40 protein-coding genes and 1 pseudogene are annotated in these 43649 nt (G+C 61.9%); 22 read left to right on the top strand and 19 right to left on the bottom strand.

All coding sequences use genetic code 11. The features are described from left to right. The 14 genes and pseudogenes from JC607_RS25580 to JC607_RS21660 form a co-directional block, all read left to right on the top strand. Window positions 1-308 (top strand): annotated as a pseudogene (locus tag JC607_RS25580) (hypothetical protein); the annotation flags it as partial. A gap of 313 nt (window positions 309-621) precedes the next feature. Then, window positions 622-1170, top strand: coding sequence for a hypothetical protein (locus JC607_RS21720; protein WP_174213002.1), 549 nt, complete (start codon window positions 622-624; stop codon window positions 1168-1170). 67 nt (window positions 1171-1237) lie between these two features. Continuing rightward, a complete protein-coding gene (locus JC607_RS21715) occupies window positions 1238-1654 on the top strand; it encodes a hypothetical protein (RefSeq protein ID WP_198838870.1) in 417 nt (138 codons plus the stop codon). Next, complete coding sequence (locus JC607_RS21710) at window positions 1647-2291, top strand: antitoxin of toxin-antitoxin stability system (protein ID WP_174213248.1); 645 nt, start codon at window positions 1647-1649, stop codon at window positions 2289-2291. Before JC607_RS21715 ends, JC607_RS21710 begins: the two co-directional genes overlap by 8 nt. Before the next feature lie 200 nt (window positions 2292-2491). Continuing rightward, window positions 2492-2782, top strand: coding sequence for a putative quinol monooxygenase (locus tag JC607_RS21705; protein WP_174213249.1), 291 nt, complete (start codon window positions 2492-2494; stop codon window positions 2780-2782). 651 nt (window positions 2783-3433) lie between these two features. Further along, on the top strand, window positions 3434-3757 hold the full coding sequence (locus tag JC607_RS21700; protein ID WP_174213250.1) for a DUF736 domain-containing protein: 324 nt from the start codon (window positions 3434-3436) through the stop codon (window positions 3755-3757). Between the two features lie 215 nt (window positions 3758-3972). Further along, window positions 3973-4503 carry a MarR family winged helix-turn-helix transcriptional regulator gene (locus JC607_RS21695; RefSeq protein ID WP_174213251.1) on the top strand — a complete coding sequence of 177 codons (531 nt, stop codon included), beginning with the start codon at window positions 3973-3975 and terminating at the stop codon, window positions 4501-4503. Window positions 4504-4529: 26 nt separating this feature from the next. Further along, window positions 4530-5276 carry a DNA alkylation repair protein gene (locus JC607_RS21690; protein WP_174213252.1) on the top strand — a complete coding sequence of 249 codons (747 nt, stop codon included), beginning with the start codon at window positions 4530-4532 and terminating at the stop codon, window positions 5274-5276. 20 nt (window positions 5277-5296) lie between these two features. Further along, on the top strand, window positions 5297-5635 hold the full coding sequence (locus JC607_RS21685; RefSeq protein ID WP_174213253.1) for a DUF6616 family protein: 339 nt from the start codon (window positions 5297-5299) through the stop codon (window positions 5633-5635). A 374-nt stretch (window positions 5636-6009) separates the two neighbouring features. Then, window positions 6010-10353, top strand: coding sequence for a strawberry notch family protein (locus JC607_RS21680; protein WP_174213254.1), 4344 nt, complete (start codon window positions 6010-6012; stop codon window positions 10351-10353). After that, complete coding sequence (locus tag JC607_RS21675) at window positions 10353-11396, top strand: toprim domain-containing protein (RefSeq protein WP_174213255.1); 1044 nt, start codon at window positions 10353-10355, stop codon at window positions 11394-11396. Before JC607_RS21680 ends, JC607_RS21675 begins: the two co-directional genes overlap by 1 nt. Before the next feature lie 351 nt (window positions 11397-11747). Continuing rightward, window positions 11748-12674 carry a DUF2493 domain-containing protein gene (locus JC607_RS21670; RefSeq protein WP_174213256.1) on the top strand — a complete coding sequence of 309 codons (927 nt, stop codon included), beginning with the start codon at window positions 11748-11750 and terminating at the stop codon, window positions 12672-12674. A 120-nt stretch (window positions 12675-12794) separates the two neighbouring features. Continuing rightward, window positions 12795-13742, top strand: a complete 948-nt coding sequence (locus tag JC607_RS21665; protein WP_174213257.1) for a LysR family transcriptional regulator — start codon at window positions 12795-12797, stop codon at window positions 13740-13742. A gap of 707 nt (window positions 13743-14449) precedes the next feature. After that, window positions 14450-15118: a LuxR family transcriptional regulator gene (locus JC607_RS21660; RefSeq protein ID WP_198838869.1), complete on the top strand. Its 669-nt coding sequence runs from the start codon at window positions 14450-14452 to the stop codon at window positions 15116-15118. Window positions 15119-15126: 8 nt separating this feature from the next. Here the strand turns inward: JC607_RS21660 and JC607_RS21655 are convergent, their stop codons facing one another. Together JC607_RS21655 and JC607_RS21650 are read right to left on the bottom strand one after the other, a co-directional pair. Beyond that, window positions 15127-15684, bottom strand: a complete 558-nt coding sequence (locus JC607_RS21655) for a hypothetical protein (protein ID WP_174213259.1) — start codon at window positions 15682-15684, stop codon at window positions 15127-15129. A gap of 7 nt (window positions 15685-15691) precedes the next feature. After that, window positions 15692-16411: an AAA family ATPase gene (locus JC607_RS21650; RefSeq protein WP_174213260.1), complete on the bottom strand. Its 720-nt coding sequence runs from the start codon at window positions 16409-16411 to the stop codon at window positions 15692-15694. A 491-nt stretch (window positions 16412-16902) separates the two neighbouring features. Between JC607_RS21650 and mobC the strand changes: the two genes are divergently transcribed. Genes mobC through JC607_RS21635 form a run of 3 tightly spaced genes read left to right on the top strand, consistent with a single transcriptional unit; the run spans window position 16903 to window position 21794 of the window. Next, on the top strand, window positions 16903-17490 hold the full coding sequence (gene mobC / locus JC607_RS21645) for a plasmid mobilization relaxosome protein MobC (protein WP_174213261.1): 588 nt from the start codon (window positions 16903-16905) through the stop codon (window positions 17488-17490). After that, entirely contained in the window at window positions 17477-19852 is a 2376-nt protein-coding gene (locus JC607_RS21640; RefSeq protein WP_174213262.1) for a relaxase/mobilization nuclease domain-containing protein, read from the top strand. Before mobC ends, JC607_RS21640 begins: the two co-directional genes overlap by 14 nt. Further along, a complete protein-coding gene (locus JC607_RS21635; RefSeq protein ID WP_233093073.1) occupies window positions 19845-21794 on the top strand; it encodes a type IV secretory system conjugative DNA transfer family protein in 1950 nt (649 codons plus the stop codon). Before JC607_RS21640 ends, JC607_RS21635 begins: the two co-directional genes overlap by 8 nt. 138 nt (window positions 21795-21932) lie before the next feature. Here JC607_RS21635 and JC607_RS21630 read toward each other — a convergent pair whose 3' ends face one another. The 12 genes from JC607_RS21630 to JC607_RS21575 all read right to left on the bottom strand — a co-directional run bounded on the left by JC607_RS21630 (window position 21933) and on the right by JC607_RS21575 (window position 33023). Then, window positions 21933-22517: a L,D-transpeptidase gene (locus JC607_RS21630; RefSeq protein WP_174213246.1), complete on the bottom strand. Its 585-nt coding sequence runs from the start codon at window positions 22515-22517 to the stop codon at window positions 21933-21935. A gap of 16 nt (window positions 22518-22533) precedes the next feature. Continuing rightward, window positions 22534-23220, bottom strand: a complete 687-nt coding sequence (locus tag JC607_RS21625) for a CAP domain-containing protein (protein WP_174213245.1) — start codon at window positions 23218-23220, stop codon at window positions 22534-22536. A gap of 53 nt (window positions 23221-23273) precedes the next feature. Next, window positions 23274-24449, bottom strand: coding sequence for a M23 family metallopeptidase (locus JC607_RS21620; protein WP_174213244.1), 1176 nt, complete (start codon window positions 24447-24449; stop codon window positions 23274-23276). 17 nt (window positions 24450-24466) lie between these two features. Continuing rightward, window positions 24467-25075, bottom strand: coding sequence for an SCO family protein (locus tag JC607_RS21615; protein WP_198838868.1), 609 nt, complete (start codon window positions 25073-25075; stop codon window positions 24467-24469). After that, window positions 25054-25533 (bottom strand): copper chaperone PCu(A)C, encoded by a 480-nt coding sequence (locus JC607_RS21610; RefSeq protein WP_174213242.1) that lies wholly within the window; start codon window positions 25531-25533, stop codon window positions 25054-25056. Before JC607_RS21610 ends, JC607_RS21615 begins: the two co-directional genes overlap by 22 nt. 3 nt (window positions 25534-25536) lie before the next feature. Further along, on the bottom strand, window positions 25537-26139 hold the full coding sequence (locus JC607_RS21605; RefSeq protein WP_174213241.1) for an SCO family protein: 603 nt from the start codon (window positions 26137-26139) through the stop codon (window positions 25537-25539). Window positions 26140-26529: 390 nt separating this feature from the next. Beyond that, window positions 26530-28134 carry a murein L,D-transpeptidase gene (locus JC607_RS21600; protein ID WP_174213240.1) on the bottom strand — a complete coding sequence of 535 codons (1605 nt, stop codon included), beginning with the start codon at window positions 28132-28134 and terminating at the stop codon, window positions 26530-26532. Between the two features lie 346 nt (window positions 28135-28480). Continuing rightward, window positions 28481-29161, bottom strand: coding sequence for a thioredoxin domain-containing protein (locus JC607_RS21595; RefSeq protein WP_174213239.1), 681 nt, complete (start codon window positions 29159-29161; stop codon window positions 28481-28483). Next, the gene (locus JC607_RS21590) at window positions 29158-29571 is read right to left on the bottom strand and encodes a disulfide bond formation protein B (protein WP_174213238.1); all 414 of its coding nucleotides are present in this window, start codon (window positions 29569-29571) and stop codon (window positions 29158-29160) included. The genes JC607_RS21595 and JC607_RS21590 overlap by 4 nt, the downstream gene beginning before the upstream one ends. Further along, complete coding sequence (gene lspA, locus JC607_RS21585; RefSeq protein WP_347233365.1) at window positions 29564-30046, bottom strand: signal peptidase II; 483 nt, start codon at window positions 30044-30046, stop codon at window positions 29564-29566. Before lspA ends, JC607_RS21590 begins: the two co-directional genes overlap by 8 nt. Then, window positions 30043-30660: an isoprenylcysteine carboxylmethyltransferase family protein gene (locus tag JC607_RS21580; protein ID WP_174213237.1), complete on the bottom strand. Its 618-nt coding sequence runs from the start codon at window positions 30658-30660 to the stop codon at window positions 30043-30045. The genes lspA and JC607_RS21580 overlap by 4 nt, the downstream gene beginning before the upstream one ends. A gap of 5 nt (window positions 30661-30665) precedes the next feature. Continuing rightward, window positions 30666-33023 (bottom strand): heavy metal translocating P-type ATPase, encoded by a 2358-nt coding sequence (locus JC607_RS21575; RefSeq protein WP_174213236.1) that lies wholly within the window; start codon window positions 33021-33023, stop codon window positions 30666-30668. Between the two features lie 296 nt (window positions 33024-33319). Between JC607_RS21575 and JC607_RS21570 the strand changes: the two genes are divergently transcribed. Genes JC607_RS21570 through cydX form a run of 5 tightly spaced genes read left to right on the top strand, consistent with a single transcriptional unit; the run spans window position 33320 to window position 39644 of the window. Continuing rightward, on the top strand, window positions 33320-35005 hold the full coding sequence (locus JC607_RS21570) for an ATP-binding cassette domain-containing protein (protein ID WP_347233364.1): 1686 nt from the start codon (window positions 33320-33322) through the stop codon (window positions 35003-35005). Further along, window positions 35002-36744, top strand: a complete 1743-nt coding sequence (locus JC607_RS21565; protein ID WP_174213234.1) for an amino acid ABC transporter ATP-binding/permease protein — start codon at window positions 35002-35004, stop codon at window positions 36742-36744. Before JC607_RS21570 ends, JC607_RS21565 begins: the two co-directional genes overlap by 4 nt. Next, complete coding sequence (locus JC607_RS21560) at window positions 36734-38338, top strand: cytochrome ubiquinol oxidase subunit I (protein WP_174213233.1); 1605 nt, start codon at window positions 36734-36736, stop codon at window positions 38336-38338. Before JC607_RS21565 ends, JC607_RS21560 begins: the two co-directional genes overlap by 11 nt. A gap of 7 nt (window positions 38339-38345) precedes the next feature. After that, a complete protein-coding gene (gene cydB, locus JC607_RS21555; protein ID WP_174213232.1) occupies window positions 38346-39506 on the top strand; it encodes a cytochrome d ubiquinol oxidase subunit II in 1161 nt (386 codons plus the stop codon). A gap of 18 nt (window positions 39507-39524) precedes the next feature. Further along, window positions 39525-39644, top strand: a complete 120-nt coding sequence (cydX, locus tag JC607_RS21550) for a cytochrome bd-I oxidase subunit CydX (RefSeq protein ID WP_174213231.1) — start codon at window positions 39525-39527, stop codon at window positions 39642-39644. 200 nt (window positions 39645-39844) lie between these two features. Here the strand turns inward: cydX and JC607_RS21545 are convergent, their stop codons facing one another. The 5 genes from JC607_RS21545 to JC607_RS21525 form a co-directional block, all read right to left on the bottom strand. Continuing rightward, window positions 39845-40510 (bottom strand): L,D-transpeptidase, encoded by a 666-nt coding sequence (locus JC607_RS21545; protein ID WP_174213230.1) that lies wholly within the window; start codon window positions 40508-40510, stop codon window positions 39845-39847. Between the two features lie 105 nt (window positions 40511-40615). Next, window positions 40616-41026, bottom strand: a complete 411-nt coding sequence (cueR, locus tag JC607_RS21540; protein ID WP_174213229.1) for a Cu(I)-responsive transcriptional regulator — start codon at window positions 41024-41026, stop codon at window positions 40616-40618. A gap of 79 nt (window positions 41027-41105) precedes the next feature. Further along, window positions 41106-42119 carry a 2Fe-2S iron-sulfur cluster-binding protein gene (locus tag JC607_RS21535; RefSeq protein WP_174213228.1) on the bottom strand — a complete coding sequence of 338 codons (1014 nt, stop codon included), beginning with the start codon at window positions 42117-42119 and terminating at the stop codon, window positions 41106-41108. Continuing rightward, window positions 42116-42388 (bottom strand): glutaredoxin family protein, encoded by a 273-nt coding sequence (locus JC607_RS21530; protein WP_174213227.1) that lies wholly within the window; start codon window positions 42386-42388, stop codon window positions 42116-42118. Before JC607_RS21530 ends, JC607_RS21535 begins: the two co-directional genes overlap by 4 nt. Before the next feature lie 758 nt (window positions 42389-43146). Further along, window positions 43147-43407: a hypothetical protein gene (locus JC607_RS21525; RefSeq protein ID WP_174213226.1), complete on the bottom strand. Its 261-nt coding sequence runs from the start codon at window positions 43405-43407 to the stop codon at window positions 43147-43149. Window positions 43408-43649 lie beyond the last annotated feature (242 nt).

The raw sequence follows: 43649 nt of genomic DNA, 5'->3' as shown, positions 1-43649 counted from the left end.
AGCATAGGGCAAAACGCCACCGTCGGCATCCTGTCCACATAATCGATGCCTCGAAGGAAATCCTGGCGGACTTCCGGCATCGCGCCCTGCGCCATCATGCGGAGGGCATATTCATGGCAGAGACGATCTTCGGCCCGACGATCACACTCTCGTCCGGGCGGGTTATCCCGACCCGGTGGGTCGGTGAGCAGCATGTCCGCGAGGATCTGCGGCATATCCCGAGTTTCGCCGACTGGGCTCGGGCGATCCAGCCCGCACCCTGGATGGGGCGGACGGTGCAGATCAAGGCGGAGGTGGAGCCAGCCCTTCCAGCCTCCGGTTCTAAGACGGACCCCATTTACGATGTTCTCGGGGTCTCGGCTGATGCGGGCAGGTTCACTGTGCTGCGTGCTGCCGCCCGGGCCATGCACCCTTCGATCCGACGGGATTCATCTTTGCGCCTCTCGCGACGCCGGTTCTATCGCCAGATGCTGGCAGCCCATGCGGCAGCAGGCGCCGGGAATAGTCAGGAGGCGGAGATTGGTCCCGACTGAGGGGTGAGGCAGAGGTCGGGTGGTTCAGCCGTGACGGGTTCAGGGCTGGAGAGAGAGGCTTTCCGGCGCCCGTCATGGAGTGCTCCCGATGACCTTTGCCCGCCCCGACAGCTTCCGTTCCATTGGCCAGATCGTTACGACCAAGGTACTGCCTGCGCTCCGGCAGGCGCAAAAGATGCCGCTGCGCATCTCCTGCCTTGGGCAGGCCAGCCATGATGATGGTGACGATGCCCAAAGTTTTGACCGGGTGATCCTGCTCGAAGAAACTTCGTCGCCCCAGGAGGCGATGCAGTTTGCAGCCCTGCACCTGTCGAGCGGCGACATCTGCACAGCGCCTGACGGCTTCCGGCAGTTCAACCCGCGCCTCATGCTGATCCAGGACCATGAGCACGGCCTGGTCCTCTCCGGCGAAATCCGCGCCGGTCTCATCCTCTGGCAGCCGCCAGTCGCTTCAGATTCCGAGGCCCGCCAGATCGTGACCGAGGCCAGCCGGTTGCGCGGCATGGCGTTCCGCGCCTCGGACCCGGTGGAGGCTTGCGTCCTGCGCCACCGCGCTGCGGTGCTGGAGGCGCGGCTGGTCGATCCTGCCTGGCGCGAGATTGCCGCCGATCTGCTGCGCCTGCCGCAGGCCGCCTGAGCATCACCCTGTTTCCCATCCCCCCGGCCCGGTCCAGCACCGGGCCTTATACTGTCTGGAGATCACCATGGCCGACTATTTCACCCATTTTTCCTGCTTGCTCGACATAGGCTCTTCCGAGAATGCTGTCCGCGCGCTGGAACTCTACACCGCGCTTTCCGACGAGAACGCGGCTGAGGACCCGCCTGCCAACGGGTTTCTGCTTTCGATCCAGCCGGAGCAGGGCGGCACCTGGCTCTGGATCCACGATGGCGGCAATGGCGACGCCGAGCACGTCCTCAAATTCGTGCTGCGCTGTGCGAAAGAGTTCGGCCTGACCGGTCTGTGGGGGATGCAATACGCCAATACCTGCTCCCGACCGAGGGTCGACGGGTTCGGCGGCGGCGCGCACGTCCTTGATCTTGCCACCGGTGAGACGGTGGACTGGATTTACACCGACGGCTGGCTGTCCACCGTGCTGGAGGGAGGCAATCCCTATGAGTGAGGTGATCGAGACCACCGTCTATCGCCTCGACGAATTGTCGGAGGCGGCGAGGGACAAGGCCCGCGCCTGGTATCGCGAGGGCGGATTTGACTATGGCTGGTATGACGCCGTCTATGAGGATTTCCAGCGCATCGCGGAAATCCTCGGCCTCGACTTCAAAACCCGGCCCGTTCGCCTCATGGGCGGCGGCACACGGCAGGATCCCTGCATCTGGTTCCGGGGTTTCTGGTCGCAAGGTGACGGAGCATGCTTTGAATCGTGGTATTCCTATCGGAAAGGAGCGCCCCGCCGGATCCGAGACTATGCGCCACAGGATGCGGAACTGCACCGCATCGCCGAGGCCCTGCAGGCGATCCAGCGGCGCAACTTCTATCAGCTTCGCGCCGAGGCCAGCCATCGCGGCCACTATTGTCACGAATACTGCATGGCGATCTCGGTCGAGCGAGACAGCCCCATATATCAGGACATGACTGCCGATGCCGAAGATGCCGTCATCGAAGCATTGCGTGATCTGGCCCGCTGGCTCTACCGCCAGCTGGAGCGCGAATACAACTACCTGTCCTCCGACGAGGCGGTCGATGACACCATCGCGGCCAATGAGTATACTTTCACGGAGGCCGGTCGCCGCTTCGGATGACGTTGGCACGTGTCCCTCGCTCGGTCGGGGCGCCTGGCGGCCATTCTATTCTGTCAGGTTGACTTCGGCTGACCGCCGGAACAATAAGTGAACATTGCAGCCGATCATAGGCTGAGAGTAGCGTTGGTTCATGTGATGTTCGTCGTCCCTTTCCGGGACTTCTCCCCTGGCCGCGCCCTGTTTCTGAAAGGACCGTTCGCATGCTCAAGGTGATTGCAGAGGATTTTATCAATCCTGATGCGCTGGAGATCGTGATGCCACTCTATCGTGAACTGGTGGAGGCGACCCGCCGGGAAGAGCGCTGCATAGCCTATGATCTCTTCATCGATCAGAAGGATCCTGGGCACTTTGTCTTCATTGAGGAGTGGCCAGATCGGGCTGCTCTTGACGCCCATTGCGCGTCGGAGCACTTCACGCGATTGGTACCGCTCATAAATGCCTATCAGAGACAGCCCGCGAAGTTCATTTTCATGGATGCGTTGCCCGGCTGAGCACACACTGCGGCAAGAGCGGGCTGCATTCTCACCAGGTGCCAGATCTTTCGACGGAGCATTCCCAAGTCACGGGCGGGTCCTCCCGTCCGGAATTGAGGAGCCAGTGGACTCTGCCGCTGCCATCCTGATCACCATGATAGGCTGAGATCGGTAGCATACCAGGACCGCTCATCAGGCCCTGCTCCTCTTCCCTGTCGAGCGTTGCTTTGGCCTGCGCCGCTCCGGCGGCCGATCAGGATCCGGTGTGGAATTGCACGGCCGTAGCTGCAGGTCGGTGGGGAAATGGCGCAAGCCTGTCCGTCAGCCGCTGGTGTGAGCATTGCCGGTCGTTGTCTGCCTGATCTTCCTGCTGGTTCCTTCAGGATCGCCGCTGTCTCCCTGTCTGTGGCGGCTCGCTCGCATGCGTCCTCTGTGATGGGCTGATCTGGCCGAAGAACAGCGCGCAGGCGCGCCTCAACGTCTCGGCGCAACAGCGTCGTGGGACTTTCTTCCCCTGCCGGCCCTGCCGTCATTCCTCGCGGGTCAAGAAAGCCCTGCCTGTGCTGTCAGGATCCCGTTCGGGACTGCGCCGGCCTTTGTCTCCGGCCTTTAGATCGCCATCGAGGCCGCACTGGAGCGGGCCCGAACACGAGAGAATGGAGACAGACAATGGCGACCATCGGCACCTTCAAGAAGACCGGCAACGAATACTCCGGCGAAATCGTCACCCTGAGCGTGCAGGCCAAGGGCGTGCGCATCGTCCCCGACCTGCGGTCCACGGGCGAGAACGCGCCCTCGCACCGGATCCTGGTCGGCCGCGCGGAGATCGGCGCCGCCTGGACGAAGCGCTCGAACGAGGGGCGGGAGTATCTGGGCCTGAAGCTGGACGATCCGAGCTTCAGCCACCCGATCTTCGCCAACCTCTTCGATGACGAGGACGGCGAAAGCTACAGCCTGATCTGGTCGCGGCCCAACAGCCGCCGGGGGGACTAACCCCCCAACCAGGGCCCCGGTCGAAGGACCGGGGCCTTTAAGATCTTCCCGGTTGGACCGGCAGTTTTGCGGGACGAAGCCTCCATTCGCTGCAAGACATCCTTTTCGCAAGCTCCACACCACCTGAGACAAGATCTTCGACATGAAAATCGCTGCAGGTTATCGAAGCTGCGCAATGTTGACTTTTAATTAGGCGACATATTATATGCCGCCGCATGACGACACTGGAACAAAAACATCTCGCATTGCTCAATGAGGCACAGCGCCGTGGACAGTCGGCCACGGACAACATGCGTCTCTGTTTCGAGGTCTTGGCGCTGGCCTCGGGCATTGACCGGGCTTGCGCGTCGCGCCTCGCGCCGCATCGCCTGTCTGAAGGAAAATTCGTGCTGCTGTTCCTGCTGCGCGATCTGCCGGAAGGGCTGGCCCCGCACGAGCTGGCCGAACGCGCCGGCGTCACGCGCGCCACGATTACCGGCCTTCTCGACGGATTGGAGCGCGACGGCTTTCTTGTCCGGCATGGAGACAAGGAAGATCGACGCAAGGTGTCGGTGCGCCTCACCGCCAAGGGGCAGGCGGTGGCACTCGATCTGTTCAACGAACATAGCCAATGGATTGCCTCGCTTTTCGCGGGCTTCGACCAGCACGAGCGCGAAGCCCTTAGCGGCCTCCTGCGGCATGTCTGGCGCAATTTGGCAATTCCGGCGAAGGACAGCGCGGCCGTTGCTGCTGGCGATCCCCGGTGAATGCTGGTCGGTCGGGAAAACGTGTGATGGATATTGAGCCTGCCCGTCTCGGCCAGCTCAATGCCGGCGTTACCGAGGCCGCCACGCTGACCGAGTGCCTGGCCGTGGATTTTGCGGTGCTAATGCGCGCCGCCCTGCCTGAAATCGCAGCAGATGCCATAGCAGCGATGCAGAAAGCGGCAGGCGAGGGCATTTCGCGGCGCATGGCATTGGCTGGGCGCCTGATCCATGAACGGCGTGGCATGATCGCCGTGGAAGAACTCCGCCGCCATGTATCCGACACGGTGCGCGGGTGGGCTTGCTTCACTATCGGCGCGGCCGAGGACATGCCCCTTCCCGCCCGGCTCGCTGCAATCAAGCCCTTTGCGGACGATCACCATTTCGGGGTGCGGGAATGGTCATGGATGGTCGTTCGCCCGCATATCGCCGCCGATCTCGACAACGCGATTTCGCTGCTCGCCGCTTGGACGGGCGAACCGTCCGAACGCCTGCGGCGCTTCGCCAGCGAAGCAACCCGGCCGCGCGGCGTATGGTGCGCCCATCTCGGCGCGCTGCGGCAATCTCCCGAAAAGGCACTGCCGATCCTCGAACCGCTCCGCGCCGATCCCGCCCCCTATGTGCAGGACTCCGTTGGCAACTGGCTGAACGATGCCAGCAAGGACCGGCCCGATTGGGTGCGCTCGCTCTGCGCCCAATGGTCAGCGGAAAGCGCCATCCCCTCAACCACCCGAATCTGCAAGCGCGCCCTGCGCTCCATCGACCGCAAGGGCTGACATACGAAAGGACCACCTCTATGGCGCACTATCTCGCTGAACTCTATTCCCCTAAAACCGCATGGTTGGCGCTCGACCAGAACGGCCGTCAAGAGTTTTTCAAGGCCGTTGGATCTGGCATGGGCTCGCTATCGGCCCTCGGCGTGGAAGCGATTGCCCTGGGTGAAACGAACGCCGCGACCCTTCATGCCCCGTCGCAAAAGTTCTTTGCGATCTGGCGTGCGCCCGACGCGGCAGCAATGAACGCCCTGGTGTCGGGCATCGCCGCTTCGGGGTGGCATGACTATTTCGACACGATCAACGCGACCGGCTCCGGCGTCGATCTGAACGGCCACCTCGCGCAGCTCGCGGCGCTCTAACCGTCGCAAAATTCCCGAAACTTGCGACAATTTACTCTGCTGCGCGGTCCTTTGGAACCATGTCTGTCAGAGCTTCCAGATCGCCGAGGGCCAGTGACAGTAACAGGCTCAAACTGAACCGGGCGTCTCCCGGCAAGGCCGGGACCGGGCTCAGGTCCTTGCGGACGGGAGCCGGTGATGCCGTCTCCCCCCATGCGGGCAATGATCCCTGACGCAAGGTCAGGCCGGTCCGAAACCGAACCGGATAATCTGCCCGGCTGTGCTGGATCGATCTGGAGAGACAGAGAGCGGCCGGGACGGGGGTGGTTCCCGGCAGGTGAGAGAGAGCGCTGGCGGGGCCATCCCGCTGTTCTGCTCTCCTGAGGTTCTCCCCGATGAACGATCTGTCTCCCGCGACCATGGCGCAAGCGCCGGTCGCGCCCAAAGCGCCTGCCTTTGGCTCCGGCGCGGCCGCGATCCTTGCCGCGGCCCAGGCATTGCTGCCGCGTCTCGAACGCGGCCAGCCTGTCGATGCTGGCATCTTGCGCGACGCGATGCAAAAGGCCTTCGGCACATCCGACGCCAGCGGTGCCTGGGACTGGAAGACGGCCTATGAGGCCTGCGAGGTCGCCACGGTTCTCTTCCTGCGAAAATACGGCCGGGCGATCTTCCGCAAAGCCGCCACGCCGGGTTCCCGACTTGCAGCACTCTCGAAGATCTCAGGCCTGTTGCCGAGCCACACCCGCCGCTCCGAGGAAAGCCAGGCGCTGCAACAATTCAGCACGCCGCTGCCCCTCGGCCTTGCCGCTCTGACCGCAGCAGCGATCACACCGGTTGATGTCGTTCTGGAACCCTCGGCAGGCACAGGCCTTCTGGCGATCCTCGCAGAGATTTCTGGCGGCAGTCTCGCTTTGAACGAATTGGCCGAAACCCGCGGCGATCTGCTCTCGCTCCTCTTCCCGGCCCTTTCCGTCACCCGTTTCGATGCGGCCCAGGTCCACGACCATCTCGATGCTGAGATCGTGCCTTCGGTGGTACTGATGAACCCGCCTTTCTCCGCGCTGGCCAACGTCACTGGCAGGGTTTCCGATGCCGCTTTCCGCCATATCGCCTCGGCATTGGCCCGCCTTGCTCCTGGCGGGCGTCTGGCTACCATCACCGGTGCGGGCTTTGGCCCCGAAGCCCCCGCTTGGCGGGAAGCCTTCATCCGTATGCAGGAGAGCGGCCGCGTGGTCTTCACCGCCGCCATCAATGGAGCGGTCTATGCAAAACACGGCACGAGTTTCGACACGCGCCTTACGGTGATCGACAAGGTTCCTGCCGAGAACCCTTCGTCCTTCCCGGCCTCTTCCGGCATGGCCCCCGATGTTGCCACTCTGCTCGACTGGATCGCGACGCAGGTGCCGTCCCGTCCGCCGGTCGATCTCCCGAAGCCTGCGGCGCTGGCTGCACCGGCAGCCGCCAGATCGGTTCGATCCCATCTCGCTCGAGCGCGTTCTTCGCAACCTCTCCCGATCATTCATGTCAGCCCGAATGCCGTTGAGCTGACCTATGAGACGATCGACTGGACCCCGCCCGAAGCCGCGCGGCTCTCGGACGCGATCTACGAGGAATACACGCTGCAATCGATTCGGATTCCCGGCGCGGCCCCGCATCCGACGAAGCTGGTGCAATCCGCCGCCATGGCCTCGGTCGCGCCGCCACGTCCCTCCTACTGGCCACTGCTGCCCGCTGACATTTGCACCCGCCTGTCCGACGCCCAACTGGAAACCCTGATCTATGCCGGTGAGGCCCATTCCGATCATCTTGCAGGATCCTGGACCCTCGACGAGACCCTGGACAAGGTCAGCGCCGCACCGGCCGGTGCCGCAGGTGCCGTGCGGTTCCGGCGCGGCTTCATGCTTGGCGATGGTACCGGTGCGGGCAAGGGGCGGCAATCGGCGGGGATCATCCTCGACAACTGGCTGCGCGGGCGGCGCAAGGCGGTCTGGATCTCCAAATCCGACAAGCTGATCGAGGATGCGCAGCGCGACTGGTCCGCGCTTGGGCAGGAGAAACTGCTGATCACGCCACTGTCGCGTTTCGCGCAAGGCAAGGCCATCACGCTCTCGGAAGGGATCCTGTTCACCACCTATGCCACGCTGCGCTCCGATGAGCGCGGCGAGAAGGCATCGCGGGTGCGGCAGATCACTGACTGGCTCGGATCGGATTTCGACGGGGTCATCATCTTCGACGAGAGCCACGCGATGCAGAATGCCGCTGGCGGCAAGGGCGAGCGCGGTGATGTCGTGGCCTCGCAACAGGGCCGGGCGGGTCTGCGGCTTCAGCACGCCCTGCCCGATGCCCGGGTGGTCTATGTCTCGGCCACCGGGGCCACGACCGTCCACAATCTCGCCTATGCACAACGCCTCGGCCTCTGGGGCGGCGAGGATTTCCCCTTCGCCACTCGGGCCGAGTTCGTCGAAGCGATCGAGGCCGGGGGCGTCGCAGCCATGGAGGTGCTGGCGCGGGATCTGCGCTCGCTCGGCCTCTATACCGCGCGGTCCCTGTCCTATGATGGCGTCGAATACGAGCTGATCGAGCATCAGCTGACCGATGAGCAGCGCCGGATCTACGATTCCTATGCCGGGGCCTTCGCCGTCATCCACAACAACCTTGATGCGGCGATGGAGGCCGCAAACATCACCGGCTCGGACGGCACGCTGAACCGCCAGGCCAAATCCGCTGCCCGATCCGCCTTCGAGAGCACGAAGCAGCGCTTTTTTGGCCATCTGTTGACCTCAATGAAGACGCCGACGCTCTTGCGTTCGATCTCGGCGGATCTGGCGGCGGGCCACGCGGCTGTCATCCAGATTGTCTCGACCGGCGAGGCGCTGATGGATAGGCGGCTGGCCGAGATCCCGACCGAGGACTGGAATGACCTGAATACCGACCTCTCGCCGCGCGAGTATGTCATGAGCTACCTGCAGCATTCCTTCCCGGTGCAGCTCTACGAGCCGTTCAGCGATGGCGAGGGAAATATCAGCTCGCGTCCGGTGTTCCGGGATGGCCAGCCCGTCGAAAGCCGCGAGGCCGTTTCCCGGCGCGATGCGATGATCGAGCATCTGGCCGGCCTGCCGCCGGTGCCGGGCGCGCTCGACCAGATCGTGCAGCATTTCGGGACCGAGAAGGTGGCAGAGGTCACGGGGCGCTCGCGGCGGATCGTCCGTAAGGGCGAAGGTCCGGCGGCACGGTTGGCAGTCGAGAACCGCGCCGCTTCGGCCAATCTGGCGGAGACCTCGGCTTTCATGGATGACCAGAAGCGTATCCTGGTCTTCTCGGATGCAGGTGGCACCGGGCGCAGCTACCACGCCGAGCTTTCCGCGCGAAACCAGCGGCTGCGGGTGCACTATCTGCTGGAGCCGGGTTGGAAGGCCGATGCCGCCATTCAGGGTCTGGGGCGCACCAACCGCACCAATCAAGCGCAGCCGCCCCTGTTCCGGCCAATCGCCACGGATGTGAAGGCGGAGAAACGGTTTCTCAGCACGATCGCGCGGCGCCTCGACACACTCGGCGCGATCACCCGCGGCCAGCGCCAGACTGGCGGGCAGGGGCTGTTCCGGCCGGAGGACAATCTCGAAAGCCCCTATGCTCGTGCCGCTTTGCGCCAGCTCTATCTTCTCCTTGTGCGGGGCAAAGTGGAGGGCTGCTCGCTGGAACGGTTCGAGGCCGCCACCGGGCTGAAGCTGATGGACAGCAATGGCATGAAGGATGAGTTGCCGCCGATCACCACCTTCCTCAACCGCCTGTTGGCGCTGACCATCGAGTTGCAGGGCGTGCTCTTCACGGCCTTTGAGCAGCTGCTGGAGGCGAAGGTCGAGGGTGCGATAGCCGCCGGCATCTATGATCTGGGCCTTGAGACGTTGAAGGCCGAGAGCTTCACCGTCACTGACCGGCAGGTGATCTATACCCATCCCGGCACCGGGGCGGAGACCCGGCTTCTGACCATCACCGAACGGCGGCGCAACAAGCCGCTTCTCCTTGATGCCGCACTGGAAGAACTGGATGATCCGCGCGCGGTACTGCTGATAAACAGCCGCTCAAACCGGGCGGCGGTGCAGGTGCCGACCACTTCGATCATGCTTGACGATGGCGAGATCGAACGGCGTGTGCGCTTGATCCGACCGATGGAAGCCTTCAGCATGTCAGTCAGGATGATGAGTGACACCCTTTGGGTTGAGACCGACAGGAAGACCTTCGCGGCCGCATGGCGGGCCGAGGTCGCTGATGTGCCGGAGTTTTCCGACGCAACTCTGCATGTGGTATCGGGCCTGCTTTTGCCGGTCTGGAAGCGCTTGCCGCCGGATGAGACCCGCGTCTACCGCCTCCAGACGGATGCGGGCGAACGTATCATCGGTCGCCGGGTCTCGCCTGCATGGGCGTCCAATGCCACGACCAGTGTCGCGGTGAGCCTGACCCCGGATCAGGCCTATGCTGCACTTCTCGACGGTCGCACGATCCTCGATCTGGAGGAGGGGCTGCAATTGCGCCGCTCAAAAGTCATGGGCGCGAACCGGATCGAACTGACCGGGTTCACCGAGGTGATGCGCGACCGACTGCGGGCCTGGGGCCTCTTTAGCGAGATTATCTCCTGGAAGCTTCGCTTCTTCGTGCCCGTTGGGGAACACGGCACCGCGATCCTCGGTAAGCTGCTCGCGATCTATCCGATCAGCCGTATCACCGAGCGCGAGGCGGCGTGATGGCCCGCATCGATGCCGCCGATCTGTCGCAGCGTCTCGGCCAACAGGCCGAGGCGGTGTGCCGGTACTATCTCTCGAACGGCCGCAAAGAGGGCAACTACTGGCAGGTCGGCGATGTGCGCAACGCGCCTGGGCGGTCGATGTTCGTCCGCCTTACCGGTCCAGCATCCGGCAAGGGCGCAGCGGGTAAGTGGACCGATGGCCAGAATGGCGAACACGGCGATCTGCTCGACGTTATTCGCGAAAGCCTCGGGCTCGCCGATTTCACCGCAGCCGCTAAGGAAGCTCGGCGGTTCCTTAGCCTGCCGCAACTGGAACCGGCACCAGAGGGGAAGACGCGCAGATCGGCACCATCCCCTTCAGGATCATCTGAACCGGCAGAACGTCTCTGGCGCATGTCCGGTCCCATTCGGGGCTCACTCGCCGGCACCTATCTGCGGACCCGTGGCCTGACCGATTTGCGCGGCACTGATAGTCTCCGCTTTCACCCTGACTGCTATTATCGTCCGGAGGGCGAAGGTCCGACCGAGACCTGGCCCGCACTGATCGCGAAAGTCACCGACCTCGACGGCAAACTCACCGGCGTCCACCGTACCTGGCTCGCCCGCGATGGCAGCGGGAAAGCGCCTCTCGACCCAGCCCGCAAGGCGATGGGGGATCTGCTCGGCCACGCGGTCCGATTTGGTCGCGCGCAGGATATCATGGCGGCAGGGGAGGGCATCGAGACTGTAATCTCGCTCCGCCAGATCATGCCAACGATGCCGATGGTCTCGGCGCTGTCGGCCGCACATCTCGCAGCCATCCTGTTCCCGTCGGGTCTGCGCAGGCTCTATATCATCCGCGACAATGATCCGGCCGGTGAAGGGGCGCGGGACAGCCTGATCGCCCGGGCACATGAGATCGGCATCGAGGCCATCACGCTCTCGCCCATGTTGGGGGATTTCAACGACGATCTCATGGGGCCGGGTCTGGAGGCGCTTCGGGCGCAGGTCCGGGGGCAACTCGCCCCTGAAGACGTCAGCCGCTTCATGACACTTCGCTGATCCGCCGGGAGTGGGGAGGGTGATCGGGCGGTCTGGCGCCTGCCCGGGCAATCAGGGGAGGCAACCCCTTCGGCAAGAGGACCGCGCCTTGGCCTTCTCAGAGGGCGAGCGGCCCACAAACGCTCCAGCCCGGCAATGGCGGCGCCCGACTGATTTCCGTCGGCGAGAAAACCACCCCACGCGACAGGTCGCGTGGGGGCCCCGTCTTCCCCGCCTTTACATCGCGAGGCAAATCAGCCGGGCTTTGCCATCAAGGCCCGCGAAGGCGCGGGCTGCCCGGCCGGAGCGCCCGTGGGCTTGTCGTCGCCAGAAGGCCGCGACGGTCGCGGTCCAAGCCGAAGGATGCATCCCATGTATGCCCAGGATCAGTTCGAACCCGATCACACCATCTCCCCGACCGGCCATATCATCGAAGACATGCAACTCTATGGCTACCGTCCTGCCGAGGGCGAGGCAGATCCCCGGCCCACACCCGAAGACCAGGCCATCCAGACCGCGGTCTCTGACATCTTCGACGCTCTCATTTCCACCATGGCTGATACCAACCTCGACTTCGACCTCGACGAAATCCTCTGGTCGACCGTCAACACGTTCCACCGCGCTGCGGAACGGATCGAGCGCAAGCTCGATGACAACGAGCAGGCGCAGAAACGCCTCCAGCGGGAACAGGATGGCAGCGAGGTGAAATCCGTCCAACTCGAGAGCCTGATCGGCATCGGTGGCAACCTGATCGAGCGTCGCGAAAGCCTGGAACTCTTCCGCGAAACCGCCGCCGACATCTTCCTGCGCGTGACCGGCACCCATTGGGCACCGCGTTCGGGCTCACGCACCAACCATCGCCATCTGACGGCAGCCATGATCGACAGCCGCGACTTTCTCGCCGCCAAGAAGATCGCCGAGACCGAAATGCTGGTGCCGCCGGGGCCGAAAGTTGCCTTCTCGGGCGGCGACACTACCGATCACCGCACGATCTGGGATCGTCTCGATCAGATCCACGCCAAGCATCCGGACATGGTGCTGATGCATGGCGGCAGCCCGAAGGGGGCCGAGCGCATTGCCGCCACCTGGGCCAGCAACCGCAAGGTGCCGCAGGTCGCTTTCAAGCCCGATTGGACCAAACACGCCAAGGCCGCACCCTTCAAGCGCAATGACCAGATGCTCGACTGCCTGCCGATCGGTGTCATCATCTTCCCCGGCACCGGCATCCAGGAAAACCTGGCCGACAAAGCTCGCAAGATGGGTATCCCCGTCTACCGCATGGCGAGGGGCGGCGCGTAAGCGTCGCCAATCCACTTGACGCACCCTGCCGTGATTGCCCTTGGCTCGTCCCCAGCTTGTGAACGGGGTAAGAGTTGGTTGCCTCTTGACTAACCCGGGTAGCGTCTTTGACCATTGGCCATGGACAGGATCGATTTGCTGCGTATTTTCGTGCGGGTTCTGGAGACCCGGAGCTTTTCCCGAGCTGCTGCTGATTTGGATATTTCCCGGTCCGTGGTCTCGGCGGCGATCCAGGATCTTGAGATGCGCTTTGGCGCTAGGATGTTTCATCGTAGTACGCGAAGTGTACGAGCTACGCATGATGGCGAAGCGTTATATGTGTGTGCCCGGCATTTGATCAACGATATGGAAGAGGTAGAGGCCTTATTTCGCGGCAAGCAAAGCAATGTGACAGGCAGGGTACGAATTGATGCGCCGGCGCGCGTTAGCAGCACGATACTCGCCCCGGCACTGCCGACGCTAATTGGTGCCTATCCTGAATTGCATATTGAACTCGGCGGTAGCGACAGGTTGCTAGACCTTGTTGCCGAGGGGGTGGACATCTCTGTGAGGTTCGGGCTTCTTGCTGACAGTGATCTGGTAGCAAGGCGTGTTGGTGATGTCCGCCTCGTGACTGTAGCCAGTCCGAGCTACCTGAAGCGATACGGAATACCTACCGACATGCGACAGCTCGCCGGTCATGTCGAAGTTGGTTTGATATCTCCTTCCACCGGTCGTCCTCTGGACTGGGGGTCTTTGGATGGCACAAACTTGATCTCACCACCTCTCAGGTCACGTGTGAGCGTGAACAGTGCGGATTCTCTGCTTGCTTGTGCGCTCGCCGGCGTCGGTATTGTCCGCGCTCCAGCCTACGAGGTTTCCGGGTTTATAAACCGTGGTGAACTTGTCGAGATTTTGAGCGACTTTTCTGCGCCGTCTATCCCGGTTTCGCTAGTATGGCCTCATAGGCGACAGATGCCCTACCGCGTTCGCGTCGTTTCCGATTGGGTCGGTCAATTAATTTCTGAAGCTCTTGGCCTTGCGCGTTTTACTAAGTCTGGCTCAGATTTGGCTATTTTCACTCGATAGTTGGGCGCGCGAAGAGACGCCGGCATGGGACGTTATAACCCAGGCGTCGCTGAAGGGGCAAACGGGTACTGCAAGCAGCACGCGACTTCAGCTCGGCTTGTTCATGAATAGCCCACTACGCGGTAGCTCCTTAGTTGTATGACCCGCGGAGTCTGCGTGCTGCGTTGCTCGATGCTATTAGACATCAGATGTCGGGAACCCCGAACAATCGATGCCGATCTGACGTACGAACAGCCTGTGAAAAAAGTGATGCGCTGCATCCCACGTCTGCAGCGGCGTCAGCGCTTCTCAACAAGAGGTTCTTGCAATGCGTTAGGGCAGGGTTTGTCCAGCCAAGCTGGCATGTGCTCGCCGGTGTTCCACTTGTACAGAAAGCCCACTAAGCGCTGCGTCTTTCTATCTCTAAGCTTTGCCACTGGATGCGCGCATAGCTTAGCTTCGCGTGGTTCATATTTGGGCGTTTGAGGGGCAGGCTCATGTTCGTGGCGCATCTTACTCATAACCATATCTAAGTAAAGAGAGAGTGGCGAATGTCCCTGAGTTTGGCGCTTTGCATCAAGGGGGGTTCGTCACCCGAGAGTTGAAACGGAACAAGCTTGATCACAACCTGTCACAACGGGTGCGACTTCTCCATGCGGATACCCGTTGGGGTAAGGTGGCAGGTTGTATTCCCACACCTGCGGGAGGGGGAAATGGTTTGGAAACTCATGACGGAAATGCCGGCGCTGGACGCGCGGTTGCGCCAGATCGGGACCAGCGGCTACTCACTTGTTATTCATCTGAGGGGATTGGCGCCGGAGTACTATGTCTCCACCTTCCCTGAGCCGTGGCTAATCCAATACCGGGACGGACAATTTGCCCTGCTTGATCCGGTCAACCACTGGGCGCGGACCAACACCGGCAGGATGCGCTGGAGTGATCTGGAACCGTCGTCCATCACGGCAGCCGGGGCGCAGGTGATGGAGAGCGCGAAACGGCACGGCCTGTGTTACGGTGGCGGGGCCTCGCGGCATGATCCGGGGCGACCTGCGCTGCTGAGCTTTCTCTTCTGCGCCCGCGAAGACCGGGAGCTGACCGACAGCGAGTTGGAGGGGGTTGAGCATATCCTCGGGCATATCCTCACCCGGATCGGGGCAAACCGGGAACTGTCGGGGAGCGAGCTCGACATGATCGATGACATGGCGCTCGGCCTCTCCTACAAGCAGATTGCGCGCAAACGCGGGATCAGCCCCGAGACCGTCAAGAAGCGGCTGGAACGGGCGCGCATGATCCTTGGGGCGAAGAACTCGGTCCATGCTGTGGCGATTGCCACCCGCCGCGGCTTGATCCTGAACCGGCCTGATCGGGGACCGAAAGGTCGGCGATCCCGGGATTGAAAGCGGGTTCAGCCGGCAGAAGGATGGTCATCCTGCAGCGTGTCCAGGAGCGCGTCGATCTCCTCCCATATCAAGGGTTCCAACTGGCCACGGACCAGAGACCAGCGGCTGCAGACGCCAAGCGGGTCCTGTGTCGCCTGAAGACGGTCGAATACGGCAGCGGGGACAGCCACGCTGGTCCTGGCAGTCCAACTGGTATCGCCCGCACGCTTGTGCGGGGCAGGCGGCATATAAGTCGGGCAGAGGGTCCACCGCTTCACGGCCCTGCGCAGGGCAGCACGAATGACCTGCGCCGGTGCGATCCCGCAGGCTGACAGCGCCGCTGCCTGACGGTCGAGGGCGGTGGCGCGCACGTCGATCTGGATTGAAGATGCCATCCGATCCGGCTGGGCAACGGGATCCGGCCCGATGGTCCGCCCTGCGTCCGGCATTTGCTCAGCGGTATCAACGCTTATTGGGCTTTCGGGCAGGCTGCTTGCGGAATCCGGGCGCGGGCCATGCGGGGACAGGCTGGCCGAATAGTCCGGGTCAGGTCGTGTAACGAGGGGAATGCGTTTGCGCACCATGGTTGCCTTACCCCGCGAGAATGTCGTTGAGGATATCGACCGCCTCTTCCAGCGCTTCGACAATCGGTCGGACATGCGGTTTCATCAGCGGGTTAGGGTCGTTCTGCCGTTCCAGCGCGATGGCGTGCAGCAGGCCCAGTTGGTCCATGTCTTTGTAGGCCTTGCGACGCATCATCACGGTCTCGATGACGGGGAAGCGGCTGACCGCCCGCGCGATCAACTCGGCATCGGCCTTGGTCGGTCTGGGATCGACCATGTTCAGCACAACGTGATGGCGGGGCAGGGCGCTTGGGTCGTCGACGCGGTTGCGGAGGTTTTCGAACCAGGTCGCCGTCTGCTCGCCGACATCGAGATCTGTTGTCGAGAGCATGACCGGCGTGACCAGATGATCCGCCAGCACTGCGACGCCGTCCGACCATTCCGCGCCAACACCGGCCGTGTCGACGAAGATGAGATCCGCAAGGTTATGCTCATAGGCGTGATCGATGGCGCGGCCTATGGTCTCGACACTCTCAGCCCTGACCAGGGTCAGCAAGGGCGATCCATAGCCACTGGCTACCGCACGCTTGTACCAGGACGCGAAGGCGCCAGTACTGTCGCTGTCGATCAGGGTGACACGGCGACCCGCTGCAGCAGCAGCGCTGACGAGTGCCCGGCTCAGGGTCGTCTTGCCTGACCCACCTTTGCGGGCCATGGTCGCGATCACACGCAGAGAGTCACTCGCCATGGCACACCAACATAAATACTGAATCGACACGATACAATATTATTGACTAGGCAGCATTTCATGCCGGGTCAAGCAGAATGCAGACCGCATAGCGCAATTACCAGATCGCAGAGAACGTGGCGCACTCTCCAGAAATCAGAGCGCGTCACGCAGATGGCGGATAGCAGCTCCCATTCCCCTACCGGCACTTTCCATTGTGCAGAATGCAGGACGCAGGGGGCGTGATGCAGGGTCCAGAGCGCATATCCCGTATTGCAGATGACGTGGCGCAGACCGCAGAAAACGTACCGCAAACGGCAGAGGACGGGGCGCACGTTCCAGAAGACGGGATGCAGATCGCATAGGACGTGACGCATTGTGCAGACACCGTGAATCCGCCCCTCGGGGGCGGTTTTTCATAATGAGTACAGGCCCGTAGGCCCGACTCCGCTTGTGCTGGGAGTCGGCGGGCCTGTACGATTCTGGCAAGAAATAGGAGCGTTTTCTTTACAATGGCCAAGGCCCGTCGACTGACCGAGGAGGAGCGTCTGCGCATCGCCAAAGAGCGGTCGGAAGGCGTGTCTGCGAGGGAGTTGGCATCGCGCTACGGCGTCAGCGTCGTGTCGGTCTACAATGCGGTGAACCATGCCAGCGGTCGCCGTATCTCGAACGGAAGTCGGACCCGCGTGCTGAACCTGCGGGTCAGCGAAGCCGAGCTGAGGGCTTTCGACGCCAGCCTGTCACGACGCGGGATCACTCACCGCACCGATGCGCTGAGACGTTTCGTGATGGCTGCAGATGATCTCCTGGCCCCGGACGAATACATGACAGAAGAGCTGCGCGGCCTTGGCGCGGCGCTGAACCGGGTCGGCAACAACATCAACCAGATTGCCCGCCGCCTGAATGAGGGCCGGGTCAGGGGTGAGGTGGCGAAGCTTTCGGTGCCTGAGCAGGCGGAGATCCGGGCGCTGGCAGGTCTGGTCTTCGATATGTCCGACCAGATTCAAGAGCTGGCGCGCAACCGCCGCCGCGCGTTGGAACTGGAGGTCAGCCAGGCGTTGGCGCCCCTGGTGGCGGAGGTGCGCGATGGCCCGCGCTGACGCCGTCCGGGCGATCAATCCTGCGCTCTTCGATCGAGGCTGGAGCAAGGTCTCAGGCTCTGCCTCGGGCGGGTTTGGCAAACGCGCGCAGATGGTGCGGGCCGCGCGCGGCCATTCGCCGGCGATCTTCAAGCCGATCCGCCAGGGCGGCTGCCATACCGGGGCACAGCTACGCGCCCAGCTCTCCTACCTCACCACCAAGTCGAGCTTCATCCTAGATTCCCGAGGCACCCATGATGGCAAGAAAGTGCTCTCGCCCGGCGAGATCGAACGGGTGGCGCGGCGCTTCGAGAACCAGTGGAACGAGCGCCACGCGCCGAAGCTGGGCCATACCTCGCATCTCCTGATGGCCTTTCCCATCGGCACCCGCAGAACCGAGGTGCGCGAGATCACCCGCGAAATCTGCGAGCGCTTCTTTGAGAGCGATGGTGCCCGCTTCGACTACATCGCTGCAATCCATGAGGACCGCGCCCATCCCCATGCCCATATCGTGCTGAACCGTCGCAGCAAGGACGGGGAGATGTTCTTCCTCGGGAAGGACCATCACTTCAGCTATGACGCCTTCCGCGAGGCCATGGTCGAGGCGGCCGAGCGCCACGGGCTGCGGCTCGAGGCGACACGGCGGCTGGACCGGGGCGTGCTGACCCGCGCGGCCAACGAGACGGAGATCCGCAAGGCCGAGGCAGAGGGTAGGGTGGCGGCTGAACGCCCGCGCACCGGCCCTGACCTTGACCGCGCCCTGGCCGAGGTCGCGCGCAATGCCGCGATTTATCGAGGTCTCGCGGCCGAGGCCTCGCGTTCGAACTTCCATGATGTAGCGGAAGCCCTGACCCGGGCAGGGGATCTGTTGGCCCGGGGCGCAAGTATCCAGTCAGACGGAGTGTTGTATATGAGTGAAGATGTTCATGACTTTGACGAGTTGATCGACCGGTTCACGCAGAATGTTCGGCAGATCGAGGATCTGATCGAGCGGGCTCCGGCAACCGAGCGCCCGGTGATCGAGCGAAAACTGACCGATGTGCTGCGCGAGGTCTCACACCTGCAGCCGCTCGGCGAGCGGTCCGACACTTTGCACGAACCCGCGTCCCGCGACGGGATCTATGCCGCCCCGAACCTTGTGGAGGCGCATCGGGATCAGTTGGACGACCCTGCTCTCAGAACCCGCATCACAGAGGCGGTGCAGGGCACCGGCATCGACAGCGATGCGGTTCTGGCCCGGATGCGCGAGGGTGCAGGCAATGCCGCGCTGGAACAGCAATGGCTCGCACAGGATTTGCGGGCAATTGCCGGAAAGGAAGGGTTGGACCTGCGCGATGAGGTACAGCGCGATCAGGCGATGGATCGGCTGGAGGCTGTCCATGGCAAGCTCGGAGATGTCCTGACCGAGGCGCGAGTGTTGAGGGCCGTCGAGCAGGTGGAGCGGGAAGAACCGGAAAGGGAGAATAGGGCGCGGGCCTCTGACCGTGCCGTGCACCGGGCAGAGGTGGATAATGCGGCGGGTGGGGGCCGCGAGCCCGACATCTACAGTCCGGCCGAGCGTCAGGAGTTCCGGGCGCTGGTCTATCAGTTCGAGCGGACTGACTTCAGCTATTCCTACTCCGATGATCCGCGGGCCCGTCGGGCTGGCGAGAAGGGCGTGGCCGAGGCTACGGTGGCCTTCGACCGCTTCGCTCAGCGCTCGCCCCAGCATGCGGAACTCGCAGCCATGGCGTGGGAGAAGGCGACCGATGTCATCCAGCCCCCGAAATCCGGAGTTAGGGAAGCGGACCGCGGCTTGCATATCGGCGACATGGAACTCGCGCTGCGCGATCCGTTCAGGGATATCGGCCCGATCACCGAAGAGGCCAGAACCCTGGCGCGTTACCGTGCCGAGATGCCGGCGGACGAGGTCCGCGCCGCAGTGCAGCGTGAGATCGACCACCTTTATGCTGAGGGAGCATCGCGTGACTATATCAGCGAACGCGCCGTCGAGAGCGAGGATCGCTTGCGCCAAGTCTACGCCGAGCGCCGCCATATGGCCGAATCCGCCCCGGAACTGATCGCGGTCCTGCGCGAGGCGGGGCAGGGCGAGGTCCGGCCCTTGTCAGAGGCAGGGCAGGCGCGGCTGGTCGAGCAGGTCAACGCCCGGCTGACCGATGCGGATATTCGCGCTCTGCGATCCGGAGATGCCGAGGCCCTCGAGGCGATCACCGACAATCCGCGCCAGCAGCTTGTACTGGCGAAGGTCTGGCTGGAGGCCAACAAGGTGCATGCCAGCGATCCGGCCATGGACAGAGTCTTGGACCGGATCGTGGAAGATCGCCATGGCGACGATCTACGGCACAACCAGACCGACGGCGAGAAAGGCATCCGCCATGGATAAGGGCAAGATGGCCTTCGCCGCCGCGACACTCACCCTGCTGGGCCTGATCATCGGCTATGTGCTGGCGACGCTCTACTTCGTCCTGCAATATGGCCACTCCACCCGCAGCCTCGACCTGACGCTGCTGGCCCGAAACTGGCTGGCCCTACGCAACACGGCCCCGCAGGATTTTCTCTGGGTCAATGGCATCATCGCCGGATCCGGCCTGCTGGCGCTTCTGCTCACCGCGACCATGCTGGGCGATGCGCTGACCCGGTTCGGACTGACCCATTGGCAAACTCGCTCAGAGATGAAGCGCAACGGCTTCTTCGCAAAACCCGGTGCCGGATTCCTTCTTGGCAAGATGGGCCCCCCGAAGTCGAAGAAGCCCTTCATTGTCTCAAAGACCTTTCCGCATGCGCTGGTCGTAGCCCCAACCGGGCGCGGCAAAGGCGTCGGCTTCGTGATCCCGAACCTGCTCACCTATCGCGGTTCCGCCGTGGTGCTCGACGTCAAGGGCGAGAACTTCCGCGAAACCGCGCGATTCCGCGCCTCCTTGGGCGACAAGGTTTTCCGCTTCGCTCCAACGGATTGGGAGCGCCCGACGCACCGCTACAATCCGCTGGCGAGGATTGCGGCGATGACCAACTCCGACCGGCAACAGATGGAGTTGAAGCTGACCGCGAAGCTCTTCCTCCAGACCGACAACGAGAAACTGAACGGTTTGCTTGCTGGCGGGATCGACCTATTTGTGGCCGCCGGGCTTCTGGCCTTCGAGCGCGGGATTCCGACCATCGGCGAGATCTACCGCATCACCGCCTCGGGAGGCGACAAGCAGAAGGAGTATCTCAAGCGCGCCCATGAGGTGAAGAGCCCCTCGGCTAGGCTGATCTTCGAGCGCATGGCTTCCACCAACAACGATACCCTCACCTCCTATCTCTCGCTCCTTATGACCTCGGGCCTGGATACCTGGGACAATCCGGCAATTGACCGGGCAACGGCGACATCGGATTTTTCCTTCCGGGATATCCGTCGTCAGCCGCACTCCATCTATCTAGCGGTGGAATCCGAGATGATCCGGCCCCTCGCGCCGCTCATCCGGCTGTTTTTTTCGGATTTGATCGCATCGCTTCAGGCGGCCGAGCCGAGGGAAGACGAACCCTGGCCAGTGATGATCATGCTCGATGAGTTCGACCGGCTCGGGAAGATGCCGATCGTGGCCGAAAGCATCAAGACGCTACGCTCCTTCGGCGGCAACCTCGCCATCGTTACCCAGACCATCCCGGCGCTGGACGAGATCTATGGTGAGAATACCCGCCGGTCCCTGCAGGGTGGGGCAGGGGTCAAACTCTACCTCACACCATCGGATCAGAAGACCATCGAGGAGTTGAGCCAGGCGGTGGGGAAAACAACGAAGCGTGTGGTGACGCGGTCCCGCTCTGTTGGGCGCAACCCGTTTGAAGGCCGCAGCGTGACGGAACGCACTGAGGAAACGCCTCTGTTGAACGAGGATGAGGCGCGGCGTCTTGACCTTGATGAAGTCATCCTCGTGGTCGATGCGCAAATGCCGATCCGGGCCCGGCGGATCAAGTATTACGAAGATCCTGTACTCCAACTGCCCCATAAAGGTCAGTGGGGTAGCTATCCGTATCCTGATGCTGAGAAGCTGCGGTACGATTCCCGGCTAAAGGAGGCAGAAGATGCTGTGGGACTCCTATCCCGAAGACTGGAAGCCGTAGGTCAAATGCGAGGCAATGATCTTCTCCCGACAGCAGGAGCTAATACCGTCTCGGATCCCAAATTGCGTGCACCTAGTCGACGTGACGCGATTGTACGAGCCCTGACGCCGATCCGCCTTGAGCCTTTGGCCTTCCGTCGGACTGATGACAGTAAACTTGCGGTCGAGAGAGCTGTCCTTAAAGCCGCAGATATTATCGCCAATCACGCAGGGATCACACCCTGAGGCGAGCATCCCATACGGGCACCACATGCAGTTCCAGGTTGGGTATGAGAAGCGCTAACCGGGAACACAGCATGCAAGGGTCGGGAAGTTCAGCTGCAAGCAACATGGCCGTTGATGAGTCCAGAATTCCTGAACCTTCTAGAGCAGCCTCACTTGCGTTCCGATTTCAACGATATCGAACAATCTTTCGATGTTCTCATTGTATATTCCGACACAACCATTTGAGGCGGGACGGCCTATCTTTTCAACCAGATCAATCCCGTGGATCCGGTAATATTGCCAACTTAGGTTCAGCGCCCGCGAACCAAGGGGATTGTCCGGACCCGGACCAATTGATTGAGGAAGTGTCGGGTCGCGCTCACGCATATTCGGTGTCGGAATCCAGGTGGGATTTCGGCGCTTCAAGACTATCTCGGTATAGCCGCGGCGGGTTAATTCTTCACTCATGGGCACCGAAGAAGGGTATACGAGATATAGGCTTTCGTCTTCTGACCAGTAATGCAGGACGCGGGCCTCCAAATCGCAGAGAATTGCCCCCTTTCTCAGGTGTTGGAAGTGGTCTTGCCAGCGCTGAGAGCGAAAACTCGCTGTGTTGTGGCGATTTGGTGCGGAAGGCGCGATCATCGTGACTTCTTGGGCCCGCAAGACGGCTGGAGTCGCAAGGGCAGCCATTCCGGCTGCAACGAAAGTGAGGATGTCGCGCCGTGTTGAAAGACCGGTCATCAAGCTTTTCCTTTTCTTAGTCGGCGATCGTCATAGTCCACCAGAGCCTGTTGCCGGGCTCCTGGAACACGCCAATGCCAATGCGTTGTGCTTCCGGATCGAGGAGCAAAGCTCGTTGAGCGGAGTTGCCCATCCAAGTCGCAATTGTCTGAACTTCGCTCTCATAGGTCTCTGAAACCAGCTCTCCCAGCACATTGCCAGAGAAGCCGGCGCGTCGGGCGCGGTCCATCGGTGAACTTCCATCTGCGCCGAAGTGCCAGGCGCGGCGTTGCTGCGCCATAGAACGAGAATGCTCGTCCGCTGCTAATATGAGTGCAGGCTCGAGAACTACCGCAGCAACCCCGGAAGCGCTTCTGGTGTTGTTAACTGTTTCGAGTGCACGCTGCCGTACATTGGCAACATTCTCAGGTGTTACAGAATATATCCCTTGAACTGACGAGCCAGAATCATCAAGCCGAGGCGGCGCAGACGGGTTCAATTGGGCACATGCTGAGAAGGTGAGCAGCGCAGCAATACCCAGTACTCCACGAAACATCGTCGCGGTAGGAGCCCGCATTTTGGTCGGGGAACCCGACTGGGTGATGGTTTCATTCCTATAGTTCATCAGACGTATATAGGCCTTCAGATCATTTTGTTCGGAAGACCCTGTAATTCCTCTAGCCACATGAGGTTCAAGGCCGGGATGCCCGAAATCCTGCCGCATCACGGAAATTTCAGAATCTGTGCGAGATGCCGGCAGAGGCCGCTCAGATACCCTCAACCTTCTTGATCCGAGGAGTAGCCTGTTGCGAGGCGCCCTCTTGCAAGAGCGTCCATGTCGATGGCGCTCGCGATTTCCTGTGTCGGAACTGCATCGTCTTCGAGTGGATCAACTGGTCGGCCGTCAATCAAGACCTCGTAGTGAAGGTTGGGGCCACTCACTAGGCCAGTTGCGCCAACCGCACCAATACGATCTCCCGCGCGAACGCGAGTTCCGGGAGCCATCCCTTCAGCAAATGCGGAGAGATGAGCATAGCGTGTAGTCACGCCACCACCGTGGTCGACATCAATTGTCAATCCATAGCCGCGGATGGTGCCGGCGTATACAATTCTGCCCGCCCCTGTTGCATTGATGGGCGTTCCCGTCGGCGCGGCATAATCAATGCCTGTATGCATGCGGCGCCCACCCAATACCGGATGGTTGCGGTTCCCAAAAACTGAGGAGAGCCGCGCGCCCATGATCGGCGGAGCACTGCGCTGGACGAGTTCACCGTCTTCGAACAACAGGACCGGGCTGGCAGCGTCTGTCGCCACCAGTTCGTAGTCATGGCCGCCAATGGTCAGTCTCGAGTAAGAGAGGCGTGGTTCCCCGGCAATGCTGCCATCCGGCAGGATGTCTTCTTGCCAGATCAGGGCGAAGGCTTCACCGCCTCGCAGGTCGCGCCTGAAATCGACCTGACCCGCCATCAGCGCGGTCAGGTCCACAGCGAACCGTGGTGGAGCTCCAATACTGACCAGCGCATCATAGAGCGAACCGTTCAGAACGACTGTCTCTTGCCGGCCCCGGGTTGTTGTTTCTGGTTCAAGACGAACCGCTTCAACCTCGCCAGTGAAGGAGAGAGATACTTCGACGCCATTGCCTACGAGGAGTTGGAGCGACTCTAGGCGAGAATTGTCGTCGCGTCTGGTCGTCCAGCGCAACACGTTGCCTGGGCGCAAATCGCGGATATCATACACGCCGTCCAGCGCGAGAGCGGCTTCAGCGCGGTCGGATGGCGAGATGCCGCCCTGCGCCAACAGCCTGTCAAGAGAGTCCCCTTGCGCGATAGTGATCTCAGCGGACTGCACCTCAACGGCTGCCCCAGTCTCGATTTGCTCGCTCGCCAGTGGCTCTGCATGTAATGGGGCCGCCAACAGAAAAGCGAGCAGCGGGACGGTCAGTTTTGTGGCCATCTGGCAGGATGTCCTTTTCAGGTCAGGATGCGACGGATTTTAGGAATGGCGAAGGCGGGGTCTTCGTGGAAATCAATGATGCCCGCAAAGCGGCCATCGGGCCGGAACAGAAAGACGCCGGCGGTGTGGTTCATCGTATAGTCGCCATCTTCGCGCGGCATCTTTTCGTACCTCACTCTGAAGGCTGCGGCGGTACGGGCGATCTCATCCGGTGTTCCGGTCAGTCCCGTGATGCGGGCATCAAACAGACTTACATAATCGGCCAGTACCTCGGGGCTGTCGCGCTCGGGATCCACGGTGATCAGCGCGATGGTAAGGGCTTCCGCGTCCTCACCCAGTTCTTCCAGCCAGTCCGAGATGTTGATCAGCGTTGTCGGGCACACGTCGGGGCACCAGGTAAAGCCGAAGAAGACAAGCGCCGGTCGCCCGATCCAATCCCCGGGGCCGACAGGCACACCCCGTTGGCTGGTCAGGCGCCAGTCCATTTCATTCAGTGCCAAAGGCAGTGGCGATGCGTCTGTCTGCGGTGGGTTCCGCCGGCTGCGCCAGGCACCCAGAGCCAGCGTGCCGGCTGCGGTAGCGACCACCGCTGCGGCACCGAGGATCAGCTGTCGTCGGGTTGGCATGCCGGCCCCCTGGCAGCATAGGCGGCAATGCCGACATCGATGGTCACTTCTCCGGAACGTTCGAATATCAGGGTCATGGGGAAACTCTCCCCTTCGGCCAGCGCGGCGGTCAGGCCCATGAGCATCCCGTGAAAGCCGCCCGGCGCGAGGCTGACCGTCGATCCGGCAGGCACCGGAATGTCCGAGACATGTGGCATGGTCGCTACGCCGTCGGTCACGACCGTTTCATGCAGCATCGGCATTTCGGCCAGCGGCGTAGAGATCGCCGTCAGGGAGTCATCCACGCTGCCCGCGTTCGCGATCTCGACATAGAAGACGGCGGGGCGGGCCGGGCCGATGGTTGCGCGCGACCAGGCGTTGGTGAGGGTCAGATCACCACTTTGCCAAGAGGGGCAGCTTTGGGCAGAGGCGGCGGATGCCGTCATGCTGACAGCCAGTGCGGCCAGGAGATACTTCATACCTCAGAATCTTTCTTTCAGATCGGCGAGGATCTCGGTTGCCGAGGTGCCATATGCAAACTGGCGCAACCATTGCCCGTCAGGTGCAACGAGGAAAAGGCCGGGACTGTGCGACATGGTGTAGCCATCGGGCGCGTTTTCATCATCTTCCCGTGAGAAATAGATGCGAAAGCTGTCGGCGGCGGCCTGGGTCGCAGTTGGTGATCCCGCAAGACCCAGGATCTGCGAGTGGAATGCTGCAGTGTAGTCGTCGATTCCAAGCGCTAGGTCACGTTCGGGGTCGATCGATATAAACACTGGCTGAACGGAAGCGGCCTGTGGCCCAAGGTCATCCAGAACCTGTGCGGCCTCGGCCAGAGTTGTCGGGCATACGTCGGGACAATTTGTGAAGCCAAAGAAGACCAGCAGCCAGCGACCGCGGAATTCTTCGCTGTCGCGCAATTTACCCGAACTGTCCGGCAGGCTGAACTGGGGCAGGAAATCTGCGCTCTCGATGGTTGGGGGCGTTTCTTCGGACCAGAGCCCTGACTTCAGGATGGCGAATACGAAAGAGGCCAGGATTGCTGCAATCCAAAGAGCTTTTTGAATTCTGCTCAACCGTAACATACGTTCAGAGCTCCAGGTATCGAGCGAACGCTATGCTCAGGACCACAGTGAGCAGAAAGAACGCGATTGCGAAGCCAGCCGCATACTGCAACATATCAAGCCGGTTGCCTCCCCTCTTTTTCGCGAGAAATGCCCCCCATATAGCTCCAATTGGTAGTGCTATTAGCGCGAGCATCGGTCTGCCTCTGTGGCCACGAGCATATTCTCCTGCGATCAAAGTTATTTCGTCTGGTCCGAGGGTTCGCCTACAACCTCAAGCAACTAGAGGATCAAGTGGAAAAAGGGTCCCTCACGGCTTTGTCACAAGGCGCCGCAATCATTTATTCTTCGGACTGCTGCAGGTGCACGGTCGGAAATGCATAGCGTATGGTGAGAGTGAGGTTATTTTCTTCAACTAAATCTGAAAATAGCACCCAACTGATCCAGCGCATCATAGAGCTTGGTGTCGCGATCATAGACATCCTTTCTGAAGTGAACGCCGCCGCGTGCGGTGGTAAAGGCGGTACGATACTCCAGATGAACTGGAACGGGTTGCTCCAGTTGTATGCGGGTTTGCCTCTGACTACGCAGTGTCGACTGGAACAGTTCGATCGGGTCGTCGCTCTGGCGCGACAGAAGCTCATATGCGAATTCATGTGGCTCTCTCAGGCGGATGCACCCGGCAGAGAAAGCTCTCAGCTCATTGTTGAAAAGCTGGCGCTCGGGGCTGTCATGCAGATAGATTGCCCACGGGTTGGGGAACATGAACTTGACTGTGCCCAATGGGTTGGTTGGTCCTGGAGCCTGGCGCAAGCTGTAGGGGAAGGTGCGCGCAGTATAACGCGAGAAGTTGATCGAACTCCGCGGGACCACGCGCCCTGCACTGTCGATGACGTCGAGTTGGCGCGCTCCGCCGCTGACGAGGCTATTCCAGTAAGTTCGCGCAACGATCGAGCGCGGTAGGGTCCAGTCCGGGTTGACTTCCAAGTAGGTCATTTGGTGTGAGAATTCGGGGGTCTGTGTGTCGTTTGGGCGGCCGCCGATGATAGAAACCGTATCCAGCGTCACCAGATCATCGTCCATGATCTGGGTGGTGAAATCGGCGAGGTTTACCCAGATGTGGCGCTGCCCTCGGGGTATGTTCAACCATCGCTCTCGCTCGAGTGCCACTGTGAGGGAACGGAGCCGAGCCTCCGGAGAGATGTTGATTTCCGCCAGTGTTGCTGCGTCCGCGACGCCGGTTGCCGCGATGCCGTGGAAGCTTTGAAAGCGGGCGACAGCAGTTTGAATTCGATGGTCATAGGTCGCAACAGCAGTGCGGGCGAGGTAACCCATCTCTATGAGCCTGTCTCGCAGCGCGACTACCGCTCCTCCCAGATCGCCGGGCCGTAAACTCAGAGAAGTCACCGCAGGGCCCCAGCCACCCTGGATGATTTTCTCACGCAAGTGATAGATCGACCGCAGCAGGCGTGCGTATTCAGGGCAGGATGGCACCATATTGCGGATGAAGGCCGCCGGTTCGGCCATGGCGAAATCGTGCATCAGGCTGGCGACATCGGGGCGGGGAAGGGTTCGGACAATTTGGGGGATGATTTGTATAGGATCCAGAACGCCGCTCCCCAGGTCGCGGGCATATCGCACAAAAAGCTTCGAGGTCCGAGCTTCAATCCTTGCACGGTCCCGTTCTGATGAAACTGCATGGTAACCAGCAATCAGCCCCTCAAGGTCGTACTGACCCGTCGGCAATCCTTGATCTCCTGCCTGGGAGAGTGCTGTCACGAAAGCTGCCCTGCGCGCTCCGTGCTCGGATCCTGTCCAGACCGGCATATAATTGGTGTTACGGTAGAAGGCAGACAGCCCGGGGTCGTCTGCCACACTCTCTGCAAGTACCATGCTGAAAGCTGGAAGAGTCTGTGCGAGTGCTCTGCCGGGCAGCAACCCAGTCAGCCCGCTCGCGGCCATCAAACTCAGAATGCTCCGTCTTGAAGCCTGACTGCTTCCTGCGTGCCTGCTCATCAGAACCTCCTCCGTCGTCACTTTCAAAATGTCAGCACTGCTATGCCGACACGGTGACCGGACAGAAAACCAACAGCAGGACGTGCCCACCTCACGGCGGTGGGTGCTGACTTCGGGGTGGATACGACCTCTAGTTACTCGAGGTTCAAGCAGGATATTGCCGTCCTTGCTTGGGATCACGGGGAAATGAGCGCCCGTGATCTCTGCGCAAGGAAGCGTCTCGGCGCGCCTGACCTGCGGCATTACAGGGCACAACTTTTCGCGAATCCCGCAGTCCAACCGACAATCGGTTGCACAAACCTCAGGGCCGACACCTCATAAACTGCGAGGCATATGCCCGAGATTTCTACTGGCTGTCTGTCGCCTCCTGAACCGCATTTCGGACCGCCCTTGAAAGGCTGTCGAAGCTGACCTGCTCAAGAGGCTCACCATTCAGGTAGAAGGTCGGGGTAGCCCTTACCCCAAGCGCTTCGATGTCTGCGCGATCCCGATTCAGAAGTGCGACTGTCCCCGGCGAACGTGTTTCGACTTCACGTGTAGAAATGTCGAGGCCCTGTGCGGCAGCTACCTGCCAAGCGAAGTCCATGTTAGGGCCATCATGCAATGCCCAGTTCGGCTGCGACTCGAACAGCGCGTTCAGAACAGGCTCAAACAGGCCCTGCCGGCGGGCTGCCTCTAAGATCGCGACAGCTTCGTCGGATCCCTGATGAAAGGCCGCATAGCGCATAACGATCCGGAAGTGCTCGGGGAATTCCTTGAGCAGTTGTGACAGAACCGGGTGGAAGGCACGACAGGCTTCGCAGGACGGATCAAAGAACTCGACCAGAGTGACCGGCGCGTTTTCGGGGCCGAAGGCCACGGCACCTGGCCTCAGCAAAAGCGCATTGATGTCCGGGATCTCGGCCGCGCGCCTGGCTGCTTCCGCCAGAGCCTCTTTCCGGCGCTGGTCCTGAATATACCAGGAACCGCCGGCGAAAGCCGCCACGCCGGCTGCGAGTGATCCAATGATAATGGTCCGTCGGTTCATTTTGCGGGTCCTTTCGGCAAAAGCAGGAGGAGAATGGCGAAGAAGGACGCCATCGACAGATAGGGCAGTGACAGGCCAAGAACCGACTGCGCATCGCGGTCGGTGCAGGAAGGCCCGGTTTCACTGCAGGGGATGATCGGCTCGGCTATCAGCCCGGAGTAGAGCCCAGAATGCCAGGCCGCGATCAGCAGCCCGATGCTTGCCAGTGTCAGTGCGTAAAGGCGGCCCGCAGAATCGTCGCGCCAAAGTGCGATGGCCAGGATCGCGGTGATTGGGAACATGGCGATCCGCTGATACCAGCAAAGCGTACATGGCCGTTGACCAAGGACCTCCCCGATGAACAGTGCTGAAAGCGTCGCGATCAGTGCGATTATGAAAGCGAGGCTCATTCGCGAGTTCAGGTCAGGCATGGGGTCTCTCATTTTGTCGGGGGCGGAGGAAGCTGGAGAGCAAGATCAGCGCGACGCCGAGGAAGATCGCGATATCGGCCCCGTTGAAGGTTGGCCAATGCCAGTCCCTCCAGTAGAAATCCAGGAAATCGGTCACGGCACCCTGACGCAGCCGGTCAAGGATATTGCCGGATGCCCCCCCGGCTATCAGCGCGAAGCCAACTCGCTCCGGGGTGGCAGTTGCACGAACACCCATCCAGATGAGGCCGAGCGTGATTGCGCTAGTCAGGGCAGCCATCAGCAGAGGCTTGTCGGCCATGAAGCCCCCCAACATCCCGAAGCTTGCGCCGGTATTGAACCCGAGGGTCAGATTGAAGCCCGGCAGCACCGGGACGGGCAGGCCCGGGGACAGGCCCGTCAGGGCGGCGGCTTTGGTTGCCTGATCTGCGGCGAGTGCCACAAGCGCCACGATCAGAAAGACAGGAAAGTTTCTCACGCTGCACCACTCTTCCGGCCGATCCAGCGCGGAACGTGGCGCATATATCGGGCATAGTCTTCTCCATGGGTGGCAAGCAGCAGGGTCTCTTCGCTGCTGATCTGGGTCTTGGCAGCCCAAAGGAAAATGACCGGGGCTATAGCGGTTGCGAGACCAGGTAAAGCGAGTGCAATGCCGATCAGTAGCGACGCCTGACCCAGAAAGGTTGGATTGCGCGACAGAGAGAACAGCCCGGTGGTGACCAGGGAGCTACTCTGTCCTGCGGCAGTTCCGACCCGCCATGAGGTGCCCATATCTGATTGCGAGGAAAGTGCGATGAACGCACCGATCCATGCCGCGGCTGCGCCGGCAAGGCCGGGAATGAGGATGCCGTACTCGCTCCAGAGCGGATCGCTCTTGTGTAGCCATGGGATGCTTTGCCAGAGGAGCGGCCCCAGGAAGGCCAGTGCGAAGGCGGCTCTGAACCCAAGCGCTGCCAGCCTGTCTGGACCACTTGTCTCGGTGAACAGCCAGACCCGCTGTCCATGCTGTGCAAGTCGAAGGGTGCCGATGAAGAAGAGGACAAGATAGGTTGAAAGGGCCGCGAAGGAGGCCCATCCCATGAGTGAAGGCATCCGGTTCAGCCTTCCTTTGCGGGGTCAAACCGCAGCAGCCGCAGCGCGTTGATCGTCACCAGCACCGTTGCGCCTGTATCGGCAAGGATCGCGATCCACAGGCCGGTGATGCCCAGAACCGAGGTGACAAGGAACACGGCCTTCAGGCCCAGGGCGAGGGTGACGTTCTGGCGGATATTGCCCATGGTTGCCCGCGCCAGCCGGATCAGCGCCGGCACATCAGCCACCCTATCGCGCAGGATTGCGGCATCGGCGGTCTCCAGCGCCACATCGGTGCCCGATCCCATGGCCACCCCGACCCCGGCCTGTTTCAGCGCCGGTGCGTCGTTGATACCGTCCCCGATCATCATGACGCCACCCTGCTGACCCATCTCGCGGATCACACTCAACTTATCCTCAGGCATCATTTCCGCTCGGAAATCCATGCCCAGCTGGCCTGCAATGGCTTCGGCGGTGCGGGGGTTGTCGCCGGTCAGGATGACAGGGGCGATGCCCATGGCTTTGAGTTGCCGCATCGCGTCACCGGCATCGGCCCGCGGCTCGTCGCGCAAGGCGATCAGCCCAAGCGGCTGACGTTCGCGGAAGACGGCCACGACAGTCTTGCCCTCAGATTCCAATTCCGTCGCCCGTCGGATATGGTCCGTTGCGATCCCGGCGGCCTCCGAAGCGTGGCGGGGCGAAGAAACCCAGGCTTTTGAACCGCCCACCAGGGCCTCGACCCCCTTGCCGACAATGGCGCGGGCGTCGCTGGCGGGCAAGGCTTCGACCCCGGCATCTGCGGCGCGGCGCAGGATCGCCTGCGCAAGCGGGTGCGAAGATCCGGTCTCGACCCCGGCAGCCACCGCCAGCAGATCGCTCTCCGCCACAGAGGGCGCAGTGACGATGTCCGTCACTTTCGGCTTGCCATGGGTCAGGGTGCCGGTCTTGTCAAAGGCGATGCGGCTGACCTTGGCCGCAGACTCAATCACTGCACCACCCTTCATCAGGAGGCCCTTCTTCGCCCCAGAGGACAGGGCAGAGGCAATCGAAGCCGGGACCGAGATGACCAGCGCACAGGGGCAGCCGATCAGCAAAAGCGCGAGGCCGCGGTAGATCCAGGTGTCCCAATCGCCGCCGAAAGCCAGCGGCGGGATCAGGATCACCAGTGCGGCCACCACGACGATGGCCGGCATATACCAGCGCGAAAAGCGGTCGATGAAACGCTCGGTCGGGGCGCGGGCATCCTCGGCCTCTTCGACCAGCTTGATGATCCGCGATATGGTGTTGTCCGAGGCGGTTCTGGTGACAGAAATGCGCAGCACAGCTTCGGTGTTGATCGAGCCGGCAAAGACTGTCTCCCCCGGCCCACGCGTGACCGGGACGCTTTCCCCGGTGACGGGGCTTTCGTCGATGCCGCTGGTTCCTTCGACGATTTCACCATCCGCCGGGATGCGGTCACCGGGGCGGACCAGCACGCGCGCACCGACTGTGAGGGTTTCGGCCGGGACTTCGGTCGTCTTGCCGTCGAACTCCAGCAGGGCGGTTTTGGGAACCAGATTGGCCAGCGCCCGGATGCCGTCGCGCGCCTTGCCGGCGGCAACGCCTTCCAGCACCTCGCCCACGGCGAAGAGGAACACCACAAGCGCCGCCTCTTCCGCCGCGCCGATGAACAGGGCGCCGATGGCCGCGATGGTCATCAGGCTTTCGATGGTGAAGGGCTGACCCGTCCGCAGCGCCTCAAAGGCGCGTTTCGCCACCGGGGCGACCCCGATGACGCAGGCGAGGGTGAAGGCCCAGTAGCCATATTCGGCATTCGTCAGCAGTTCGAACGCCCAGGCAAGACCAAGCAGCAGGCCGGTGAAGATCACCAGTCGCCCTTTGCCGGTCTGATACCATTTCTTGCCGCGAGCCGCCGGATCGTCATGCACATGGCCGGGGCTGCCATGACCGGAATCGTCGCCTCTGGCAGCCCTGGCCGCAACCGGCGGGGCCGAATGCTCATGGCCACTGCAAGCCGGCCCTTGGACATGGTCGCCCGCCGCATGTGCGTGATCCTTGTGGTCATGATCCTTTTCATGGTCGTGATCCGCGCAGTCCGGCCCGTGCACATGCGGCGCCTTCCTAGCTGTTGGGACGGAGGCGGGGACAGCCCCGGCCGCCGCATTGCGCGGCGCAATCTGATAACCGAGCCGCCGGACGGTATCTTCGATATGCGAGGCCCCGGTCGTGTTCGGCGCAAGGTTCAGGGACAGACGTTCGGTCATCAGGGCGACCTTGACGTCACTCACTCCCGGCAAGCGCTCGATCGCCTTCGTCACCTTGACCGTACAGGAGGCACAATCCATGCCGCCGACCGTCCATTCAAGCCGTGATGGGCCGTTCATCCCAAGCCTCCCGCCCGGGTCCACCCGGGTTAATTACTCTCGCCGGGTCCGATGTGTAGGACCTCCAGCTGCTATAGCTTCAAGGGGTTTCTTGAGCAGATGCGATGAACTTTTCTTGAGGGCGGCCATTTCCGCACAAATGCCAACTTCGCAATAAATTGAAGTTCGCGCTCTGCGGCGAATTGTCAGAGACATAATGTCCAATCGCCAAATCCTGTCTGGTTGAGGAGATATCTGGTGACTGGACGAGGCCGTTTCGGAAATGGGACTCGCAAACGCGCCATACGGATAATCCCGTGACAATCAACCGATCTATTCATCCAGAGAGCCATGCGCTCTTAATCAGGGCGAGATCTCCGATCAGCCGAAGAGCGGTTGCGTTTTCGGTTTTTTCTGGGCTTGTCTGGCCGATGCAGGCTGCACTGATTGCCTGGGTCATATCCGATCTTATCGCCAGCGAGATGCCAGGCTGGTATATTGCCCCGTGGCTCATCTTGCTCAGTGGCTTGCGCGCTGGTTTGGACTGGATGGCCGAGGCTGGAAGTCAGGATGAAGCGTCCCAGATCATTGCAGATCTGCGGCTTCAGTTGCTGGAGGCGGCGGTTTGGCGCTCCCCCTCGGGACCAGGCGAGGATGCGGCCGCACAGGCTGCCCTGATGGGCGAGAAGGCGGCGATGCTCCGCCCCTGGCTGGAGAAGTTCCTGCCCGCAATGGGCCGTGCCAGGATCGTGCCGGTGGCGATCCTGGTGCTGGTTGCCAGCCAGAGCTGGACGGCGGCGCTGGCACTTGCGGTCACCGGGCCGCTGATCCCGGTCTTCATGATGCTGATTGGCTATGCGGCGCAGGCGGCCTCGCGCGATCATCTGGTCGAAGCCGGAGCGCTGAACCGGCTGCTGATGGACCGGATCGCGGCCCTTGCCGAGCTGCGGCTTCTGGGCGCCGTGGGTCAGGCCGGGGCCGATCTGGAAATCCGTGCCTCGGATCTGCGCTCGCGGGTGATGAAGGTTTTGCGCCTCGCGTTCCTGTCCTCGACGGTGCTGGAACTGATGGCTTCGCTCGGGGTGGCGCTGGTTGCGGTGCAGATGGGGGTCTCGCTCCTCGGGCTGGTGTCCTGGGGTGGTTGGGGCGGACCGATCAGCGCCTTCGGGGCGATCTTTGTCCTTTTAATCGTGCCGGATTTCTATCAGCCGATGCGGGATCTGGCGGCGTCCTGGCATGATCGGGCGGCGGCTCTGGCGGTGCTGGGCGAGGCGCGGGCCGCGCTGGCGCAGGGGATGCCGCGCATCCTTGGCGAGGGCGCGGCACCCGCCGCCCGCTGCGAAAGGCCCTTTCCGCTGCGCTGGCAGGGTCTGGTAATCTCACCCGGACAGGGTGCCGCGATTGCTGTGCCGGACGGATCCCTGTTGCCTCGGACCGCCACGGCGGTCACGGGGCAAAGCGGAATCGGAAAGTCCACATTGCTGGGCACGCTTGCGGGGCTGCGCCCGGCACTCTCCGGCACCATCCACTTCGGCGATGTCCGGCTTTCGGACGCGACGGTTGCGGGCCTGCGCGGCGCGACCGGCTGGCTGCCGCAGCAGCCGCGCTTTCCGGCGATGAGCCTGCGCCGCTGGCTGCGCCTTGCCGCACCGGATGCCACCGACGAGGCCCTGATTGATGCGCTGCACCGCGCCCGCGCTGGTCATGTCCTGGCGTCGTTGCCGCAAGGCCTCGGCACCCGCCTTGGCGAGACCGGCGGCGGTGTCTCTGGCGGCGAGGCGCGCAGGCTGATGATCGCCCGCGCGTTGCTTGCCCCTCCGGCGCTTCTGCTGGCGGATGAGCCGACCGCGGACTTGGACGCGACCTCCGCGCAGGAGATCACCGGTGCGCTTCTGGCGCTGCGCGGATCGGGCAGCGCGCTGCTGATCGCGACACATGACGCGCGGCTTGTCGGGGCGATGGATCATGTCATCGCGCTGCACGCCGGGGGGAAGGCCGCATGAGACATCTTGCCGCCGTCATCCGGGAACTGAACGACGGCAATGGCCGGCATCTGCGGCGTGCGGCCGTTCTGGCGGCGATGGTGCCACTTGCGGGGGCAGCACTTCTTGGCCTGTCGGGATGGTTCATCACCGCATCCGCGATGGCGGGTGCGGCCGGGCTTGGCCTTGTCTTCGACTTTCTGCGCCCCTCGGGTGGCATCCGCACGCTGACGCTGATCCGCGCCTTCTCGCGCTATGGCGAGCGGCTGCTGGGGCATGATGCCACGCTGCGGGCGCTGGAACGGCTGCGGCTGCGGCTGTTCCGTGATCTTTCCGCTGTGCCGCTTCATACGCTGGCGCGTCGGCATTCCGCGCAGATGCTCAACCGGCTGACCGCCGATGTGGAGGCGCTTGAAGGGCTGCTGATCCGTCTGGTCTTCCCGACGTTTGCGGCAGCGCTGTCGCTGCTGATCGGGCTTGGCGTGATTTGGATCATCGGCGGAGGGGCGCTTGCCGGGGCCTTGGCCGCCATCTGGGCGATGGGAGTCCTGTGCCTTGCGCGGCTGGCCGGGGGCGGGCAGCGCGCCGATGCCCGCCGGGAAGAGGCGGCGCTGCAGGCGATAAGGTCGCGTGCCGCCGGGCTTTTGGCGCTGCGCGGCGATCTGCTGATGCAAGGGCTGCTGGCGCAAGGTCTTGATCAGGCAAAGGCGGCGATCGCCCGCGCTACCGTGGCGCGCAGCGGCCAGAATCTGATGGGCCGTCTGGCAGGCGTCGTGATACACCTCGTACCGGGCATGGCGATTGCCGCAACCCTGGTCTTGGGGGGCAGCCTTTCACCGGCGCTGCTGCTGACGGTGATCCTGATCAACCTGGCATTGACCGAATGCCTTCGGCTGTTGTGGCGAGGCTGGTCCGAGCGCGGGCGGATCGAACTGGCGGCACGCAATCTTGCGCGGCGGCGGGCTGATACCCGACCGGCACCCGATCCGATGTCCGCGCCTGCCCCCCTGCGCTCCGGAGCGTCGCTGCTGGCAGTGCGTCAGCTTGTGGTGCACGCCCATGGCAGCGGCAGGGTGCTGAGCGCGCCTGTGGATTTCACGCTGGACCCTGGCGAGACCCTGGCGATCCATGCTCCGTCGGGAGCCGGGAAATCCACCCTTCTGGCAATGCTGGCACGCGCAGCCGCGTCAAAGCCGGGTGAGATCACCCTTCTGGGTCGCGATCTGTGCCAATGGCCCGAGGCCGATCTGCGCGCCGGGGTGACGCTGGTGCCGCAGCGGCCCGCGCTGATCGCCGGATCGCTGGCCGACAATCTCCGCATTGCCGATCCGCAGGCCGGTGATGCGGCACTTGCGGCCGTGATGCAGGCAGTGGCCCTGTCGCATTTTCTCACAACGCCCGAAGGGCTCGGGCGGCAATTGGGCGAGCGGGGCGCTGGCCTTTCCGGCGGCGAGACCCGGCGTCTTGCGCTGGCGCGCGCGCTGTTGCGGCAACCGGACCTCCTTCTGGTCGACGAACCGACCGAGGGGCTGGACCCGGCCAATGCGGCCGCGGTCCTGCAGGGTTTGCGCGCATATCTGCCCCGGTCGGGGATCATTCTCGTCTCGCATCGCGAAAGCGATCTGGCCGGTGCCGACCGGCGCCTGCAACTGCCTCCGGCTGACCGTGACAGTCGGATGCCGCCAGCCGCACCACCCCTTCACCACATCACACGCAGGGGCGCAGCGCCCCTCAAAAAGGAGGCCACCGATGGACATTGATGTCGTTGACCTGTCACGACTGCAATTCGCCGTGACGGCCATGTACCACTTCATTTTCGTGCCGCTGACCCTTGGCCTGTCGCTGCTCGTGGCGATCATGGAGACGGTCTATGTCATGACCCGCCGCCCCATATGGCGGCAAATGACGAAATTCTGGGGCACGCTCTTCGGCATCAACTTCGTGCTGGGCGTCGCCACCGGGATCACGATGGAATTCCAGTTCGGCATGAATTGGAGCTATTACAGCGTCTATGTCGGCGATGTGTTCGGGGCCCCGCTGGCGCTGGAAGGTTTGATGGCCTTTTTCCTTGAGGCGACCTTTGTGGGCCTGTGGTTCTTCGGCTGGGACCGGCTTTCGGCCCGCGCCCATTGCATCGTGGCCTGGTGCGTGGCGATCGGCAGCAATTTCTCGGCGCTGTGGATCCTGATCGCCAATGGCTGGATGCAAAACCCGGTCGGCGCGGTGTTCAACCCCGATACGATGCGGATGGAGATCGAGAGCTTCTTCGAGGTCATCTTCAACCCGGTCGCCCAGGCGAAATTCGTCCACACCGTCAGCGCGGGCTATGTCGCGGCCTCGATCTTCGTCATCGGGGTGTCCAGCTGGTTCCTGATCAAGGGGCGCCACACCGAACTGGCGCGGCGTTCGATCACGGTGGCCTGCTCTTTCGGTCTGGCCTCGGTCATGGCGGTGATCGTTCTGGGGGATGAAAGCGGCTACGAGACCACCCATGCGCAGCGCATGAAGCTGGCCGCGATGGAGGGGATGTGGGAAACGCAGGCAGCCCCCGCATCCTTCACGCTTTTCGGCCTGCCCGACCAGGAGGCGCGCGAGACGCGCTATGCGGTGCATGTTCCCTATGTGATGGGGCTGATCGGCACGCGGTCGCTGACCGAGGAAATTGCCGGAATCGAAGATCTGGTGAAGGAGTCCGAAGAGCGTGTCCGTTCCGGCATCATCGCATGGGACGCGCTGCAGACCATCCGCACCGAGCGCGCGGACACGCCGCCCGAGGTGCGCGAGATCTTCGAGGCGAACGGCGGCAACCTGGGTTACGGCATGCTGCTGATGCGCTATGTCGAGGATCCGCGCGATGCCACTGAGGCACAGATCGCCCAGGCCGCCGCAGATACGATCCCGACGGTCTGGCCGCTGTTCTGGTCCTTCCGCATCATGGTCGGCGCGGGTTTCCTGATGCTTGGCTTTCTTGCCTATATGTTCTGGCGCACAAATTTCCGCCAGGGGCGCTATCCCACGTGGGTCCTGCGCGGTGCCGTCCTTATGGTCCCGGTGCCCTGGATCGCCATCGAGGCCGGCTGGTTCGTGGCCGAGTTCGGGCGCCAGCCCTGGACGGTGGACGGTCTGCTTCCGACCTTCCTGTCGGCAAGCCGCCTGTCTGTCGCCGATCTTCTGATCACGCTGGCGGGCTTCGTCGCGCTTTACACCGTGCTTCTGGTGATCGAGGTCCGGCTGATGCTGGCCGCGATCCGCAAAGGCCCGGTGCAGGATGCGGTAGAAACCGATGCCTGGAACAAAGCGCATCAGGCCCGCCTGTCCGGCGTGCTTGCCACCGATATCAAGCCAGCGGAGTGACCCGAGCATGATCCTGCATGAGTTTATCAGCTATGAGGCACTGCGCCTGATCTGGTGGGGGCTGATGGGGTTCCTTCTGATCGGCTTTGCGATGACCGATGGCTTTGACATGGGGGTTGGCGCGCTGTTGCCCTTTGCGGCCCGCACCGATGTCGAGCGGCGCATTGCCATCAACACCATCGGCCCTGTCTGGGAAGGCAACCAGGTCTGGCTGATCCTTGGCGGCGGAGCGATCTTCGCCGCCTGGCCACCGCTTTATGCGGTCAGCTTTTCGGGGTTCTATCTTGCGATGTTCCTGATCCTTGCGGCGCTGATCCTGCGGCCCGTCGGGTTCAAATACCGTAACAAGAAAGAGGATCCGAAATGGCGGACCCGCTGGGACTGGGCGCTGTTCATCGGTGGCGCGGTTCCGGCGCTGACCTTTGGCATCGCGGTCGGGAATGCGCTGCAAGGCGTGCCCTTCCAACTGACAGAGATGATGGTGCCGCTTTACCCGGGCAATGCGCTGATGAAGCTTCTCGCGCTGCTCAATCCGTTTGCGCTGCTGGTTGGCATGGTCAGTCTGACAATGCTGATCACCCATGGCGCGGCCTGGCTTTCGTTCAAGGCGGAAGGCATGGTCGCGGTCCGGGCACGCCGGATCGGGGTCGTGGCCGGGGGAATTGCGATCCTCGGGTTCCTGGCGGCCGGGCTCTGGCTGGCGGTCGGTATTCCGGCCTATCACTATATTGGCGCTGTTGATCCCGCAGGTCCGTCCAACCCGCATCTGACAGCGATGACACGGGGAGGTTCCTGGCTTGCGGCCTATCAGATCCGGCCCTGGATCGCGGTTGCGCCGGTGCTGGGGGTGATCGGTATCGCCCTGGCCGCCTTTGGCCTGTCACGGGGGGCTGGCGGCTGGTCGCTTCTGGCCTCGAAACTGGGCATTTTCGGGGTCATCTCGACCGTCGGGCTGACGATGTTTCCGTTTATCCTGCCATCCTCGCTGGATCCGAAATCTTCGCTGACCGTCTGGAATGCCTCATCGTCGCACCAGACACTGTTCATCATGCTCGGTGCCACGCTGTTCTTCATGCCCATCATTCTGGCCTATACCGCCTGGGTATACCGGGTGCTCTGGGGCAAGGTGGGCGCAGACGAGCTGACAAAAAATCCCAATGCCTATTAACCCGGAAGGAACTCTGAAATGTGGTATTTCGCCTGGATGCTGGGGCTGCCCGTCGCGGCAATGTTTGCAGTGATAAATGCTATGTGGTTCGAAATGAGCGAAGACAGGCGCACATCCGGTTCGGATCAGCCCCAATGAGGTTAAGAAATTAATGCTGATTGAAATGAAGTGGAGCTTTCGGCTCCTGTCGACCGAACTGGTGTATTGTCTACCTTAGTTTGCAAGATGAAAGCTATCGCGAGCTGTTACTCAAGCATAATGATTTTAGATTTCCGGACGGAGTTTGCTCAGATGCAAGCTCCGTCTTTTTTTCTAATTGGGTCAGGGGCGTTAGAGTTTCAGGTTGCGGCAGATATGCGATCTTCTCCGGGATACAAGAATGCTGTAGACCCTGGTGCAACATGATCATAAAGGTCGATCACGTGGGCCATTACCATTCGCACGCAGCCCGAACTAGCGCGCGAGCCGATGGACCTTTGCGCGGGCGTCCCGTGGATCCGAAGGTAGGTGTCGCGATTACCTACGTAGAGATAGAGTGCGCGTGAGCCGAGTGCATTTGTTGGCCCCGGCTCGACACCACCCGCGAACCGTCCATATAGTTCTGGTTCACGGGAAATCATGTTTTGGGTTGGCGTCCAGTGCGGCCATTTGACTTTGCGCTTGATCGTGTATGTGCCGGGTTCGTAAAGGTTTCCCCTGCCGATCGCGACACCGTATCGCATGGCAGTGCCGTCAGACTGAATGTGGTAAAGGTACCTGGCGACCGCATCGACATGGATATCGCCCGCCATCAAGCCGTCATTTGCTTCGACCCGCCTGGGGAGGAAGCGAGGATGGATCCCCCAGGGATTGCTTGTCGCCGGGTCGTAATTCGCAGGTGTGACCTGAGCATCCCAAGCCGCCATTTGCGATTCGGAAGGCCAGCTATTTGCAAATACCGGGTCGGCGAGCGGCGCGGAAAACAACGCTGCAGTCGTTGCGATAAAGTGGCGTCTGGTCAGCATGAGCCGCTACGTCCTTCAATCTTGCATCTGTGGGAACTGCCCCGCAACTGGTCCGCGTCGCAATTCACTTTTCAGTGTTGCCGAGGGAGAGACGTTCTCGCCCGGTCAGTTCTTTACACCTGCATGCAGTGTTTCATCGGCCAGTCCGTCGATAATCGAGCATTCCGATCGACTGTCCCCATTGCAGCTGTGAACGAGGTGCTGGAGAGTGTTCCTCAACTCCATCAACTCTTTGAGCTTGTCGTCCAGATCCGCCAGCTTCACCATCGCGAGCGCCTTCACATCGGCACTCTGGCGATCGGTGTCATTGTAAAGCGAAAGCAGCTGGCGGCACTCCTCCACGGAAAAACCCAGGCTGCGTGATCTCTTTAGAAAGCGGAGGCGGCTGACATCCGATGCAGAGTAGTCCCGGTATCCATTGTTGCTTCGACCTGCAGTCAGCAGGCCGATTTCTTCATAGTAGCGGATCGTTTTTGCAGGAAGACCTGACCGTTCCGATGCAGAACCGATGTTCATGATGTTCTCCTGAGCTTGCTTCGCTCCTGATATAGGGCTTCCAGTCACGGGAACCAACCGTTTTGAACTACCACCGCAGTCAGGCAATCTTCGGATGTTCCTCTTCGGGTGTGAAGAACACGTCCGCATGGATATTTGCCGCAGGCACGCCCCGCTCGGTCAATACGGCATAGGCAGCGTCCACCATGCCCGGAGGGCCGGCGACATAGGCGCGCGCATCTGCCAGGCTATGGTGATCGAATGCCAGCGCATCTGTGACAAAGCCGGTTCTGTGGCGCGTCGCTGCAGACTGGGATAGAACGGGAATGAAGGTCAGGTTGGGAAACTGCTTTGCCAAGTCCTCGAAATGGTCGACGAGATAAAGATCTTCTTCTCGCCTGACGCCAAAATAAAGGCAGATCGGCTGCTTCATACCGGCGTGCAGGGCGGTCTCGACAATGGACCTGATAGGCGCGAGCCCACTCCCGCCCGCCAGCGCGATGATTGGCCCGTCATGCGCATCGCGCAGCCAGGCGGAGCCGCAGGGGCCCTCAATTTCAACTCTATCGCCGACAGCAAGGTCGCGGTGAATGGCGGTGCTGGTTTTCCCGTCCGGAACATGTCGGACATGGAGTTCGACGATTGCTTCATCCGGACGGTTTGCCATGGAATAGCTGCGCATCGGTGCATCCGCCATGGTCAGGTTCAGGTATTGGCCTGCGGCAAAGCGGAATTTCACCGGCGCCTCCAGCGCCAGCCGCAGTCGCATGATGTCATGCGTCATCTTGTCCCGGGCGATGACCTGCGCCTTTTGGCGGATGGCGGGCTTTTCAATGAATTCATCATCCAGCCAGGCGACGGTGACATCGGTTTTGGGAACCGCGCGGCATGCGAGAATTTGTCCCGAGTCCCGCTCCGCGGCGGTCAGGGCGAAGGGAGAATGCTGTAGCATCTCCACCTCGCCGCTGAGAAGTTCCGATTTGCACGAACCACAACGCCCGGAACGGCATCCATGGGGAAAAGGGGCACCGGCGCGCAGGGCGGCTTCCAGAACAGTTCCGCCCTCCGCCACGGGCACGCGGCGGTGGATCTGGGGCAGGGAGACGGTTTTCATGCCTCGGCCGCTTTGCCATCGAGCTTGAGCAGAGCGGAGATGTTCTTCTTCTGTTCAGCAAAGACGCCGTAGAACACGTGCTCATTGTCGATCACGGTCACAGGGGCCACGCGCACGCCGGTGCGGCGCTTTGCCTCTTCTGCGACTTCGGCCCGTCTCAGGTCGTGTTCCGTGAAGGACAGCCCCTCCTGGGCAAACCAACGCTTGAGCGCGAGGCAGTCGGGGCAGGTCGGCGTTGTGTAGACTTCGATTCTGTAGGTGCCGGACATTCTGGCTCTCCACCTGTTTGTTTATCTGAATCAGCATGTTGTTCGGCATGTCGTCATGCCGGATGATTTGCATGACGGCAAAGCTAGTGCTTCCAGTTACTGGAGGGTCAATGGGGCAGCGCTCGCTGGACAATTTTTCATGCTCGTTCTGCGCGCTGCGCCGCAGCGTTGCGACCGGGTATTCTTGCCAAGCCGGAGCTTTGGATGACATGAGTTGAAGTACGGACATGTCGCGTGCGCCCGAAGCGGACGGCCATTCAGTTAAAGGACGAAGCGCGATGAGCACCTTTGACTGAAGGCCGCCAAGCCTCCCATCATGCCAAACTGCGGAACTGCCGTCGCATCCGGGAAGCGTCCAATCAGGCTGTGGCCCAAGGAGACATTTTGCCGGTATCCCCTTGCCGCAACATCACGCCAACCGGCTGACCCGAAGAAAAATGGGCGCAGTTGCCCCGGTTCCGAGAGCGTACAAGCTGATTCTCGGCCAGAGCAGCGCGCCAAAGCTCAGGGATCGAACGAGTCCACGGTCTTTGGACCGACATCCATGATGCTATTCCTTGCTGGCTCGAACCTGCTCACTGCAGGCCGGCGGGCCAACAATCTCGGGCCTCTCCCGTTTCTGACATTGATCATGGCCCTGCTGCTCTGGTGCAGCAATCGCTCGAGAGCGGGCTGAATGCGTAAGGCCTCGGCCGGATCCGGTACCCCGTTGCAGTTGAACTGCGGTGCGGCAGATACAGGGAGGTTGTGCAGATAAACTATTGCCTTTGAACGCAGATTTGCCGTCCGGCTGCTGTATTTAGCGGCAGTAGAGTTGTCTCGACCTGACCTGCGTGCTCATACCAATAGCAGTTGTCGTCGGGCATCAGGCGAGCCGTTTGGACGTTTTGATAAGGTGCGGCCAGCGCAACAATGTTCTCGGGAACAGGTGGTGGAGTTACGGGGCTCTGCTCAGTTTGCAGCGTACATGCACCAAGCGCCGAGGTCGCTGCCATCATGCCGAAAATCTTCAGTTTCATCGAGTTGTTCCCGTTGGCTTTGTCATGGTCCCGAGCAGAGATTTCATCTGGACGACTGATTGGTGAAACCGCAACCCGCTGGTCCTGGCAATAGAATCCCCTGCCTTCGCCAGTCTTGCTATGTGGCAAGCCGACTCAGGCAGTCAGCCTGCGGACGCTTCGCTTCACATCGACAAAATCTACACAGATCAACGGTTCCCATGATTGGAACGGGGGATTTCCGCCGATTTTTCTGTGGGGTT

The sequence above is a fragment of the Paracoccus sp. IB05 genome (assembly GCF_016405985.1).
Lineage (GTDB): Bacteria > Pseudomonadota > Alphaproteobacteria > Rhodobacterales > Rhodobacteraceae > Pseudogemmobacter.
Note: the sequence above shows the minus strand (reverse complement) of the source record. Positions and strands in the feature narration are given on the sequence as shown.

Bases quoted from the DNA above. Each gene is read 5' to 3' on its own strand.
- JC607_RS21685 (WP_174213253.1), top strand. From the start codon at position 5,297: ATGGCGCACTATCTCGCTGAACTCTATTCCCCTAAAACCGCATGGTTG.
- JC607_RS21670 (WP_174213256.1), top strand. From the start codon at position 11,748: ATGTATGCCCAGGATCAGTTCGAACCCGATCACACCATCTCCCCGACC.
- JC607_RS21590 (WP_174213238.1), bottom strand. From the start codon at position 29,571: ATGCCTGACCTGAACTCGCGAATGAGCCTCGCTTTCATAATCGCACTG.
- JC607_RS21660 (WP_198838869.1), top strand. From the start codon at position 14,450: ATGACGGAAATGCCGGCGCTGGACGCGCGGTTGCGCCAGATCGGGACC.
- JC607_RS21665 (WP_174213257.1), top strand. From the start codon at position 12,795: ATGGACAGGATCGATTTGCTGCGTATTTTCGTGCGGGTTCTGGAGACC.
- cydB (WP_174213232.1), top strand. From the start codon at position 38,346: ATGATCCTGCATGAGTTTATCAGCTATGAGGCACTGCGCCTGATCTGG.
- JC607_RS21630 (WP_174213246.1), bottom strand. From the start codon at position 22,517: ATGACCGGTCTTTCAACACGGCGCGACATCCTCACTTTCGTTGCAGCC.
- JC607_RS21595 (WP_174213239.1), bottom strand. From the start codon at position 29,161: ATGAACCGACGGACCATTATCATTGGATCACTCGCAGCCGGCGTGGCG.
- JC607_RS21575 (WP_174213236.1), bottom strand. From the start codon at position 33,023: ATGAACGGCCCATCACGGCTTGAATGGACGGTCGGCGGCATGGATTGT.
- JC607_RS21620 (WP_174213244.1), bottom strand. From the start codon at position 24,449: ATGGCCACAAAACTGACCGTCCCGCTGCTCGCTTTTCTGTTGGCGGCC.
- JC607_RS21705 (WP_174213249.1), top strand. From the start codon at position 2,492: ATGCTCAAGGTGATTGCAGAGGATTTTATCAATCCTGATGCGCTGGAG.
- JC607_RS21535 (WP_174213228.1), bottom strand. From the start codon at position 42,119: ATGAAAACCGTCTCCCTGCCCCAGATCCACCGCCGCGTGCCCGTGGCG.
- JC607_RS21605 (WP_174213241.1), bottom strand. From the start codon at position 26,139: ATGTTACGGTTGAGCAGAATTCAAAAAGCTCTTTGGATTGCAGCAATC.
- JC607_RS21720 (WP_174213002.1), top strand. From the start codon at position 622: ATGACCTTTGCCCGCCCCGACAGCTTCCGTTCCATTGGCCAGATCGTT.
- JC607_RS21610 (WP_174213242.1), bottom strand. From the start codon at position 25,533: ATGAAGTATCTCCTGGCCGCACTGGCTGTCAGCATGACGGCATCCGCC.
- cueR (WP_174213229.1), bottom strand. From the start codon at position 41,026: ATGAACATCGGTTCTGCATCGGAACGGTCAGGTCTTCCTGCAAAAACG.
- mobC (WP_174213261.1), top strand. From the start codon at position 16,903: ATGGCCAAGGCCCGTCGACTGACCGAGGAGGAGCGTCTGCGCATCGCC.
- JC607_RS21530 (WP_174213227.1), bottom strand. From the start codon at position 42,388: ATGTCCGGCACCTACAGAATCGAAGTCTACACAACGCCGACCTGCCCC.
- JC607_RS21525 (WP_174213226.1), bottom strand. From the start codon at position 43,407: ATGAAACTGAAGATTTTCGGCATGATGGCAGCGACCTCGGCGCTTGGT.
- JC607_RS21560 (WP_174213233.1), top strand. From the start codon at position 36,734: ATGGACATTGATGTCGTTGACCTGTCACGACTGCAATTCGCCGTGACG.
- cydX (WP_174213231.1), top strand. From the start codon at position 39,525: ATGTGGTATTTCGCCTGGATGCTGGGGCTGCCCGTCGCGGCAATGTTT.
- JC607_RS21545 (WP_174213230.1), bottom strand. From the start codon at position 40,510: ATGCTGACCAGACGCCACTTTATCGCAACGACTGCAGCGTTGTTTTCC.
- JC607_RS21690 (WP_174213252.1), top strand. From the start codon at position 4,530: ATGGATATTGAGCCTGCCCGTCTCGGCCAGCTCAATGCCGGCGTTACC.
- JC607_RS21580 (WP_174213237.1), bottom strand. From the start codon at position 30,660: ATGCCTTCACTCATGGGATGGGCCTCCTTCGCGGCCCTTTCAACCTAT.
- JC607_RS21700 (WP_174213250.1), top strand. From the start codon at position 3,434: ATGGCGACCATCGGCACCTTCAAGAAGACCGGCAACGAATACTCCGGC.
- JC607_RS21565 (WP_174213234.1), top strand. From the start codon at position 35,002: ATGAGACATCTTGCCGCCGTCATCCGGGAACTGAACGACGGCAATGGC.
- JC607_RS21715 (WP_198838870.1), top strand. From the start codon at position 1,238: ATGGCCGACTATTTCACCCATTTTTCCTGCTTGCTCGACATAGGCTCT.
- JC607_RS21650 (WP_174213260.1), bottom strand. From the start codon at position 16,411: ATGGCGAGTGACTCTCTGCGTGTGATCGCGACCATGGCCCGCAAAGGT.
- JC607_RS21635 (WP_233093073.1), top strand. From the start codon at position 19,845: ATGGATAAGGGCAAGATGGCCTTCGCCGCCGCGACACTCACCCTGCTG.
- JC607_RS21640 (WP_174213262.1), top strand. From the start codon at position 17,477: ATGGCCCGCGCTGACGCCGTCCGGGCGATCAATCCTGCGCTCTTCGAT.
- JC607_RS21615 (WP_198838868.1), bottom strand. From the start codon at position 25,075: ATGCCAACCCGACGACAGCTGATCCTCGGTGCCGCAGCGGTGGTCGCT.
- JC607_RS21710 (WP_174213248.1), top strand. From the start codon at position 1,647: ATGAGTGAGGTGATCGAGACCACCGTCTATCGCCTCGACGAATTGTCG.
- JC607_RS21600 (WP_174213240.1), bottom strand. From the start codon at position 28,134: ATGAGCAGGCACGCAGGAAGCAGTCAGGCTTCAAGACGGAGCATTCTG.
- JC607_RS21675 (WP_174213255.1), top strand. From the start codon at position 10,353: ATGGCCCGCATCGATGCCGCCGATCTGTCGCAGCGTCTCGGCCAACAG.
- JC607_RS21655 (WP_174213259.1), bottom strand. From the start codon at position 15,684: ATGGTGCGCAAACGCATTCCCCTCGTTACACGACCTGACCCGGACTAT.
- JC607_RS21680 (WP_174213254.1), top strand. From the start codon at position 6,010: ATGAACGATCTGTCTCCCGCGACCATGGCGCAAGCGCCGGTCGCGCCC.
- JC607_RS21695 (WP_174213251.1), top strand. From the start codon at position 3,973: ATGACGACACTGGAACAAAAACATCTCGCATTGCTCAATGAGGCACAG.
- JC607_RS21625 (WP_174213245.1), bottom strand. From the start codon at position 23,220: ATGCGGCAGGATTTCGGGCATCCCGGCCTTGAACCTCATGTGGCTAGA.